71 protein-coding genes (2 of these 71 cut by a window edge) are annotated in these 53,146 nt (G+C 55.8%); 23 read left to right on the plus strand and 48 right to left on the minus strand.

Going from position 1 to position 53,146, the window contains the following annotated elements:
- From repC to ACX3P1_RS13735, 4 genes are all read right to left on the minus strand, one after another.
- Positions 1–897: the 5' portion of a plasmid replication protein RepC gene (gene repC, locus ACX3P1_RS13720; RefSeq protein ID WP_459080140.1), read on the minus strand. Its footprint begins 309 nt before the window's first position; only the first 897 of its 1,206 coding nucleotides appear in the window; the start codon lies at positions 895–897; its stop codon lies off the left edge, out of view.
- A 157-nt stretch (positions 898–1,054) separates the two neighbouring features.
- Complete coding sequence (repB, locus tag ACX3P1_RS13725; RefSeq protein ID WP_459080141.1) at positions 1,055–2,080, minus strand: plasmid partitioning protein RepB; 1,026 nt, start codon at positions 2,078–2,080, stop codon at positions 1,055–1,057.
- Between the two features lie 3 nt (positions 2,081–2,083).
- Entirely contained in the window at positions 2,084–3,277 is a 1,194-nt protein-coding gene (repA, locus tag ACX3P1_RS13730) for a plasmid partitioning protein RepA (protein ID WP_459080217.1), read from the minus strand.
- Between the two features lie 303 nt (positions 3,278–3,580).
- Positions 3,581–4,726, minus strand: a complete 1,146-nt coding sequence (locus tag ACX3P1_RS13735; RefSeq protein ID WP_459080142.1) for a hypothetical protein — start codon at positions 4,724–4,726, stop codon at positions 3,581–3,583.
- A 318-nt stretch (positions 4,727–5,044) separates the two neighbouring features.
- Between ACX3P1_RS13735 and ACX3P1_RS13740 the strand changes: the two genes are divergently transcribed.
- Entirely contained in the window at positions 5,045–5,389 is a 345-nt protein-coding gene (locus ACX3P1_RS13740) for a hypothetical protein (RefSeq protein WP_459080143.1), read from the plus strand.
- 164 nt (positions 5,390–5,553) lie between these two features.
- Here the strand turns inward: ACX3P1_RS13740 and ACX3P1_RS13745 are convergent, their stop codons facing one another.
- Entirely contained in the window at positions 5,554–6,330 is a 777-nt protein-coding gene (locus ACX3P1_RS13745; RefSeq protein ID WP_459080144.1) for an IclR family transcriptional regulator, read from the minus strand.
- A 139-nt stretch (positions 6,331–6,469) separates the two neighbouring features.
- Here ACX3P1_RS13745 and ACX3P1_RS13750 point away from each other — a divergent pair, with 139 nt between their 5' ends.
- Genes ACX3P1_RS13750 through ACX3P1_RS13770 form a run of 5 tightly spaced genes read left to right on the plus strand, consistent with a single transcriptional unit; the run spans position 6,470 to position 11,287 of the window.
- Complete coding sequence (locus ACX3P1_RS13750) at positions 6,470–7,447, plus strand: succinylglutamate desuccinylase/aspartoacylase family protein (protein ID WP_459080145.1); 978 nt, start codon at positions 6,470–6,472, stop codon at positions 7,445–7,447.
- Positions 7,448–7,505: 58 nt separating this feature from the next.
- Positions 7,506–8,549, plus strand: coding sequence for an extracellular solute-binding protein (locus tag ACX3P1_RS13755; protein ID WP_459080146.1), 1,044 nt, complete (start codon positions 7,506–7,508; stop codon positions 8,547–8,549).
- A gap of 2 nt (positions 8,550–8,551) precedes the next feature.
- Entirely contained in the window at positions 8,552–9,418 is an 867-nt protein-coding gene (locus tag ACX3P1_RS13760; RefSeq protein ID WP_459080218.1) for an ABC transporter permease, read from the plus strand.
- On the plus strand, positions 9,415–10,209 hold the full coding sequence (locus ACX3P1_RS13765; protein ID WP_459080147.1) for an ABC transporter permease: 795 nt from the start codon (positions 9,415–9,417) through the stop codon (positions 10,207–10,209). Before ACX3P1_RS13760 ends, ACX3P1_RS13765 begins: the two co-directional genes overlap by 4 nt.
- A gap of 10 nt (positions 10,210–10,219) precedes the next feature.
- The gene (locus tag ACX3P1_RS13770) at positions 10,220–11,287 is read left to right on the plus strand and encodes an ABC transporter ATP-binding protein (protein ID WP_459080148.1); all 1,068 of its coding nucleotides are present in this window, start codon (positions 10,220–10,222) and stop codon (positions 11,285–11,287) included.
- 39 nt (positions 11,288–11,326) lie between these two features.
- Here the strand turns inward: ACX3P1_RS13770 and ACX3P1_RS13775 are convergent, their stop codons facing one another.
- Positions 11,327–12,145 (minus strand): hypothetical protein, encoded by an 819-nt coding sequence (locus ACX3P1_RS13775; protein WP_459080149.1) that lies wholly within the window; start codon positions 12,143–12,145, stop codon positions 11,327–11,329.
- 54 nt (positions 12,146–12,199) lie between these two features.
- A complete protein-coding gene (locus tag ACX3P1_RS13780; protein WP_459080150.1) occupies positions 12,200–12,544 on the minus strand; it encodes a hypothetical protein in 345 nt (114 codons plus the stop codon).
- A 136-nt stretch (positions 12,545–12,680) separates the two neighbouring features.
- On the opposite strand from ACX3P1_RS13780, the gene ACX3P1_RS13785 reads away from it, so the two are divergent.
- The gene (locus tag ACX3P1_RS13785) at positions 12,681–13,253 is read left to right on the plus strand and encodes a hypothetical protein (RefSeq protein WP_459080151.1); all 573 of its coding nucleotides are present in this window, start codon (positions 12,681–12,683) and stop codon (positions 13,251–13,253) included.
- 19 nt (positions 13,254–13,272) lie between these two features.
- Here ACX3P1_RS13785 and ACX3P1_RS13790 read toward each other — a convergent pair whose 3' ends face one another.
- Entirely contained in the window at positions 13,273–14,169 is an 897-nt protein-coding gene (locus ACX3P1_RS13790; RefSeq protein WP_459080152.1) for a LysR family transcriptional regulator, read from the minus strand.
- Between the two features lie 136 nt (positions 14,170–14,305).
- Here ACX3P1_RS13790 and ACX3P1_RS13795 point away from each other — a divergent pair, with 136 nt between their 5' ends.
- Positions 14,306–14,776, plus strand: coding sequence for a nucleoside deaminase (locus ACX3P1_RS13795; protein WP_459080153.1), 471 nt, complete (start codon positions 14,306–14,308; stop codon positions 14,774–14,776).
- 35 nt (positions 14,777–14,811) lie between these two features.
- Positions 14,812–16,179, plus strand: coding sequence for a nucleobase:cation symporter-2 family protein (locus ACX3P1_RS13800; protein WP_459080154.1), 1,368 nt, complete (start codon positions 14,812–14,814; stop codon positions 16,177–16,179).
- A 38-nt stretch (positions 16,180–16,217) separates the two neighbouring features.
- Here the strand turns inward: ACX3P1_RS13800 and ACX3P1_RS13805 are convergent, their stop codons facing one another.
- The 25 genes from ACX3P1_RS13805 to ACX3P1_RS13925 all read right to left on the minus strand — a co-directional run bounded on the left by ACX3P1_RS13805 (position 16,218) and on the right by ACX3P1_RS13925 (position 27,938).
- Complete coding sequence (locus ACX3P1_RS13805; protein ID WP_459080155.1) at positions 16,218–16,421, minus strand: hypothetical protein; 204 nt, start codon at positions 16,419–16,421, stop codon at positions 16,218–16,220.
- Between the two features lie 16 nt (positions 16,422–16,437).
- The gene (locus ACX3P1_RS13810) at positions 16,438–16,683 is read right to left on the minus strand and encodes a hypothetical protein (RefSeq protein ID WP_459080156.1); all 246 of its coding nucleotides are present in this window, start codon (positions 16,681–16,683) and stop codon (positions 16,438–16,440) included.
- The gene (locus ACX3P1_RS13815; protein ID WP_459080157.1) at positions 16,680–17,093 is read right to left on the minus strand and encodes a hypothetical protein; all 414 of its coding nucleotides are present in this window, start codon (positions 17,091–17,093) and stop codon (positions 16,680–16,682) included. Before ACX3P1_RS13815 ends, ACX3P1_RS13810 begins: the two co-directional genes overlap by 4 nt.
- Positions 17,090–17,668, minus strand: coding sequence for a hypothetical protein (locus ACX3P1_RS13820; RefSeq protein WP_459080158.1), 579 nt, complete (start codon positions 17,666–17,668; stop codon positions 17,090–17,092). The genes ACX3P1_RS13815 and ACX3P1_RS13820 overlap by 4 nt, the downstream gene beginning before the upstream one ends.
- A 119-nt stretch (positions 17,669–17,787) precedes the next feature.
- On the minus strand, positions 17,788–18,912 hold the full coding sequence (locus ACX3P1_RS13825; RefSeq protein ID WP_459080159.1) for a hypothetical protein: 1,125 nt from the start codon (positions 18,910–18,912) through the stop codon (positions 17,788–17,790).
- A 60-nt stretch (positions 18,913–18,972) separates the two neighbouring features.
- Positions 18,973–19,374 (minus strand): hypothetical protein, encoded by a 402-nt coding sequence (locus tag ACX3P1_RS13830; protein ID WP_459080160.1) that lies wholly within the window; start codon positions 19,372–19,374, stop codon positions 18,973–18,975.
- Between the two features lie 60 nt (positions 19,375–19,434).
- Positions 19,435–19,635, minus strand: coding sequence for a hypothetical protein (locus ACX3P1_RS13835; RefSeq protein ID WP_459080161.1), 201 nt, complete (start codon positions 19,633–19,635; stop codon positions 19,435–19,437).
- On the minus strand, positions 19,625–19,840 hold the full coding sequence (locus ACX3P1_RS13840; RefSeq protein ID WP_459080162.1) for a hypothetical protein: 216 nt from the start codon (positions 19,838–19,840) through the stop codon (positions 19,625–19,627). The genes ACX3P1_RS13835 and ACX3P1_RS13840 overlap by 11 nt, the downstream gene beginning before the upstream one ends.
- A 26-nt stretch (positions 19,841–19,866) precedes the next feature.
- Positions 19,867–20,106: a hypothetical protein gene (locus ACX3P1_RS13845; protein WP_459080163.1), complete on the minus strand. Its 240-nt coding sequence runs from the start codon at positions 20,104–20,106 to the stop codon at positions 19,867–19,869.
- Positions 20,107–20,116: 10 nt separating this feature from the next.
- The gene (locus ACX3P1_RS13850; RefSeq protein WP_459080164.1) at positions 20,117–20,491 is read right to left on the minus strand and encodes a hypothetical protein; all 375 of its coding nucleotides are present in this window, start codon (positions 20,489–20,491) and stop codon (positions 20,117–20,119) included.
- Between the two features lie 34 nt (positions 20,492–20,525).
- Positions 20,526–20,717: a hypothetical protein gene (locus tag ACX3P1_RS13855; RefSeq protein ID WP_459080165.1), complete on the minus strand. Its 192-nt coding sequence runs from the start codon at positions 20,715–20,717 to the stop codon at positions 20,526–20,528.
- A complete protein-coding gene (locus ACX3P1_RS13860; RefSeq protein WP_459080166.1) occupies positions 20,710–21,090 on the minus strand; it encodes a hypothetical protein in 381 nt (126 codons plus the stop codon). The genes ACX3P1_RS13855 and ACX3P1_RS13860 overlap by 8 nt, the downstream gene beginning before the upstream one ends.
- On the minus strand, positions 21,087–21,437 hold the full coding sequence (locus ACX3P1_RS13865; RefSeq protein ID WP_459080167.1) for a hypothetical protein: 351 nt from the start codon (positions 21,435–21,437) through the stop codon (positions 21,087–21,089). Before ACX3P1_RS13865 ends, ACX3P1_RS13860 begins: the two co-directional genes overlap by 4 nt.
- Before the next feature lie 37 nt (positions 21,438–21,474).
- Complete coding sequence (locus ACX3P1_RS13870) at positions 21,475–21,855, minus strand: hypothetical protein (RefSeq protein ID WP_459080168.1); 381 nt, start codon at positions 21,853–21,855, stop codon at positions 21,475–21,477.
- Positions 21,852–22,262 (minus strand): hypothetical protein, encoded by a 411-nt coding sequence (locus ACX3P1_RS13875; RefSeq protein WP_459080169.1) that lies wholly within the window; start codon positions 22,260–22,262, stop codon positions 21,852–21,854. The genes ACX3P1_RS13870 and ACX3P1_RS13875 overlap by 4 nt, the downstream gene beginning before the upstream one ends.
- A gap of 89 nt (positions 22,263–22,351) precedes the next feature.
- Entirely contained in the window at positions 22,352–23,113 is a 762-nt protein-coding gene (locus tag ACX3P1_RS13880) for a hypothetical protein (protein WP_459080170.1), read from the minus strand.
- 153 nt (positions 23,114–23,266) lie between these two features.
- A complete protein-coding gene (locus tag ACX3P1_RS13885) occupies positions 23,267–24,529 on the minus strand; it encodes a DNA cytosine methyltransferase (RefSeq protein ID WP_459080171.1) in 1,263 nt (420 codons plus the stop codon).
- Positions 24,529–24,768 carry a hypothetical protein gene (locus tag ACX3P1_RS13890; RefSeq protein WP_459080172.1) on the minus strand — a complete coding sequence of 80 codons (240 nt, stop codon included), beginning with the start codon at positions 24,766–24,768 and terminating at the stop codon, positions 24,529–24,531. Before ACX3P1_RS13890 ends, ACX3P1_RS13885 begins: the two co-directional genes overlap by 1 nt.
- A 138-nt stretch (positions 24,769–24,906) precedes the next feature.
- Positions 24,907–25,383 (minus strand): hypothetical protein, encoded by a 477-nt coding sequence (locus tag ACX3P1_RS13895; protein WP_459080173.1) that lies wholly within the window; start codon positions 25,381–25,383, stop codon positions 24,907–24,909.
- Between the two features lie 70 nt (positions 25,384–25,453).
- Positions 25,454–25,660, minus strand: a complete 207-nt coding sequence (locus tag ACX3P1_RS13900) for a hypothetical protein (RefSeq protein WP_459080174.1) — start codon at positions 25,658–25,660, stop codon at positions 25,454–25,456.
- Between the two features lie 404 nt (positions 25,661–26,064).
- Positions 26,065–26,352 (minus strand): hypothetical protein, encoded by a 288-nt coding sequence (locus ACX3P1_RS13905; RefSeq protein WP_459080175.1) that lies wholly within the window; start codon positions 26,350–26,352, stop codon positions 26,065–26,067.
- Between the two features lie 45 nt (positions 26,353–26,397).
- Positions 26,398–26,826 (minus strand): hypothetical protein, encoded by a 429-nt coding sequence (locus ACX3P1_RS13910; protein WP_459080176.1) that lies wholly within the window; start codon positions 26,824–26,826, stop codon positions 26,398–26,400.
- Positions 26,827–26,895: 69 nt separating this feature from the next.
- Entirely contained in the window at positions 26,896–27,249 is a 354-nt protein-coding gene (locus ACX3P1_RS13915; protein WP_459080177.1) for a hypothetical protein, read from the minus strand.
- 174 nt (positions 27,250–27,423) lie between these two features.
- Complete coding sequence (locus ACX3P1_RS13920) at positions 27,424–27,789, minus strand: hypothetical protein (protein ID WP_459080178.1); 366 nt, start codon at positions 27,787–27,789, stop codon at positions 27,424–27,426.
- 2 nt (positions 27,790–27,791) lie between these two features.
- Positions 27,792–27,938 carry a hypothetical protein gene (locus tag ACX3P1_RS13925; RefSeq protein WP_459080179.1) on the minus strand — a complete coding sequence of 49 codons (147 nt, stop codon included), beginning with the start codon at positions 27,936–27,938 and terminating at the stop codon, positions 27,792–27,794.
- A gap of 367 nt (positions 27,939–28,305) precedes the next feature.
- On the opposite strand from ACX3P1_RS13925, the gene ACX3P1_RS13930 reads away from it, so the two are divergent.
- Positions 28,306–30,288, plus strand: a complete 1,983-nt coding sequence (locus tag ACX3P1_RS13930; protein WP_459080180.1) for an ATP-binding protein — start codon at positions 28,306–28,308, stop codon at positions 30,286–30,288.
- A 111-nt stretch (positions 30,289–30,399) separates the two neighbouring features.
- Here ACX3P1_RS13930 and ACX3P1_RS13935 read toward each other — a convergent pair whose 3' ends face one another.
- The 8 genes from ACX3P1_RS13935 to ACX3P1_RS13970 all read right to left on the minus strand — a co-directional run bounded on the left by ACX3P1_RS13935 (position 30,400) and on the right by ACX3P1_RS13970 (position 35,937).
- Positions 30,400–31,395, minus strand: coding sequence for an aldo/keto reductase (locus ACX3P1_RS13935; protein ID WP_459080219.1), 996 nt, complete (start codon positions 31,393–31,395; stop codon positions 30,400–30,402).
- Positions 31,396–31,416: 21 nt separating this feature from the next.
- The gene (locus ACX3P1_RS13940) at positions 31,417–31,776 is read right to left on the minus strand and encodes a MerR family transcriptional regulator (protein WP_459080181.1); all 360 of its coding nucleotides are present in this window, start codon (positions 31,774–31,776) and stop codon (positions 31,417–31,419) included.
- Between the two features lie 107 nt (positions 31,777–31,883).
- Entirely contained in the window at positions 31,884–32,303 is a 420-nt protein-coding gene (locus tag ACX3P1_RS13945; RefSeq protein WP_459080182.1) for a hypothetical protein, read from the minus strand.
- Between the two features lie 122 nt (positions 32,304–32,425).
- Complete coding sequence (locus tag ACX3P1_RS13950; RefSeq protein ID WP_459080183.1) at positions 32,426–32,641, minus strand: hypothetical protein; 216 nt, start codon at positions 32,639–32,641, stop codon at positions 32,426–32,428.
- 279 nt (positions 32,642–32,920) lie between these two features.
- On the minus strand, positions 32,921–34,006 hold the full coding sequence (locus tag ACX3P1_RS13955) for a Fic family protein (protein WP_459080184.1): 1,086 nt from the start codon (positions 34,004–34,006) through the stop codon (positions 32,921–32,923).
- 254 nt (positions 34,007–34,260) lie between these two features.
- On the minus strand, positions 34,261–34,671 hold the full coding sequence (locus ACX3P1_RS13960) for a hypothetical protein (RefSeq protein ID WP_459080185.1): 411 nt from the start codon (positions 34,669–34,671) through the stop codon (positions 34,261–34,263).
- 118 nt (positions 34,672–34,789) lie between these two features.
- Entirely contained in the window at positions 34,790–35,362 is a 573-nt protein-coding gene (locus tag ACX3P1_RS13965; protein WP_459080186.1) for a hypothetical protein, read from the minus strand.
- 53 nt (positions 35,363–35,415) lie between these two features.
- Positions 35,416–35,937, minus strand: coding sequence for a hypothetical protein (locus ACX3P1_RS13970; RefSeq protein WP_459080187.1), 522 nt, complete (start codon positions 35,935–35,937; stop codon positions 35,416–35,418).
- 115 nt (positions 35,938–36,052) lie between these two features.
- On the opposite strand from ACX3P1_RS13970, the gene ACX3P1_RS13975 reads away from it, so the two are divergent.
- Together ACX3P1_RS13975 and ACX3P1_RS13980 are read left to right on the plus strand one after the other, a co-directional pair.
- Entirely contained in the window at positions 36,053–36,292 is a 240-nt protein-coding gene (locus ACX3P1_RS13975) for a hypothetical protein (protein ID WP_459080188.1), read from the plus strand.
- 46 nt (positions 36,293–36,338) lie between these two features.
- Positions 36,339–36,650, plus strand: coding sequence for a hypothetical protein (locus tag ACX3P1_RS13980; RefSeq protein ID WP_459080189.1), 312 nt, complete (start codon positions 36,339–36,341; stop codon positions 36,648–36,650).
- 392 nt (positions 36,651–37,042) lie between these two features.
- Here ACX3P1_RS13980 and ACX3P1_RS13985 read toward each other — a convergent pair whose 3' ends face one another.
- The 6 genes from ACX3P1_RS13985 to ACX3P1_RS14010 all read right to left on the minus strand — a co-directional run bounded on the left by ACX3P1_RS13985 (position 37,043) and on the right by ACX3P1_RS14010 (position 40,068).
- The gene (locus ACX3P1_RS13985) at positions 37,043–37,537 is read right to left on the minus strand and encodes a hypothetical protein (protein ID WP_459080190.1); all 495 of its coding nucleotides are present in this window, start codon (positions 37,535–37,537) and stop codon (positions 37,043–37,045) included.
- Positions 37,537–38,100 carry a hypothetical protein gene (locus ACX3P1_RS13990; protein ID WP_459080191.1) on the minus strand — a complete coding sequence of 188 codons (564 nt, stop codon included), beginning with the start codon at positions 38,098–38,100 and terminating at the stop codon, positions 37,537–37,539. Before ACX3P1_RS13990 ends, ACX3P1_RS13985 begins: the two co-directional genes overlap by 1 nt.
- 12 nt (positions 38,101–38,112) lie before the next feature.
- Positions 38,113–38,532 carry a hypothetical protein gene (locus tag ACX3P1_RS13995; RefSeq protein WP_459080192.1) on the minus strand — a complete coding sequence of 140 codons (420 nt, stop codon included), beginning with the start codon at positions 38,530–38,532 and terminating at the stop codon, positions 38,113–38,115.
- A 132-nt stretch (positions 38,533–38,664) separates the two neighbouring features.
- Positions 38,665–39,066: a hypothetical protein gene (locus tag ACX3P1_RS14000; protein WP_459080193.1), complete on the minus strand. Its 402-nt coding sequence runs from the start codon at positions 39,064–39,066 to the stop codon at positions 38,665–38,667.
- Positions 39,060–39,497 (minus strand): hypothetical protein, encoded by a 438-nt coding sequence (locus ACX3P1_RS14005; RefSeq protein WP_459080194.1) that lies wholly within the window; start codon positions 39,495–39,497, stop codon positions 39,060–39,062. Before ACX3P1_RS14005 ends, ACX3P1_RS14000 begins: the two co-directional genes overlap by 7 nt.
- Before the next feature lie 124 nt (positions 39,498–39,621).
- Positions 39,622–40,068: a hypothetical protein gene (locus ACX3P1_RS14010; RefSeq protein ID WP_459080195.1), complete on the minus strand. Its 447-nt coding sequence runs from the start codon at positions 40,066–40,068 to the stop codon at positions 39,622–39,624.
- A gap of 137 nt (positions 40,069–40,205) precedes the next feature.
- Between ACX3P1_RS14010 and ACX3P1_RS14015 the strand changes: the two genes are divergently transcribed.
- The 5 genes from ACX3P1_RS14015 (at position 40,206) to ACX3P1_RS14035 (ending at position 46,349) form a co-directional block, all read left to right on the plus strand.
- A complete protein-coding gene (locus tag ACX3P1_RS14015; RefSeq protein WP_459080196.1) occupies positions 40,206–40,547 on the plus strand; it encodes a PIN domain-containing protein in 342 nt (113 codons plus the stop codon).
- 110 nt (positions 40,548–40,657) lie between these two features.
- On the plus strand, positions 40,658–43,999 hold the full coding sequence (locus ACX3P1_RS14020; protein ID WP_459080197.1) for a cadherin-like beta sandwich domain-containing protein: 3,342 nt from the start codon (positions 40,658–40,660) through the stop codon (positions 43,997–43,999).
- A gap of 86 nt (positions 44,000–44,085) precedes the next feature.
- On the plus strand, positions 44,086–45,048 hold the full coding sequence (gene ligD, locus ACX3P1_RS14025; RefSeq protein ID WP_459080198.1) for a non-homologous end-joining DNA ligase: 963 nt from the start codon (positions 44,086–44,088) through the stop codon (positions 45,046–45,048).
- A 97-nt stretch (positions 45,049–45,145) separates the two neighbouring features.
- Positions 45,146–45,784, plus strand: coding sequence for a GIY-YIG nuclease family protein (locus ACX3P1_RS14030; protein ID WP_459080199.1), 639 nt, complete (start codon positions 45,146–45,148; stop codon positions 45,782–45,784).
- A gap of 55 nt (positions 45,785–45,839) precedes the next feature.
- Positions 45,840–46,349 carry a hypothetical protein gene (locus ACX3P1_RS14035; protein WP_459080200.1) on the plus strand — a complete coding sequence of 170 codons (510 nt, stop codon included), beginning with the start codon at positions 45,840–45,842 and terminating at the stop codon, positions 46,347–46,349.
- Positions 46,350–46,352: 3 nt separating this feature from the next.
- Here ACX3P1_RS14035 and ACX3P1_RS14040 read toward each other — a convergent pair whose 3' ends face one another.
- On the minus strand, positions 46,353–47,045 hold the full coding sequence (locus ACX3P1_RS14040) for a hypothetical protein (RefSeq protein WP_459080201.1): 693 nt from the start codon (positions 47,043–47,045) through the stop codon (positions 46,353–46,355).
- A gap of 41 nt (positions 47,046–47,086) precedes the next feature.
- On the opposite strand from ACX3P1_RS14040, the gene ACX3P1_RS14045 reads away from it, so the two are divergent.
- The 6 genes from ACX3P1_RS14045 to ACX3P1_RS14070 form a co-directional block, all read left to right on the plus strand.
- On the plus strand, positions 47,087–47,452 hold the full coding sequence (locus tag ACX3P1_RS14045; protein ID WP_459080220.1) for a LexA family protein: 366 nt from the start codon (positions 47,087–47,089) through the stop codon (positions 47,450–47,452).
- 112 nt (positions 47,453–47,564) lie between these two features.
- Positions 47,565–48,218 carry an N-6 DNA methylase gene (locus ACX3P1_RS14050; RefSeq protein WP_459080202.1) on the plus strand — a complete coding sequence of 218 codons (654 nt, stop codon included), beginning with the start codon at positions 47,565–47,567 and terminating at the stop codon, positions 48,216–48,218.
- A complete protein-coding gene (locus ACX3P1_RS14055) occupies positions 48,218–49,813 on the plus strand; it encodes an Eco57I restriction-modification methylase domain-containing protein (protein ID WP_459080203.1) in 1,596 nt (531 codons plus the stop codon). Before ACX3P1_RS14050 ends, ACX3P1_RS14055 begins: the two co-directional genes overlap by 1 nt.
- Complete coding sequence (locus tag ACX3P1_RS14060) at positions 49,806–52,376, plus strand: GIY-YIG nuclease family protein (RefSeq protein WP_459080204.1); 2,571 nt, start codon at positions 49,806–49,808, stop codon at positions 52,374–52,376. The genes ACX3P1_RS14055 and ACX3P1_RS14060 overlap by 8 nt, the downstream gene beginning before the upstream one ends.
- Before the next feature lie 93 nt (positions 52,377–52,469).
- Complete coding sequence (locus ACX3P1_RS14065; RefSeq protein ID WP_459080205.1) at positions 52,470–52,898, plus strand: hypothetical protein; 429 nt, start codon at positions 52,470–52,472, stop codon at positions 52,896–52,898.
- A 91-nt stretch (positions 52,899–52,989) separates the two neighbouring features.
- Positions 52,990–53,146, plus strand: the 5' portion of a protein-coding gene (locus tag ACX3P1_RS14070; protein ID WP_459080206.1) for a hypothetical protein. The gene runs 143 nt beyond the window's last position; the window shows 157 of its 300 coding nt (coding positions 1–157); the start codon lies at positions 52,990–52,992; its stop codon lies off the right edge, out of view.

The raw sequence follows: 53,146 nt of genomic DNA on the forward strand, positions 1-53,146 counted from the left end.
GGCTTTCAGCACAAAGCCTAGCGGATACCCTTTCGGCGGTTCCCGCGTTCCCCGTTCAGGCTCAACCGTTGCCCCGCTTTTTTCGGAAGCAGGTTCAAGTTCAAATAGGGCATATGTATTTGAGTCAGATTGTTGCGGCTCATTATGAGACTCATTGCCGCTCGGATTCTGACTTTTCATGAAGCTTTCCAGCATCATGTCCACTTTTTCACGCAAGGTCGATAGGTGCTCTACGATAGCCGCCAGTTCGTGCAGGGCGGCTTTGCGCGGGATAGCCTCCACAATCTCACGGAAACGCCTCCACAGGCCTCCCCAGTCGCCAGGAACGGCTTCCTCGATCGCTGCCTCGATCAGCTTATGGATATCACGACGATGCAGCGTGATCCGCTCGCGCATCAGTTTGAGGCCACGGTTCTCCGCACGGATCCGTTCGGCCGCTTGCTGAAACTCTTCGGATCGCGCAAGAAGCGGTGCGAGCGAGAAACCAAAGGCATCTTCAAGCCCCCCTTGCCTGTCCTTGCGGGCGTATCGCTTGCCGTTCGGGCTATCCCGCCGGGTAATGAGACCGCAATCCAGCAGCGCTGCCAGATGCCGCCGCAGCGTCGCATTCGCCATCCCATGCGCCCGAAGCGACAGCTGCTTGTTCGACGGGAAGACAATCAGCCCGTTCTCTTCCGACAGCTCGCTATCCGGATAGAACGACAGCAAGCCGGCTAAGACGGCCAGTGACCGGTCCCCGATACCGACAAGGCTCTTGCCTTCGCATAGATCGCGGTAGACCTGCCATTTGTCGACGGCCTTCCCTTCAGGGATTTCTTGCGAATCCTTCTGCGCTGCCAACAAGGCAAGCGTCATCGTTCGGCTCCCAAAGGGAGTCGTTGCAATACCCGTTTCCATTTCCTTCTTCGCCTTTATTCAGGCAAAAGATTCCTGCTCGCCGAATCGACGTTGAACTGCTTGACACTGATTCGTGGAAATGCGATTCTCGGAGTGCTTAAGTTCTGAGAGAGGCTTCCACGGTTCGCCGTTCGGGGGCCTTTTTCTTTTGCGGGTTTCAGTTCTCCGTTTTCGACTTCCTGAAAGCCTCGTAAAGGCTGTCCAGATTGCCAGTTATCCAATCCGCGAAAGGCTTCGCTTCGGTCTTTGTGATCTCGAGCGAGACGCCTTTCGGGCGTGATTTGGCGACGACGCTAACCGATTTGTCGTCTGGAGCCCAGGATTGCGTGGTTGCCTCAGTTCGCTCCGTTTTGGCTGCCGCCTGTTTCAGCAGGTCGTAGACAGCTTGAAATCTGGCATCGCTTTTCTCGACGATGAAATCCTGTTCCTGAACGAGCTTCGTGGCTTTCGCCCGCTTGCCCTTCTCGTCCAGCAAGTCAGCCAGTTCGGCCCACCGGAGGCGTCCGAATGCCGGAGCGGCACCGATGGCCTCGATCAGTTCAGGCGGCAATCGCCTGATCAGGGCGATCATGCGTGAGAGAGCGGCCTTGTCGACACCAAGAGAGGCCATGATGATTTCACGAGGAAATCCACGATCTTCGAGCCGCGCACCGAAAAACGACCGCTCGATGAATGAGAGATCCGTGCGTGAATTGTTTTCCTGCCCTTGAGAGACAACGAGCTGCTCATCCGTAAGTTCGCGTACAACGGCCCTCACCCGCCGCCCGAGTTCCTTGGCGGCTGCCAGACGGCGGTGCCCGTAGGCAACCTGATATCGCCCTTCGCCCTGCGGATGCGGTCGCACCAGGATCGGCACCTGCTGGCCGTGTTCCTTTATCTGGGCGACCAAAGAGGCGTTGTCTTCGGCGTCGACACTCAAGCGATCTACAACAAACGACCCGTCAACAAACGCAGGATCGAGTTCAATGATCACCTGGCCTGCGGCAAGCTGCTTTTCGATCTCGTCGGCTCGTTGGGCGCGAGAATTGATGTTTTCCAGCGACTGAGAGATCGCACCGACCGGGCTTGCTGGCCTGATAGATCTTTCGAGACCGAGCAATGGACGCCCCAACTTTGGCTGCACGGGTGCTGAAGTTGCTTCAGTAGGCTCCGGTGCCAGATCGAATACGTTTTTTCTAGCCATGGACTACTTCCTCCCCCACGTGCTGCGGATGAGGCCTTCTATCTCGCCGTTCACAAGCGTCAGGGATTCCAGAGCTCGCTCATACGTACCCCGTGTAAACGCTGCCTTGTCCACTTCGTAGAGCGTCTGTTTCGTCAATCCGGCATCGGAAACCGCGGTTGATTTCAGCATCGAATGTTCGAGAACCCGCTGTCCGAAGATGGAGCGCATGAAGCCCGCCATCTGGCTTTGTGGTCCATCATTGGGCTCGTAACGCGTCACCAGATAGCGCATCCAATCGTACTCTGTGCTGCCACCCGCGTTTTCGACGACCGAAAGCAAGTCACCCGTCATATGCAGGAACTGGCTCATGGACATGACATCGAGCATCTGCGGGTGAACGGTAATTAGAACGGCGGTTGCCGCGCAAAGTGCCGATAGCGTCAAGAATCCGAGTTGCGGCGGGCAATCGATGATGACGATGTCGTAAGCGCTTTCGATGTCAGCAAGGCTTTCGCCGATACGAGAAAAGAACATCGAGCTGTCCTGTGTCCGTTCGGACAGCGCCTTGGGCGTGGTGTGCTCGAATTCCATGAGCTCGAGGTTACCGGGCACCACGTGCAATCCGGGCGTATACGTCTCTCGAACTATTTCCGAGATATGGCGGCGGCTTTCATCGTAGCGGATTGCGCCGTAGATGGTCTCTCCCTCGCCTACGTCGAATTCTGGTTGATGACCGAACAGGGCTGACAGTGACGCTTGCGGATCGAGATCGATTGCCAACACGCGATACCCGCGCAAAGCCAGATATTGAGCGAGATGGGCGGACGTCGTGGTCTTCCCTGAGCCACCTTTGAAGTTCATAACGCTGACGATCTGCAGCTTCTCACCTGAGCGACGGTGCCGAACATACTTCGGAGCGCCCTTCCCTCCTTCGTCGAGAACCCGGCGCAGCTCTTCGATGTCGTTCACCGAATACAGACGCCGGCCATTTGGCAATGGCTGCGGACCGTGGCCGTCTGCAACGATCTGTCGAAGGTAGCCCTCGTGGATGCCTATGAAGTCGGCAGCCTCAGAAGGTGTGAACAACCTTATGGTTTTTTGCGCAGTCGGCGGAAATGTGCGAAGTTGATGAGCCTGAAGTTGACGCGACAGCTCGCTGGCGTCGGCCATAATCTGACTACGAAGAGTCAATGAGACGCCTTCCGCTTCCGACATATTGGTGATGGCCACGAACCGCGCTCCCGAGATCTGCGCTTATTTTCGCCAACCATGCAAAAATGCGCTGATCCAATTAGCCAGATTCGGATTGCAATGGCAAACTCTTTAAAGTTAACAGAAAGTTAACTCGATTTCCGGTGTCGGCATCGTTCGAGTTGTACGCGTACAACTCATTTTTGTCTGAACCGGAGATTTCCTCAAAGGCTGACATAACCACCCTACGGAAGTATCAGTTGTACGTGTGCAACTTTATCAGGCCGCGATACCACGACTGTCATCCCGGAGCATGTGCATGAGCAACTAAATCGGACTCCTCACGCCTTCAGGCACAAGCCCACCGTCAATCGCCTCAGCGGCCCTGGTCTTCCAATGCGCAGCGGTCTCATCATGAATCGCCACAGCCCTTCGGATGACGCGATCGTAGCCAACAGGCAATCCCGGTTGAATACTTGCAATCCGTTCGGGATCGAAGCCGTGATCCTCCTCGGCCGCAATCATGACATCGGATGCCCAGTCCTGGAGATGCCACTGCAGGAAATCGATGACGGCAGCGTGGGGTGAAATCTTCTTGGTGTCGTCGGACCAAGACACGATCGATGTCGGGTGCCTGCCCATGATTTCGCCGACCTTCTCGAAGGTCATTTCCTTGAAGACAGAGCGCAGGTCACGAAATCTCATCTTTTGCGCCAGGCGCTCCTCGCTTGACAGGAACCGGGCATCCTTGCCGTGCATAGCGGCATCGTAATTCACAAACGCGGCTTCTGTGATCCGGTCAATAGCGTCCTCAGACGTTTCCGCCGGCGATCTTTGGGCAGTCAAGAATTCCATTACGCCGACCGGACCGTACACATTTACAAACCAGAAATTCAGGGCCGTCGCCGACGATTGGGTGAAGGGATCAGATGATCGAGACGCGTCAACATCTGCGTATTCGACCACGCTCAGGGTGTCGTCGACGAGCTTGCGCATTTCATCACGGGTCTTCGGCTTCGCCAAAAACAGGTACCGTTCCCATGCCGCGTCGAGGGCGTCCCGTTTCGAGAGACCGGCAACCGTCAAATGTCCGAGGCGACCCGTCGAACCCACGATGTCGATACGATTGCTGCTCATCACGAATGTCTCTGCCGTCCCCGGCACGTTGCCATGAGGCATCGAGACACCACTTTCGAATTCTTCCCGAGTCAATGGATGCGCAGCCTCACGCAGGGCGGCCATCTTCAGAATTTCGGCAGCGCGTGCACCGACGAGATCGGCCATCTGCTGGAGGCGCTCGGGGGAGGGGGCATTCGAGGTGTCGAGGCTCGTTTTGAGATACGAGACCACGGCCGGTCGACTGAGCCCCATACGGATCGCGATCTCGGCGTTCACCCACCCGGTAGCTGCACAGAGGCGAGCCCATACGTCCTTGCGGTGCTGTTTGATGTCGTCGGCAATCTTAGCGGTCATTGCTTATCCATGATGACTATTAATTGAGCATGGGTTAGCCTGAAACGGTTGTCAACGACATAAGATCCCGGTATCAAGAGAATGTAAGCAGCTTACGCGCATGCCGGAGCGGTTATGGGCCGCAATGGACACGGCCCGAAGGGTCGGCCCGGGAGAGACCCGAATATCTCTCTCTAGAACCTCAGAATTTCATGAAATCAGTCATTCCCGCCACCTCGTTGGCGGGGCGCGTACTATGTAATACAATCTCGCTATTTGTCATAGACGAATGCGCATGAGCCCGGTAATCCTGAGAGTTCAGGGCAGGGGAGCCAACATATGACAGCAGAAGTAATCCAACTCGCGGATCGACGGGATCAAAAAGCCGTCGCCGATGCGGAAGACATCGGCAGGCAGATGGCAGACCGACAGGAATTCCATGATGCCTTTAGGGTCGAAATGCGTGCTGCCTTCGATAGACTGAAGGGCCGCCGGCACGGCGTAATGGATCACCTGGCGTATCATGAATTCGAAATCTGGGTCGCCGACCGGATCATGGTGAGAAAACGAATGTCGGAAGGACTCCGGAAGCTGCGGGAACAGCGAAACGAGAGCAGGGGAGGGGATTCGAGCGAGGAGGAGCGCCTGCAGCGGGTTATCGCGAACGAACCCACGATGGATTGAATTAGGAAGTTGGTGGAAACTGAACTGAAGGGGAGGGAGTTCAGAAGGTCGCCGGGAAATGCACCGACGAAAGATTGGTGGTGGAAGTCAAAAACACAGGAAACTCCGCCAACCAACACACGGGCAACTCCACGAGGCTTCCGGCTTCTTAAAGAGTGTCACCGTCAAGAAAGGGATATCGGAGCCGTCTGATTTTGCCAGAATGGATCATGCATTTCTGTGCCGATCTCTTTTGCGTGAATGAAAATATCCTGAGTTAGCATGTTGAGGGTTTCTTCATTCGCGGCATTGGTGGGGAAAGAAAGGCAGAAGCCAATTTTTTCGCCCGACTGCCGATCCTCAAGGGCTGCCCCGATCGATGAAATTCCGGGGGTTATAAGACTGTAGCTTAACGCGATGCCTTTTGCACGAATGTTCGCAAGTGTTCGGGTTACGCGTTCTTGGTTAAAACCGTGGATTTCCTTTTGCGGAGTTTTCAAGCCAAGGACCTCGAACACAACCTCATCGGTTTGGCGAGCAAGAATGGATTGGCCAATAATTGAATCAAACGCGAACTTGCGCTCGGCAACTTTTGCCGAATGTTGCAGAGCATACCAGCCCTGACGCGCGATCAACAAAACGCGTTCGCCGCCGATCACGGTTCCCGCGTGTCCCGTGAAACCATATTTTTCCACCAGTAATTTCAGCGCAGCATCGACTTTGTTGAGGCATGTGTGGCGCGCGTAGTAGTGTTGCGCCATCTCCAAAACACGGCTTCCCATCCCGTAACCAGCGCCCGGATACTGCCGCTCCAGCAATCCAGTTTCACATAGCGTCTTTAATGTTCGTGAGACTGTCGCCTTCGGCAACCCAAGAATCTCTGCAACCTCCGTCACCCGTAATATCGGCCGCGTCTCGCCAATGAGCGCAAGAATGCTCAGCCCGTTTTCCAATGAACTCATAATTCGAACATCCTCGCAAAGCCCATTTGTTCCACATAGCACAAATGGGGAGACGTATGTGAAATTTTCCTTTACAGCGAACGCTTACCTCCAGTTAATTGCGTGCATCTCTATGCATGAGATGACAGGAGACGGCTTCTTGCTCGACAAAATTGAACGCAAAGTTGGAACGGTCACCCGCGGGGTGGTAAGACTCGGAGACTATCCCGACGGCATGCCCATCGACTCTCCGGTTATGATCGCAACCGGCAGCCAAGATGGGCCGACATTGTGGGTACAGGCACTGATCCACGGCCCGGAGGTAGTCGGGCCGACCGCGATCCTGAAATTTTTGAGAACACTGGACATTACACAGTTGCGGGGGTCGATCATCTTTATGATGTCAGCCAATCCGCTTGGTTTCCGTGGCTACAATCGCTTAACGCCACAAGATGGATACAATCTGAACCGCGTCTTTCCGGGAGATCCCCAAGGACACCTATCCTATCAGCTTGCAAGTCGTCTGCTTGACCTTTCAATCAACCACTCGGATGCGATGCTTGATTTGCATTCTGGTGGCGATCTGACGATCACTTGCCATTATACGCTATTCCATAATAACGGGACCGCCGAAGGCAAGGAATCTGAACGACTTGCCTGGGCAAGCGGTGCTCCAAATATTTGGAACTCGCTAGAACCTAGCCTCGATGGTGGTCATTTCACCCAATACACAAAGATGGGCAAAAAGCCCTGTCTTATCGTCGAAAGCGGCGGTGGGGCACGCGTGCTGGATCACGATATCGAGCGCCTGGATTGCGCCATCAGGGGAGTCGCACAGGCTATGGACATGCTTCCCGGTGAGCCAGTCGTCCATCCAGAATATCGATTGGGCGGAGACGCCATCCATCTGAAATGCACACGCGGCGGCTTATTCATGCCTCGTGTTCAAGAGGGTGAAGACGTCATCGAAGGCCAGCATCTGGGTCACATTATCAACTTCTACGGTGACGTTGTTGAAGATATCCGATGTCCGGTGAAGGAAGCGTGGATTGGCTCGATCCGTCGACCGAATATGGCGATCTACAACGGTGATCAGGTTTTCGAGATCGTCGAAACGAAAGGACGCGTCACGCGCTAAGAGTGAGGGCAACCATCTGCTTCAGTATGTTTAAGGCTGCAAAAAGAGGAATAGAAAAATGCATGAACTCAGAATGACCCGCCGAAACCTCCTTTCAGGCATCGCTGCTATCGGGGTTCTCCCGTTTCTGCAAAGCGCTGCCTTATCGCAGAGCGGTATATTCAAGGACAGATCTCTAATCAGCAGCGGCTTCGGCGGCTCCACGATGGACATAATTGGAGATGCCGTTTTCAAACCCTTCGATGCCGAGACAGGCGCAACGACCACACAGGTGCCCATGCAGTCGGCGGCAGCACTGGCACGGATGATCGCGGAGAAGGGAAATCCGCAGATCGATATGTACCAATTTTCTGGCGGTCAGGAGATCGATGCGACAAAAAAGGGGCTGACACAGCCAATTAAGGGTGCGTCGCGAATGGAGTCGCTACCGGACGCCATGAAAGATCCAGAAGGTAACTGGGTTGCGTGGGCCGTGATCGCCGAGGGGCTTGTGTATCGAACGGACAAATTTCCGGAACCACCAACGAGCTATCAGGATTTTTTCCGCCCGGAGTTGAAGGGGCATATCGCTTTTCCAGCGATCACTAACGGCTACGGCACTGATTTCCTCGTTATGTTGGCAAAGACATTTGGCGGTGACGAAGACAATATAGACCCCGGGTTTGAGGCGATGGCAAAACTGAAAGGTGAGACGATCTTTGCTGCAGCTTCTGACCTGCCAACATTATTCGGGCAAGGCGACATCTGGCTGATGCCCTACGATACAGGCAACACCTATAAGAACCAGCAGGCGGGCTTGCCCATCGCGTTTGCATCGCCGAAAGAGGGCAGCCCAGCTGTCAAGATTACCGCATGTATTGCGAAGGGAGCACCAAACGCCGACGTGGCGGGCGCTGCGATCGATCAGATGCTTTCTCCGGAGGCCCAAATCAAGATAGCTGACAGCATGCGTTGGACGCCGACCAATCCCGAAACGGTCCTCCCAGCCGAACTCGCACAACACGTGCCGAATGTTTCGCAACTTGTTTCACTCGATCGAGAAAAGATTAACGTGAACCGTGCGGCTTGGATCGAGCGTTGGAACCGCGAGATCGCATCGTGACAATGACCGCTCCCGTGAATGGAAATCCATTTCCTCGGGGGCGGTCATTCTCTCTCGCCGTGGTGCTGCTCGCGCCATGCGTTCTGCTCTATATCATCTTCTTCGCATGGCCACAGGTTGCGCTCCTAATGCTCGGCTTCCAGGGCACGGATGGTTCATTCACCCTGAGTCTCTACACGAAATTCCTGACAGATCCATATTACTTGCGTCTACTCTGGCGCACTCTTCTGATGGGCATTGCAACGACCGCAATCACAATTGTTTTTGGCGTTCCGTTGGCATATCTGCTGGCTCGATCTCGCTCGAAATGGGCGGTTCTAATTCTAATCATGACCACTTTTCCGCTCCTGGTAAGCGCTGTTGTCCGTTCGTTCGGTTGGATGGTTCTCCTGTATAGGAACGGATTTGTGTCCGATCTCATGCAATGGCTGTATCTGACCGATGGTCCGACGCAACTGATGTATACCCTGCCGGGCACCATCATCGCCCTCGCACAGGTGCTTCTGCCAATTATGGTGTTGAGCCTGTATGCCGTGTTCCGATCAATCCCTCGCGATCTGGAACTGGCCGCGATGTCGCTTGGGGCAAGTCCGTCTGTGGCCTTGTGGCTCGTGACGATGAGATTGGCCAAAGGGGGCCTTTTTTCCGGCTCTCTTCTTGTTTTTTCGATGGCAATCAGTTCATTCGCGACACCGAGCCTTGTTGGCGGACCCAGGGCAGCGGTGATGGCTACATCGATTTACGAGCTCACTATGACCGTTCTGGATTGGAACTTCGCCGCTGTGCAGGCAACGATCCTGCTGATTTCAGTACTGATCCTTGCCACGATCTACGGCAGGATAATTAACGGAGGGCCGCCTCTAAAATGACCTTTCGGATGCTTTCCCCTTTAGGATTGACGTTACTGGTCTTGGCTACGCTGGCGATGATTTACCTTCTTGCGCCGATCGCGGTTGTGGTGGTTTCTCCATTAGGGGACACTGGCTACCTCGCCTTCCCACCGCAAGGTTTGACGTTCAAATGGTATGCGGCGGCCCTCCATGACGGGCGCTACCTGACAGCGTTTTTCTTCAGCTTAAGGTTGGCTGCATTTACGGCTCTCTTTTCTTCTGCCCTTGGCATCTGTGCGGCATATGCGATTACTCGCTACCGCTTTCCCGGAGCCAAAGCTCTGGAAACTCTGTTCATGTCACCCCTGATCCTGCCTACGCTGGTGATGGCAGTAGCGCTCACGACTTATTTCTCCCATTACAACATGCCAACGGGTACCTGGCGTCTGGTGGTAGCGCATTCCGTCATCTGTATCCCCTACGTAATAAGGATCGTCCTCCCCTTACTTCAGCGTTTCGATCGAAGCCTTGAGGAGGCCGCGCTCAGTTTGGGGGCAACACCGCTTGGTAGCTTCTTTCTTGTTTTAGTTCCGGTTATCCGGCCTGCCCTTATTTCAGGCGCAGCAATGGCTTTCGTTACCTCCTTCGACGAAGTGGTGCTGGCACTGTTCCTATCTGTACCGGGGAAAGCGACCCTACCGGTTATGATTTACTCGTCGGTGCAATTGGGGTTCGAACCGCTTGTCGCTGCCGTCGCGGGACTGCTTGTGTGTCTGACCGCAATCATGATGGTGCTCTTTCATTTCTTTGGACTGCGCACGCGCAGCTAACAGGCAAACAATGGAAATAGAACTGAAGAACCTGTCCAAGTCCTACGGCAAGATGAAAGTCGTCGACGGCCTAACTCTAGGGTTGGAAAAGGGAGAAATGGTTGCGCTTTTAGGCCCGTCTGGTTGCGGAAAGACGACGACGTTGCGCATGGTTGCAGGGTTCGTAGATGTCACTGCCGGCGAAATTCATCTGCGAGGACGTGAGGTAACCCGTATTCCTTCATACAAGCGGGACTGCGGTTTGGTATTCCAAAATTATGCATTGTTTCCCCACATGACTGTCAATGACAATATCGGCTTTGGACTTCGGCGGCGAAAAGTCCCTTCTGCCCAATGTGTCGAGCGTGTCACGAAAATTTTGTCAATGATGCAACTCGACGGACTGGGAGACCGATATCCGGCGCAACTTTCAGGCGGCCAGCAGCAACGGGTCGCGGTTGCCCGAGCACTCGTAATCAACCCAGCAATTCTACTGCTGGATGAGCCCTTCTCCAACCTTGACGCCAAACTGCGCGATTCAACGGGGCAGGAGTTGCGCCACATACAGCGCAGCCTCGGCCTGACCTCCATTTTCGTAACGCATGACCAAAATGAGGCTATGGGTATTGCGGATCGGATCGCCGTTATGAACAAGGGTGTCATCGAACAGCTGGGCTCGGCAGTGGAAATTTACAGTAAGCCTGCGACTCGCTTCATCGCCTCCTTCATAGGCAAGGCAAACTTCGTGCCTGCGAAGGTGGTATCCAGCAAGGATTATGTCGTGGAACTTCCGGGTGGCACACGATTGCAGATCGAACCACAATCCTTACCAGCGGATGCAGAAGACATCGACCTTCTGATACGCCCTGAGAACATTCGAATTACTGATTCCAGCCAGTATGGAATAAAGGCAACGCTGGGAGACGTCGTGTATCAAGGTGCGAACGTTAGAGTTCGCGCGACGACGCAAGACGGCTTGGACCTGCTAGTGGAAGTTCCCAGCCGTCACCTCAACGATATTTCACCAGAAGCAGGCCTGGTTAATCTGGTCGCGGACACAAAATTTGCTAGGGCATTTCCGCCTTCCGGAAATGCGTAACCTCGCCTTCTGTTGTCCCTTGCTCATTCACCCAACCGGTCAGGCCGCAACAGGCGTTTTCTCGTATTTCTCCAGCGCCGTCATGACCATTTGGGTTTCCGGCACTTCGAACGACCCGTATGAAAGAGAAAGAGGTCTATCCGCTTCGGCTGCTACAAGGATATCTAACGCCCACTTGTGCCTGATTTTGCCCAACTCTCTGATCACGCCATCAGGCGGCATATTCGACTTCAAGGGTTCGAACCAAGCATTCACCGAGCCGATCGAGTAGCCTGTGGCCTCTGCGATGTCCTTGTTCTTCATTTTGAGATCGTTGCGCAAAGACCGAAACCTGTCTTTTACAAGATGCCGTTGCTGGGCAGGATCGACAACCGGCAAAATCCGGTTCGTCTGACGTCTGTAGTGATCCCAAGCCTTCGACAAGATTTCATCCTGCATCTCGGACAGGTCACGCCCCTTGCGAGGCACGTTGATCCGGTCGAGGAGCCCCGAGCGGCCGACAATATCGATCGGGTACGACGACGGCACATCACCAGCGACGCCGTGCTCGTCTTCATACGAGATCTTGAAATCCAGCTGCTGCATGATCGGACGCAAGAAATCCTCCTTGACGAGTGGGTTCCTGGCCTCATCAATCCAGGCCTCGACCAGGATATCCTTGGTCCGTCCGATGACGATTTCCCGGAACCTCTCCAGGATTTCATCCTTCGGTCCCAAGGTCGTATCGTTTTCGAGATCGCGCAGCCATGATGCAATCATTGAACGCGAGATTCCAACGACAGCAGGGGCGGAGTCGACCGTGAGGCCGCTCGCCCTGAACAACGCACGAAACGCTGCTTTTCTTGTTGCCTTGTCCATGTGCACCTCGCCTTCTGTAGTCCTCTTATGTGCCCCCGTGTTGCAAGCGACAATTCAAGCCGCCAGCAACACCATATTTTCATGTTCGGGCTCGGGTTCGCTTCTCTGGCTGGCGACAACGTCATCGATGAGGCTCCCGAGATGCTTTGCAGCGTCAACAGCATCAACGAACTCGATGCAATTCCTATTGCCGCCGACCTCGATGAAATCCTTCGTCGCCGTACGCAGCGCCGTGTAGCTCTCATTGGCCACAGCCAGCGCATCCTCGTGGCTGAACTCGGCAATGCGGTTTCCCCAAACCTGACAGGCCTTCAGAAATCCGGCCGCGCCGTTGGCGTCATCGATCCTGGCGGCCATCTTGCCGAGCAGGATTCTCCCCTTTATTGTTCTCATGTCCATTGTCATCTCCTCCTGTCTGTTTCTTATTCACCTGCATTTAATGTATAGTAAGCTATGTCTTTTGTCAATAGACGGAAGACAATATTTAAAGGACTCATGGATTTCCTATGAGATTCGTATGGCAACGCAGGGACACATGAACACGGAATCCATCATCGCATCGGCAACCTCAACTGCCTTCGGCAAACCTCTTGTGAACAACGTCCTCCGGTCGATCATAAGCGAAGCCATCGTTGATGCCGCCCTCGACGACAACTGGACATGGTGCTCGGCCGATTGGGCAGGCATCGATTTCCAGCATGCAGACGGCACCCGCCTCGAGGTAAAGCAATCGGCCGCCCTGCAGAGCTGGCAGAATGCAGACAAAAAGCCTTCACAGAGCCGTTTCGATATCGCCCGACGTTCGGGCTTCTGGGAAAGCAGCATCACGTGGATACCGACACCGGGAAGAAATGCCGACATCTACGTCTTCGCTTACCACCCCGTCACCGACGACGCCGTTGCCGACCATCGGGATCCATCGCAATGGCTGTTCTATGTCGTCGAGGAATCGGGGTTGCCCCGGGTAGCTAAAACGATATCGCTGGCAGCCGTGAGAAAGCTTGTTGATCCGGTTGGTGTCGATGAACTGAATAAGACGGTTTTCATACTCATCAAGGCCGCCCGGTGTGCGTGGGCGGAAGGCGATATTGAGATCGTGGGAGCCTAAGAAATCCTCGCTTGGGACTTCACTGGTCACGGGTTTCCTCGACGAGCCGATTTGCCAATGCCGTAAGCACTCGCGCGATCCCGGCATCCGTTTTTCTGTTTGACGCCGTGCAGATATAGAGGCGCTCTTTCAATCTCCGATTTTCCAGCGGGACGAAGCCGAGAAGCCCGCTCCGAACATCGTTCGAGACATCGTACCAGGTGAGGAAGCTCACGCCCTTATCGGCGGCGACAAAACGGCGAATGAGGGCTATCGAACTGCTACGTAACACGATTTGGGGGTCGGATCGGCTCCGGAACAATTCAGCGTTCAACCTCGGGTGCAGCGACAGACTTCTGTCTGGGAGGCAAAGCGGCCATTGCAGGCAGTCCTCAATGCGGATCGAGGTCTTTCCGGACAGATCGATCCCCATCCCGTGAACAAGACCGAGAACGCAGTCTTGTTCAAAGAGAATCCGGAGTTGTGAAACACGGGGCACATTGAACGCGGCGATAGCATCCAATTCATTTCGCAACAGCAATTCCGTCAGGTGGCTAGTGCTGCCAACCGTCACTTCGAAATTGGTCGAGGGCAGACCAGATCCTTCCAGTGGTAGCGCGCTCGAAGCTAGGCACTCCATGATTCCAAGTCGAATTGTGACAGACGGCTGGTTGCTACGCTGATGAAGCGAACTTCGAAGGGTTTCCTCATCCGCCAGCCATGCCTCAGCATGCTTGAGCAGAGCCTTCCCCTGTGCCGTCAGTTCAATGCCTTGCGGCAACCGCACGATAAGTGCTGCACCAAAGTCCCGCTCCAGAATCTGAACCTGGCGGCTTAATGCCGACGGTGAAATATTCAGCTTTTCAGCTGCTCCCCGGATCGATCGCTCCCCTGCAATTTCCATGAAGGAACGCAATTCGCGTGAGAATGCAGTCATCTCTATCACCCATTTTAGGAGAACAGCAGCCTACCGAGTGTTCTAATTTTCGCAACACTCTGACCGATTCATTCGTCTTGATTCCTCCACTGACTGGCACATGCTGCCATGACCACAAAACCATTGGAGGAAGACGTTGCGGACCGACATTGAGTGCCTTCGAGAAGCCATCGAAATCTCCCGCAAGAGCAGGGAAGCCGGAAACCACCCGTTCGGTTCGACATTGGTCGGCCCAAAGGGTGAAACCCTGATCTCTTCCGGCAATACGTTCTCCGAGGACAAGGGCATCGGCCACGCCGAGCTGAATGTCGCTCGTGACGCTGCGAAGAAATACGATCCGGAATTCCTTGAGCAATGCACCCTGTACACGTCCGTGGAGCCCTGCAGCATGTGCTCAGGCGGTGCCTATTGGGCTGGTATCGGAACCGTCGTCTACGGCCTTACCGAGAAGCGTCTTGCTGAATTGACGGGCGACAATCCCGAAAACCTGACGATGGACCTGACATGCCATCGCATTTTCGACGCTGGTCAGCGGAAGGTCCAGGTGAGGGGACCGTATCCGGAGTTGGAGAAGGAAATCGTCGAGGTACACGAAGGATTCTGGTGATCGTCCAATAAGGTCACCAACCACGGGAGGGGAAAATGACATCATTAGCAGCGGAGAGGCCTTCAACAGCGGTGTGCGCCGTCGACGAAGTGCTGCCTCCTGTCAAAATGAGCGCGCTTGCTCTTCAGCACGTGCTCGTCATGTACACGGGAGCAATCGCGGTGCCGTTTATCATCGGCAGCGCCCTTCATCTAACCCAGGAGCAGGTCGCCTTTCTGATACAGGCCGACCTAATCACCTGTGGGATCGCCACCATAATCCAGACCGTCGGCGTCTGGCGGTTCGGCGTAAGAATGCCACTGATGCAGGGCGTCACCTTTGCATCAATCTCTCCAATCATTGCGATTGCCAGCGATCCATCGATCATGGGAGGCGGTCCAAATGCCGGATTACAGGCTGTTTATGGGTCTGTTATCGCCGCAGGCATCTTCGCAATCATCATGGCACCAATCGGAAAGCATGTGGTGCGGATTTTCCCACCGGTGGTGGTCGGCTCTGTCCTGACGGTCATCGGACTGAGCTTACTCCCGGTTGCGATCCAGTATGCCGCTGGCGGCTTCGTCGATGATGCCGGAGCGCCCGGATACATCGGGCTGGCATTCTTTGTCCTGGCAACGATCATCGTCATCAATGTCGTGGCGACAGGCTTCATCCGAAACATCGCCATCTTCATTGGACTCATCCTGGGCGTTATCGTCGCTGGCTTCACCGGGATGCTGGATTTCAGTGCCGTCCACGATGCGAAGGTGGTCTCGATCATCACGCCGTTCCACTTCGGCATGCCTACGTTTCATCTGCTCCCGATCGCAACGATGTGTCTGGTGGTCGCGATTACCTGGGTGGAATCCATCGGCGATACCATCGTTGTCGGCGACATGGTTGGCAAGAAACCAACTGCACGGACGATTTCAGATCTGATCCGTGCAGATGGGCTGGCGACAATTCTCGGCGGGATCATGAATTCCTTCCCATACACAGCGTTCTCGGAGAACGTAGCGCTCGTCAGCATCACGGGCGTCAAAAGCCGATGGGTCGTCGCACTGGCTGGCGGTTTCCTTGTCGTGATCGGCTTGTCGCCATTTCTGGCAACAGCCGTTGCGGCCCTGCCGAAGCCGGTTGTCGGGGGCGCAGGTTTCATGATGTTTGGCACGCTCGTCGTCGTTGGCATGAAGACGCTGAAGTCCGTAGATTTCGACTCCAGCTTCAAGAATTTCATCGTGGTCGGCATCAGCGTAGCAATGTGCATGATCCCAATCATGAACGCGAAATTCTTCCAGTTCATGCCCGACTGGTCTCAGGTATTGTTCACCTCGCCCGTAATCATGGGGGCCGTGACAGCCATCATCCTGAATGTCGCGCTCAACGGGGTCGCAGCCAAAGGCGCATCGCTGGCTGCAGAATGAGATCGTTGCGGGGGAAGTAACTCTTCCCCTGCAAATCCCTACCAAGACCGGACGATCTTCATCAAAACAAACCCGATGCCGCCCTTCCTGATTTTGGGCTGCTCGATGACAATCGGCTGCATGTCCTCGATCGCCAACTTCTCACCGTAACGGGCACCGGCACCTGGTGCGGCCGCCACCATCATCAGGGCGATGACAAGGCCGCCGCCGGCGGCCGATATGCGGGTCGGGGACCACGTCATAATTGGAAACCCTCCCTCAATTTCCGACAGCCTCGTAATCGACACCGACTTCTTCGAATTCCTCCCGAACCCAGCGATCAGCCGCCTTCTCAAGACGCCGACTGATTACCCAGGCCGCCGCTGTCATCGCCAGAAAACCGACAACCCCGACTGGCCATCCGAAGCCACGGGCAACGAATGCGGATGCGAACGGAACAATGACTGTAGCCGTCCCGTCGAATTGCCGATTGCAAGCAAGACCGATATAGCGAAGCCGGATCATGATCGCTCCAAGACTGGAGTGAAGTCGATCACACCTTTCAGGACTTCCTGCATTATCGCATCGATGCGCTCCACTTCCCGCATCTTCAGCTCGTGACGGGCTTCAGCCGACGTGGAAAAGACACCAATACCGAACGCCGACATCCCGAACAGGGCAGCCTGGATGACAAGGACGGCACCGACGAGGGTATTGGCGATCTTGCCAACCCTTCGGCAGACCGTGACAAAATAAAAGATGCCAATAATGACGATCATTGCCAGCGCGATTGCAAATGACATCCAATTTATGTCGAAGCTCGGATAATCGACGAGCAACGTTGGCGTGTACTGAAACGCCAGGACGGTATAGCCTGCCGCATATATCATCCCGATGACGACCGCACAGTCGCTTGGTTTCGGTAAAATGCTCATGCCGCCACCAGCCGTTTCTTCGGGCCACGTGAATGGGCGTCCACCCAAATTTTCGTCTTCACCCTCCCGCCGGGACCCGTCCCTCGGGTTGTCCAATAGCCCTTGATCTCTTCCCCACAGGCATCCGGGTTCGCCACGCGGACACCTTCCGGTTTGGATCGCATAAAGGCCGGGGGAACGGGTCGCCGAAAAGGATTCAGCGTCATGTCGACAGAAGGTGTCGGATCAACACGCTGCCTCTCGGAAATCTTGAAACCTGCCAGCGCCTTGTCGTCCGCCATTTTCGTGATGATTTCCCGCTGCCTGTCGGTGATCACGATGTCGGACACTGAATGCAGGTAAAAGCCCTTGCGGACATCGACGACATACCAGCCGTCGCCCTGGCGCTCGATTTCCACAATCAGGCGATCCCGCAGGAAACCGACTTCGAAACCGAGAATTCGCCGGCAGCCGACGAAATCGGGTTCGCTCATTCCGGTTTCATAAAGCCGGGTTTCGCATTCCAGGGATTCAATCAGGATGCGTTCCTGGGCCTCCTTGCGGCCAGTCGATTTGGGGCCGGTTTCCGCGATCATTGCTGCGCGAACCGAAGCCAGATTACCGATGGCAATAGGATTGAATGTTTGCTTCTCCATGATTGTTGCCCTCCTTTTATGTGATTATCATGTGCTTATATGCATAGCATCAGTTCAAGCTAAGCCGCCTCGTCACCCCACCCGTTATCGTTCGCCGAACGCAGTATCCGGATTGGCGTAACGGGCGTCGAACTCGCGTCGCCGCGCATGAATGGAGCAATCCACCTTACACGGCGCTTGCTGTGACCGGGCCCGAACGCTTGCAGTTTGAAATGGCCGCGAACCTGATGGCGACGGCCAATTTGACGAGATGACGGTTCCTTGTCAGAGGGATCCCGTTCCACCGTGGTGCCGGTCACTTTCAGGATCGAGAACAATGAAAACTTCTTGGCGACCTGACGAGCCTTTCGTCCGCCGCGGCGGGGATCGTCTGCTGCTACATATGGAAGGCGTTCCAACGGGGCAGGGCGGTTTTCTTCCTCGGTCTGGAGGTACGCGACCGTCAGCCAGGTGAAGTCCTCGAGATCGGAAAGGACATCCGACAGAACGAGTTTATCTTCGCGCAGCGCGGCATCGAACAGGCTGTCGTTGCCGCCGAGCACGTCGAGGGATCCCTCGAAGAACCCATCTGCTATCCCGTCCCGTATCTCCGGAGCCCCGACCGGTTCCTCGCCCTCGTTCCAGATGAGCCGGACACCGTGATTGGAGTCGGCCGCCGTGAACACGGCGACAAATGTTGCCTTGCCCTGATGAGCATTGGGCATCACAAACAGGGCGCGCAACTGAACATTTGTGTCCCCGAGCATGTATGCGCGATGCGGCAGATCGAGGTAGACGCGGGAATATTCCTCCACGGTCGTCCGCCCCAAATCTCTGATGTCGTCGGTGATATTGGCTTCGGCCAGATCATGGACGGCGTCGGTATCGAGGGCGGCCGCCAGAGGTGCGGCACCGTTCCAGCGTGTGGAAGCGAATGGCAGAACATGGATACCCTGGAAGCCACAGGCCTCCCAAATGGCATACGGGATGCCCTTCTCGAGCATCCGTTCTTGCCATCCGGTATTCCTGGTCGGCTCCACATTATTGTAGAGAAACCGCCCCGCGCGCTCGCACGACCAGCAGAAGGCAACGCCCGGATTGTCGAGATCTGGCAACATGCCGGTGCCGTCAATTTTCGAGCGTTCGCTAGCCCGTCGGTACGGTGCCAGGCATTGGGAAGCATACCAATCCAACCATGTTTGCATTTGTCTGCCTCCCTGATTTCAATGATTATCTATTCCGGCTTCTATTCATAATTGTCGACATCAAGCCGCCATGGTCTCGTACGCGTCGAAACCCCGATACTGGCGGTAGATCGCCAGCCTGGCCCTCAACGAATCCGGCCAGTCGTTCCCACCGATGGCATTCATGCAGCGGATGTCGGCCCTCACGATTTCGAGTTCCCGTTTCAGAACGCCAGCCGACCACTGGTCGAAACGAAGGCTTTCGAGCATCACCTCGGTATCGATCGAGAACCCGAAATCGGCACATGCCGTCTGAAGCTTTCTCGTCGTGTTCTCGATTTCTTCGGAATTGCCGAAATCTGTCAGGCCAACGGAATTCCGCACGGTACTGACGGATTCACGGCCGTAGAGTCCGGTTTCGAGAATGGCGATGTTGGTGGCCCACTCGGATGCGGGTGCGTTAACTGTCGTGATGGTATCCATGATATCCTCCCCTTCGATTTCCATGATTCTGCCTGCGATCCATGCAAGGCACACGCGGTTTCATCCCGCTTCGCGAAGTCTCTTTGCATCGAGATAGACGCCCCAAACCGCCAGGTGCCAGAAGCCCAGAGCGCCGCCGCCCGCCATTGCGAGATCCGTGACCTGACCCTCGGTGCCGAATAGTGCAGTGGCGGCCGAGGTGGTGAGGGCGACCCCTGCCAGGACGAGACGCCAGGAGGTGCAGGCCCGCTTACGATGCATGGGATACCGTCCAGCGCTCACAGCGGTCCAGGAGCGTATCCGAAGCCGAGGACATGCGCCTGGCATCGGTACAAAGGGTTTCGAAGGCCGCAATGTGGTCGACACCGTCAGATGCCCGGGCATCCGCCAGGTTCGATGCCAATGCGAATAATGCCGATGCCGCGATGATGGCTGCTACTGCGATGATGTGCGTTTTCTTGTTCATTATATGTTCTCCTCTTCGTTCTGGATTCAGTGGATTGTTGTCGTCAAACGGTAGGCGAGGGCCTTGGTCATTTCCGAGGCGTCTTCGGGTGACATTCCGGCAGCCGGGTACACAAGCATTTCGCGCCCGTCCATGATCACCAGGGTCCGCTCGTTGAGTTCGACGCCGTCATCGATGAGACGGCGTCGGACATTTTGAACGGCATCGCCGGTGGCGTGACCGACTGTTGCGATGATGATGCCGTTGGGTGTGGTTTCGAGTTTCATGTTTTCTCCTTCAGCCCTCGTAAGGCTCCAGAGACCAGTGCGGTACGACCATCGGAATGATATCGTCTTCCCTTACTCTGATGAGACGCACATTTCGGACGACACTGTCAGTCCAGCTCCCATCCTCGGGTCGGGCTGTCGAAAGATCATCCGAACCGCTTTCGATTACGAGATGCGGATCGCCAGCCCCTATGATCGGCGCGTCTTCACGGACAGTCACGATGTCGCCAACCTTGAACGGGTTTTCACCGGTGAACCGTTCGGCCGCTTCCCGTAGGCGGGCGATCTTCGCTTCCGGCAGGATCGACCTTTCGGGCATCCTGTCGCGGGAAAGCATTCCTTCCAGCATACGCATCGCTTCCAGTTTTGATTCCATGTCTCTCATTGTCAGTACCTCCTGCTTTCGTGTTCCGGGCTCCTCACCCATTGTTCCGACGGCTATCCCGCCAGATCTCGTTACCGATGGCCAACGCCACCGCTGCAGCCATGACCAGGCAGACTGTCTGCATCCATGTGCCGCCGAATATCCAAGCCCCGATGCCGAACAGCACCGTGCTGGAGATCAACTGCCCGTACCGCGCCTTCGCCGATTTCCGTTTCCAATCAGACATTGGCGATCTCTCTGTGCAGCGGGATACCTTCGTTGACCACGTTAGGATCCCGGAAATACCAGCGTCCCCGATCCGATCTCCGGAGTTCGACCCGGGCCCGAAACCGCACCCGTTCTTCGAGCGGCAGCAGAGAACTCAGGGCTTCCTTCAGAGGGCGGAAGCTGGACAGTGCCGAGCAACCTGACAGGTTTGCCCTGCCGCCGATGGTGTCGGTCAGAACCCGTACGGCCTTCCAGGCAGCGCCATCATATTCGGCGGTGACGTATGCCCGATCAGGCATGGTCACGTGGACGTCTTCCAGAAGCCGCTTCAACGGAACCAAGCCGCCGAGTGTCGGTCGGGCGGTTTCATAGTTTCTGATGCCTTTTGTCATAATGATTTGACCTCGCTGGGCGCAAGCCCGTACCAGGCAGGTGAGTCGCGCGCGTATTCAGCAGGTTCCAGACAGTCTTCGATCTCGTCCAGGGCTGCACGGAGAGCCTTGATCGCCGTCGTGGGTACAATGACGTCGGGCAACTCAACCGAGCGTTTTGCATGCAAGGTACCCATCTCGTCCACGTAAGCGCCAGCATCGACCTGACGGACATGGACGGTAACCGCGCCGATCGGCTTCCTGTGGCTCAACCACTCCAGAAACGCCTTCGTCAGGTCTCGGTTCTTGGCCCAGTAATTGTCGCCAACAACCATGAAGTGGTCAGCTTTGATAGCTTCGTTTTCCATGTTTTAGTCTCCGCTCTTGTTCATAAATGTTAGCCGATTAAGCCGCTTGCTCGTACGTCTGCGATGCTCCCGTGATTGCCAACTGGCGGTCTGTAAGGAACACATTGAAGGACGCTTCCTTTTCGGACTCGTCGATCAGATTACTGAGGCCTACAAGCCGCCAGTCGTTGGCCGCGCGCCGCAGCACAATTTCGTTTCCGGTGTTCTCGGCACGGGTCGAGATAACCGCCTCGGCTCCTGGCATCAGGTGCAGAGGGATTCTGCATTCGACCAAGAACTTCTCGGCCTTCAACGCAAACAGGATGATGTCCTCAACGGTCAAGGGATCGGGATCACCGCCGTTGACCTCGAAAATTGCGGCGGCGACGTCGGCAAAGTTACCGAGGCGCATCCCGTGTTTTCTGTAAATGCCGGTCATGCCGCCCTCCCGAAGTAATTGTCATCATTTGAAGCGCGGCGTTCATCGCGTGCAGCACGCGCCATCGAACCGCGTTCGTGTTTCTCGTCCAGCGATACCTTGCGCTGGCTCTCGTCGGCCCAAACCTGGCGCACGGTACCGTTGCGGTAAACGTTGCGCCCCTTGCGGCGGGTCTTCGTTCCGGTTTCGATCGGGTCATGTCCGTCGCTGGAGATGACCTCCAGGCTGAATGTGTGCTGCTGCTTGTCGATACCGTAAGAGTCCTTGATCACCTTTGCCGCAATCCGGCGGTCACCAAGATGGCTGGGTCTCCGGAACGAGCCTCCAAAGACGCCCTCGGTGAAAAGAATGATGTCGCCCTGGCATACGTCGCCGGTGCAGTCGATGGTGAAATCCTTGATATTCATTTTGTTGCCTCGCTATTGTTCATAATCTTCAAGAAGTTCGGAACGGACGTGCCCCCTTTTGTTATAGTCTTTCGCCCGCCCCGAAGCCGTCAGTCGCCCAGACGGGCACCCCATTCCCACGTGCTGGCTTCGTCTGCGACGCGGATCGAATGCCAGAAATCGCCGTCGCCGTAGGTCGTGAGATGCTGACCCTTGGTGTGCCGGACGGTCGGCCCGTAGGCGAAAACGACGCCTTTCTTGTCCTTGCAGAACTCGGCTGCATGGACCTCGTGGGTCTCGCCGACCAGAACGGTCTCGGCCTCGATCTTCACTGCGTTCGCAGGCTTGCCCTTGGCGGGAACGATCAAGATGTCGCCCTGGCGGATGCCGGAAGCCAATTGCTTGTCGTTGACGCCCCACATCCATTTTTGGGCAGCGCGAACGGCGGAGACCGGGTTCTCTTCGTCCTTGCGGACGCCAGCATGAACAGCGTGAGCCGACACTGGGTGACGGAAGAGTTCGTTGGTGATTTCGTTGCGGCCGACCAGGACGTAGTCCTTGTGGATGTTGGCGAAGCCATTGGCATAGCGTTTGTAGAAATGCCTTATCTGGATGATGGCGACACCCTGTTCCGGATCGTATCCGTAGACATCGAGGTTGAGGCTGTCGCCGCGCATCTTTTTGTCGAACTCGACGAACGTTTCCGGCAGGACGCCGCTGAACATCTTGATGATGTCACTTGCCTGCAGCACGGAGCCATCGGCCAGTGTGATGCTGTTGATCTCATTGTAATACCCACGCTTTGCAGTCGCTGTCGGGAAATCAACCAGTTCCGAAGTCTTGAGGGCGTTCTTTTCGATCTGCTTGGTCATTGTCTTCTTCCTTTGATATATCGATCTCGTTTATCTCGATCATGTTTATATAATAGTAGTAAGTTGTGACGTTTACAAGCCTTAAGCTTGTTGACAAACACCGATGGCAACTACATCGCAAAAATTACGACGAAATTATTTTCGATTATTTTCTCATGCCGCAGCCCTATTCCCGGAATTCTGGGCGACCGGATTCAAGGCTGCAGCCCTGTTCCTTCTCTCGATTGCATCGAGTACGGACAGACGCCCATGCAGGAAGTGGCCGATAAACCTCATAACGGGGACGGGCATCGAGTTGCCTACCGCACCGCGGCGATGTCCGGCGGCGGCGACCTGAAGCTTTCTGAACGGGACCGCCGTCCAGTCGTCAGGGAAGCCTTGCAGCCTTTCGGTTTCCAGCGGCGTCATCTTCCGGACGATCCAGCCGCCGTCAGGAGAATCCTTGTAAATGAGCAGCTGAGGATTTCCGGCATTCCGGGCAGTGATCGCATAGGCCGTGGTCGATGCCGTGGGCTTGGATTTCATGTCGAGCGCGTAGACTTTTTCGCCGGCGACTTCTTCTTCGATGCGACGGCCTGCAGCGCCTGAACGACGTCGGCCGGGATCGAGGACAACGTTTTGTTTTTCTTTGCTCTCCTCAAAACGCCACGGCAGGTCGTCGGACTCGAAGAGAACTCCTGCAGCTTCTCCAGTGACATCGGTTCCAAAATGGGCGACAGCAAAGACACGATCGCGACGCTGGGCGAGGCCCCATGATGATGCCTGGACGGTTCTCCAGACGACTTCGCCTTCGGGTCCAACAGCGTGACCTGCACACGACCATCCTTGCCTTGGCGGCTGCAAAGGCTGCTCCCACTCTCCGACGAGAGCTGCCAGAAGATTTCCGAATCCGTTTGTTTCATCACTGAGCACTCCCCTCACGTTTTCCCAAACCACAAATTTGAGGCCGTTAATGCGCTTCATGCGCTCGGCCAGCATCACGAAAGCCAGCGTCAGGTTACCTCGCGTCCCATCGAGGCCCTGACGAAGTCCGGCAACAGAGAAGTCTTGGCAAGGCGAGCCGCCCTCAAGGACATCGACGTGGCCCAACTTCCGGAGATCGTCATCGGTGATTTGGGAGATGTCGCCAAAATTTACGACGCCGCTTTCCGGCAAGGTTTCGTAATCCGCAGGATCGAAGCCTTCCGGGAGATATTTCGGCCGCGATGCACCGCACCTGTGATGCAGCACATGTGACTGGAAGGCAGCAGGCTCCGAGAAGGCGACGAATTCGAAGTCGTCCTTCCAGGCAACCGAGGCGGCCGAGATACCGGAGAAGCACGACATCACGCGATATTGCGGCTTCCCGATGCCCAGGCGCAGCACGCTGACCTGGGCATCGGGGTCTGCATATCGGACTTCCATGAAATCGCTCATCACGTCATCCTGACGAAGCCGAAAGCGTAGCCATCGTCGACTTTGTAAAGACCTGCTTTCGAAAGAACTGACAGTGCCGATGCCCAGGCACGGCCCTTCAGATGACGAACACGGGCGTCGACGCGAGCGTTATCCAGATAGATCTCCAACCAGTTGTGTCCGTCTTCAGTCCAACTGTTTTCGTATTCCGTTTCGCGAAGAACGGTCAGAACGGTGGCTGCGGTTTCGTTCAGTTTCATGGTCAACTCCTGTTTATGTTTCGATGATGACTGCATACCGGATATGTGTCAACAAAATAATTTGCCTCCCGAAATTGAACGGGGAGGCACCACTTCCCTCTTGGGTTCATCAGCAATGACCGGCATCCCGGGAGATTGTCAGGCAGCCTGGTCGTAGTCCTCATCGTCAAAATCGTCATCTTCATTCCAACCGTCGCCTTCATCGATGTCCGAACCGTCCGTGATACACTCGATGCCGCCGCACCAGTTGCAGTTCGCAGCATCGTCCGTAACGGTGCCGGTGAAGTCGCGCAGCACGATGCCAAGGCTAGTGTCGCCGTCCCAGTTCTCGATGAAGTCGAGCGGGATAAATGCGAGCAATCCTGAGTCGACGAGCGCCGATCCGACATGGTCTGCGTCCCGGTACAGCTGATAGTCTCCGTCGCCGCATGCCGTGGACATGACAAGTAATTTGTCGACGTCGTCGAAAATGGCAGCACCACGTTCTTCGCCGATTTCCTTCTCGAATTCTTTGCAGAAATCCTGCCAGGCTTCTTGCGGGTAAACGTAGCAAGGGTCGCCGAACCAAATGTCGGTTGGCTTGTTTACTGAAATTGTGATCGCTGCATTTTTCATGTCGTGATCCTTTCAAAGGATGAGATTTCAAAGATGGTGGGAAGGAGCCGCAGCCCCTCCGGGATGCCGGTCAGTTCAAGCGGAAACCGTAATCCTCTTCACCGCCGTCGAAGGCGTAGGGATTTTCGTCGCCGAAGCTACCTTCCAGGACGTCTTCAATCTCGATCAGGATACCCTTGCGCGCAGCCGATCTCTTCTCGATACGGGCAGCCCAGAACGGGTCCTGGCCTGCTGCAATACGATCGTCGAATTCGATGGTGTTCATGTATCTGGCCATAATTGTCTCCTCACAAATGGCGTTTTCGGTTCCCCTTTGGGGCAGTGATCTTTATCGATCATCTACATATAATGTATAGTAACTTATGATAGAAATCAAGGGATAACCACAGAAAACATAGTTGACAAGGCTAGCTATACCGACGCGTGAATTTGCCGATCGAAAAATAATTTAAGTATAATCGAGAAATTTCGACCAAGAAGGGCGAGCCTCTTCGGCAGAATGGCAACTCGACCGATTACCAGCGCAGCCATACACGGCGACTTCAACTATCGCGCCGAAGGATGTGGCTCGACCTTTCTCCACTCTCCCAGCCTTTTAACAAGGGTTTACTCAAATTACCGAAAAATATATCAATATGAATACCACCCACTGCCAATGATGACAGCCGCGTGCACTTGGCGTCACGCTGCTTCCCCACGCGCCCAAGTCTTATCCTCATAGGTTCCTATCCTACTGATGAGCGCTTCAGCTTCGGCGAATTCTGCATCACCAAGTTCGGCACCGAGGATTTCGCAGAAGCGATCCAAAGCGCTATTGAGTTCTTCGTCCGACTGGATTTCGTCACGACCGCCATCATTGGCAGCCTGTAAAGATCCCGTCTTAGGTGCATCGACGCCCTGGTCGCTCTGCAGTACAGCGGTCAACTCCCTAACCAGGATTCCGGTTAGAATTTCGTCTTCATCGTCCATGGCCGACCTCCAAACTTTTCTGATTTCTCGATTTGCGCGGAGTCGTCAGTTACCCCATAGATTACGCAACCTCGCACCCTTCATCAGGGCATCGATGCGCCAAAGATCAGCATGGCCTCCTTCAGCCCACTCAACGAGCTTTTCCGCCAGTGGTCTCACTGCTGACCAAGGCTTCTGCCCCCCGTTTCCATCCGAGAATTTCGGCGACAACACCTTCACAAGGGCATCGAATTTCTTGTTTTTGTTCCGGTCGGTGATCCCGTTCCAGAAATCATGCAACTTGGCGGCATCCACCAGAGCCTCGACACTATTCCTGTCGGGCTGATCAGTTCCCTCGGCGCTTGAAACGATTTCTCCCACGATGGGGCCGAGTTCGTCCCAAGGTCTCCAGTACCCACTATGAGTCGACACATGTGGCGACAACTCGGCAACCGCGGCATCGAATTTTCCGGTATTGGTTTCTACATTCATCATCGTCGTTCCCCTTTGTCTTTTTGATTTCATGTGCAGTCAGGGGAGGCCGAAACCTCCCCATCGCCATCCTCAAGCCGCCAATGGCAGCCTGGTGAATTCGAGTGCTGCCATGTACTCGGCGGCGCAGCCTTCCTCGGCGGCGAGCGCTTCAGCTCCGGATGCCGACACGCGATAGGTGTCTCTGCCGGGCTGCAGGAGTAGCCCACTGTCAACGAGATCGGACAAGGCACGAAGGACAACCTCGGCACGGGTCTCCGGAACTTCGCGGATGACTTCGTCACGGCGGAAGGTCAGCTTCTGATCGGTTGCGACCTCCTGAAGCCAAGCGGCTTTCTCCGTCGCGTCCTCACATTCCTCGCCTCGCAAGATGCCGCCAAAAATGGCGTTCATCGTGATGCTTTCCCAAACTTCAAGCTTGCCCATCTGTCTTCTCCTCAAATTGATGGCTTCTGTTGCTGATGTTCCCCGACCGTCTTTGCGGTCATTCTTATATTATATAGTAACTCATGGCATAAATCAAGAATCAAATAAGCTGACAAGCCTTGCTGTGACCTGTCTTCACAATTATGAGATGAAAATGATTTCGGTGAGCGCGTACTATTTTGTCTTGAATTGTTCCATTGGGTCGAACAACGCATAGCAAGACGGGTTATCCGTTTCGCAATCGAGGCTGCCATGCCAGCGGCGGGTTTCACTATCGATATAAACGCGACCGCCCATGTCCTTGATGACAAGACCGCGCGCTCGGCCTCCCGGGGCATCGAAGAAATCCACAATCTCGAGAGGGAACAACCCCAGCAAGAAGGAATCCGTATCGATACGTTGGGAGGTCTCGTCGTGCCACGCAAGGAACCGCCCAGCGCCTTCGGCCGTTGCCATAACCAGACATTCGCCGCCGGCGATGCCGATGATGCCGCCGATGGACGTCCGGGCACCGTTGGCAGCTTCGGCAGCCATCGCCATCTTCAGGCGTCCCACTCGTCGGCAGGCAGCACGTGGAAGGGATCCCCTAACCACATGTTGCGGCCGTGTACGGCAAGGTGGTCATCGTCCATGACAAGGCAGGGGACATAAGGAGCCTCCGGGATCGCAATGGCGTCGGTATCTGGCATGTGCATGGCCTCCCCCCAAGGCAGGAATTTGAGCAAAGCAGAATTGGCTTCGCCCAGTGATGCCCTGAATCATGACATGGGGGTCCGCAAGCCACCAAGGTGATGACGAAGGAGTTGCGATCATGGTAGCCATATCCAAGGGGCAGACGACAGATATCGCGAGGCGCGTCATTGCTGCATCGCCACATGCCATCTACCGAGCGAACCTTGCGGCCTTGAGTGATCGGCCGTGGTGAGTTGCCCTACAGGAGCGGAAATCGGCGTTTACAGCTTCGGTTGCAATATCCGTCTCCTTGAGAAAACGGATCAAGGCAGCTAACCTTCGGTTTCGTTCCAGTCGGGAACCTATGCCGAGAATGGGCCAAAAATGGATGCAATTGCGGGAACATCATTCAACTGGAGAAGTGACCCGGCTGGTCGGATCAACAACATTTCGCTAGCGCCCAATCCCAAGAACACGCTTTTTCCGCTCTTCGAAGCGATCATGAACTCGATACAGGCTATCGAAGAGCGCTTCGGTCGCGATCAAATCTCATCCGGCTACATCCGTGTAATGGTCGTCCGGGCGGAGAATGGAGAATGCATCGGTTTTAAAATCAACGACAATGGAATCGGTTTCAACCAGCAAAACCTCGATTCATTCGTCAAAATGGACTCTCAAAAGAAGGCTCCCATAGGCGGCAAGGGCGTGGGACGACTTCTGTGGCTGAAGGTTGCCGATTCAATTCGAATTGAAAGCGTATTCGCTGACACTGAAGCAGTAAGCCGCGTGACTTTCGATTTTTGCCTCGATGACCCCATCCAGAACATAGAATATTCAAACGGCGTGACGGTTGAACATATCGGTACGACCGTCGATTTGTATCCGTACAGGGATGCGTATGCCAGTTCGATTCCACGCAAGGCCAGCACGATCGCGAGTCGGGTACTCGCTCATTTCATCAGCTATTTCGTGAATATAAGTCAGCCAAAAATTGAAATCCTCGACGGCGAAGAGAATATTGACCTTTTCGACCAATTCACATCGGTCACCGAGCGTGATCATGACTTCACATTTTCATTGAACCTTTCGCAAGGAGAATTCGATTTCGTTTGCCACTGTTTTCTGCTTCCAAAGTCGATTTCAGACGATGAGAAGAGTACGAACGCTTTGTATCTCGGTGCCAATGGCCGTGCGGTAAAGCGCTACGAACTGGATGCCGTGCTGGGTATGAACGCGATCGGTGGGAAGCACGCATATCTCAGCTATGTCGAATCCGAAATTCTAAACAAAACAGCGAACGACACCCGCACTGAATTCTCTCTATCTGATGACGATCTCGAATTGATCGTTGATGCTGCCAAGGCCAAAGCCAAAGAATTCTTGGCTCCCGAGATCACCGAAATCCGTGAGCGGCAACAAAAAGTCGTTGCTTCGCTTAGGATTGAGCATCCGCGTTTCCTGAGCGTCGCACGCGACAGTAAGGAATTCGCCGGCAAACTCCATCTTTCAATGCAGAAAGAGGAGGAGGTCTTCGTTGAGTTATCGCGGCAGTCGCTCAGGCAATACAAACGCCGGAAGAATGCATTTCTGACATCCGTTAAAAAGAAGCTGCCAGATATTACGGCTAAGGCCCAGGAATATGTGGCTGGTCTTCAGAGCGAATCTGTTTCTTCTCTCGCCGAGTATGTCATGAAGAGAAAGATGATATTGGAGGTGTTCGAGGAAGGCTTAAAATATACGGACATCGAGGCCAAACATTCGGATTACGAAGACATAGTGCACGACATCGTATGCCCACTGAAATCGACATCAGATGAACTCGATTACGAGGATCATAACCTCTGGATCGTTGATGACCGGCTCGCATTCTTCTCATATTTCAATTCAGATAAACAAATGAAGGCTCAAATCGCCAACCCCGAGAATCCTCTTGATCGCCCCGATATCTCGGTATTCGAGACTGGTCTCGGCTTTCAAAACACAGACCTGTCGCAGCCAATCACGATCATTGAATTCAAACGCCCTAAACGGGATGACTACACCCTTGAGAAAAACCCGATCACTCAAGTGCGGAAATACGTCGAAGATATGAGAAAATCAGGGGAGGCCATTAAATACGATGGCACCCCTCTTCGACAGATTGCCGACACAACTCCCTTCGTCTGTCATATCATTGCTGATGTCACGCCTAGCCTGCGGACCGTTATGAGGGCTCTAGGGCCGTTCCATCAAAAGGTCGGGTCTGGAACTTGGTATCGTTGGGACGATGCTTTCAATATTTTCATCGAGATATCGTCATTCAAGGATATTTTGGATTCAGCCAAGCTTCGAAACAAGGCTTTTTTCGAGAGAATCGGGTTGATGTAAGCAGCAGTACTCATCGGTAGCTGCATCGCTGGCTATAAAGAAATCCAAATCTGGGAGAACCGCGCCGACGTGCTCGACGCGATCCTCCATCGTTCTTCGTTACAATGTCGTCTATCGGCGCAGCTCTTTCATGCCGATTTCACCATAACGATCTCCAGCAGCGGAGGGGAGTGCGGTCTCAATTTCCTGCAGGTCCTCACGGGTAAGACTGATCTCGTACGCTCCAAGGTTCTCGTCTAACCGTGAGCGGCGACGGGTACCCGGGATCGGAACAATCTTGTCGCCCTGTGCCAAGACCCAGGCAAGCGCCATTTGGGCAGGTGTCACACCCTTGCGGGCGGCAAGCTGCTCTATCTTGGCCACGAGTTCCAAATTGCGCGCGAAGTTGTCGCCCATGAAGCGAGGCGATTGCCGCCGATAATCATCGGGCGCGAGATCATCCACCGAGCGGATTGCGCCGGACAGGAAGCCCCTTCCCAGCGGGGAATAGGCGACCAGGCCAATGCCGAGTTCCCGCAGCGTCTGCAGGACACCATCGTCCGGGTCTCGAGACCAGAGCGAGTATTCACTCTGAAGTGCCGTCAGCGGATGCACCGCATGAGCACGGCGAACGGTTTCCGGACCGGCTTCCGACAGGCCGATATGGCGTACCTTTCCTGCCTCGACGAGTTCCTTCATTGCACCGACGGTATCTTCAATCGGCGTATTGGGGTCGACGCGGTGAAGATAATAAAGGTCGATATGATCGACGCCGAGCCGGCGGAGCGACCCCTCGCACGAAGACTTCACGTAATCCGGGCGTCCATTGACCGTCTGCCCGCTAACTCCCGGCACCGCTTCGAGGCCGCGCACGATGCCGAACTTGGTCGCGAGCACAACCTGATCACGTCGATCCTTGATCGCTTCGCCGACGAGTTCCTCGTTTATGTACGGGCCATAGACATCGGCGGTGTCTAACAGGGTGACGCCGCGATCGAGCGCATGATGGATCGTCGCCCTGGATTCCTTCTTGTCGGCATTGGTAGCGCCGTAGGCCCAGCTCATGCCCATGCAGCCGAGGCCGATTGCACTGACTTCAAGCCCTTGCCCGAGCTGCCGGGTTTGCATTTCGTTGGTATTCGTCATCTTTCAGTCCTTTGCTTCCGCCTCGGAATAGGAGGCGACCTTGTTGTCGAGGACGTGAAGGCAGGCTTGGAGATCGGCTACGTGAGTCCGGACACGGTCACGATGCTCTTCGAGCATTTCGCGGCGCTGGCTCAGAGTTTCATCCCCTCGGCCGACAAGCTCCGCATAGCGCAGCATGTCTCGAACCGGCATTCCCGTCGTCTTGAGACGGCCGAGAAATTCAATCCAATTGAGGGTTGAAGCGTCGTAATCGCGTTGTCCGGATCGGTCTCGATCCGCATACGGCATCAAGCCGATATTCTCGTAATAGCGGAGCGTATAGGCCGACAAACCGGACTGCTTTGCGAATTCGCCGATCTTCATGAGTCACCTGTTCTCGTTCGACGCAAGGGAAGCTACGGCTTCGAGTGCGCTCTAAGTCAAGAGCGGGTTTCCAACATTTTTATGACCGGCATCAGGTGTGAAATCTGTTACGCCGCCTTGGAAGGCGCAGCCAAAGCCAGGCCCATCCCGACAGACGCCGCCATCTGCCTGGCAAGGAGAAGTCGCGCCGCCACCGGCAGCATTTCCGTATGGAGGTTCCCCGAGGGGTAGTTGCTGCCATCCAGGTTCCAGAGTTCGGCATCGATGAAATCGCGGCCGTCCCGTTCGCAGGATTCCATTTCACGGCTCATGCCACCGTTCAGCCATTCGCGGCGCTCACCATCGTTCATCCTGGATATCTCCAGAAGGACAATCGGATCGTTCTCTGACGATCGCTCAACTGCATCGAGGAACCGGTTAGGTGTCGACAGGGTGCCCTTGGGCCAGCCGCAGAGGTAGCTGTCAGAAAACTTGGTAGCGTTGAAGATTTTTTTGTACTCCGCTTCACGGGTCTCGATTCCGGTCATGATAATGTTCCCCTTATTATTTCGGGGTACACACCCCACTGATAAAATCAGTCACCTCGACTTCCCGAGGCGTCAAGCATGTCGGGAAAGGGCCATGCCTCCCCACCTGAGGTCATCACCGGTCAGTGAAAGTAGCCCTCGAACTTCAGGCTCCCCCGTTCGAGATCATCGATGCAGCTACCTACGGTGACGCCTTCGTCCGTCACCACCAGGAAGCCCCCAAACACGAATTTCTTGCCCTCCCACACGACCGTCGGATCGACCTGCTGCAGGGTCTCAAGGCTGTCCATGACATCCATGATGCGGTTGGATTTCGGGTTTGTGAGGATGTAGGTCATCGTCTCGTTCTCCGGAGTCTGTCTTTCTTGTCTACTATCTAAATAGTATATTATATTATGACATTATGCAAGTATAATTTGAAGATAAGTTGTTGACAGCACTAGAGTTTGTGTTGGCGTCCTGAAAATATTTTATGGAAAGCCAACTACAACCAGATCTCCGCCATTCGACGTTTTCAGGCATTTCTTTGACACCGCCATGGCTGCCTGGCAGGGCTTGGCTCGACTTTCGCACCACTCCCAAACCTAAAGTCAGGTTTTGCCCAACTCCCTGCTTAACTATCTCAATGATGGTGCCTCGGGAACAACAACTTCGGCATCCGTAAACAGGTTCGGAAACAGCCGCTCCCTGTAGTCCAACGGAAACGCGATCCTGACGGGCTTCTTCGGCCCCTCTGATTTCAAGAATCCTCGATCGACGAGCTCCGACATCGTATTGCGGGCCGTCCTGTCGGACGTCTTCAAGACAAAGTTGGCATCGCCCCTCGGCAAACTACCATGCCGCAATACGGCCGCCACCAAGTCGGGCGCTCGCTTGTCGTCGACGATATCTTTGACGAGCGTACGGATCCGATCTTCCAGGCGTCCCAGGTCGAACATCGTCGCCGAAAACCTGACCTGATCCAAGGCAACGGACAGAAACCACTCGACGAACCTGATGAGCGCGGCCTCCGACAAATTCCCCCTGCCGTCGCGGTCGCCCCGCCGTGGGCTATCCGCGAGATCCATCATCAGCTTGTACTCGCTGCGATCTTTGAGACCTCGCGCAAGCCCCCTGGAAATCGACCACAGCCCGTTGCCACCGATCCCGGCACGCAAGGCCATCGCATGGGACATGAGGCGGGATACTCGTCCATTTCCGTCGGGAAACGGGTGCACATAGTTGAACCGATGATGCGCGCTCGCAATCGCAATGATGCGTTGACTTGCCTGCTTCTCGGCACCCGCAAATCGCATCTGGAAATACTCCATAAAGGCGAGAACGCGATCCGATGACGGCGGATGGTGCTTGCCAACGACAACCTCATGGTCGACCGTCGACCGAAACGCACCAGGGACGATTTCAACCCTGGTGCCGTCCGGCTTTTGGATGAAACGGAACTCTTCAGGCATGACATCGTAAAAGCGACGATGAAGCCACTGCACAAAATCTATGGATGTCGGGACCGGCAGTTCGCCAGTTCGATAGAGACGGTCAACCTCCCGTTGGACTTCGACGTGCGCCATGGCCTCGAGAACAAGCGGCCGCCGCTCCGGATCGACCTCGGCTCCAGCCAAGGCAAGCTCGATGTCCCGCGGTCTTGTGTTGTGGCCCTCGATCAAATTCGAGTAGTAACTGTTCATGACGCGCACGAGATCGGCCATTTCGGCTGCCGAATCCGGATTTAGGCCTCGGCCCAGATCGCTGGCTTCTCTCTGAAGTTCGACAGTGAGATCGGCTAGTACGGACGGGATTGCATCCCCGAACAGACAGGGTTCAATTCGAGCGGGAGTTTCCAGCATTTCTTGCCTATCTCTATGGAGTTCCAAAGGCCCGCGTTATAAGGCAACTGGAAGCCAAATGCATCACAAATTGCCGATATGCGTTGCCGATCTCTTTTGCCGATGTTTTATGCCGATCAGGATGAGAAGCCGAAGCGGCGCAGCAGGTCGACCGAGCATGGTTTGATTACGTCTATGGAATCGCCGATGGCATTGTTTCCGAGTGAGTGCGGGGCCATTGCGCCATCGCAGACAAAGCCTTTGCCGTCAGGCCGCGCACAGACGGCATCGCTTTTGCGCACGAGAACGAGACCACCTGAATCCTTGCCACGCCATACCAAACAACCTGGAATTCGGTTGGCGAGCGCCCGAGGTAGTTCTGACCTGACATCGACCAGTGGTCTGTCGTCGCAAATCGTCATCGAGTCAGCGCCATTGGTCAAAGGGATGTCGTCCATCTGGCGCTTGGCGATGTCGGCCAGTTTGCCGAGAGCACAACCTTGGATGTCACTGAAATCGATGGTGAGCTTTTGCGGACTGGTCGTCATCCAGACCCAAAACGCGATCCCGGCAGCTATGATAACGGTGGTTACAATCCCCTGCCGTATGCCTGGGACATCGGTACGGATAAGATCTCGGAGCCATTGTACAAATGTTCGTCGCACATCACGCATCAGGCGCGACCATATACACGAACCTGATATCGCCAATCACATACGTCATGCGCAGCCATCCCGTCGTCTCGCCAATTTGGCAGGTGAATTGCTTGTCGTAGATGCCTTTGAACGGTTCTTTGGTTTCCCGATATCGCTGGAAGGCCGCAACGCATTCGGCCGATTCCTCGGCCGAGACCTTCATGACGGCAGGAAGTTCCACCTGCGCCTTGGCGACGAATTCCATTGTCGAGGGATCGCTCAGGCTCCCGAGCGAATTCTGGGCCTGCGCCTGCAGGAACGCCGTCATCTTCACGGGATCGCTCTGCAGGTGAACGAATTCGTTTATGATCGCTTGGTGCCGGCCATCGCCCTCGATCGCTTGGACGGAGATGTCGCACCACTGGCGATCGACGTCCTCCGTTGACCAGCAAACCGTCGCATTACGAACCGATGCCCCGTTATTGAGCACACTTTCGGGTTTCAAATCGCAGGTGCACTTCTCCTGCGTGGCGTTGGCAGCCATCGACGGCATCGTCCATAACGACGCGACCACCAATGCCGCGGCGGCGACAATTCTCAGCATGACCCCTCCCGTTCCCGGTCGGCAGCGTATACCGCCAAAGGCCAACGAGAAAGTCAGCAGGGCTTCAAAAACGGCAAATGCGCCACCTGAAACCCACGGCTGGTGACCGGCGAACTCTTGGCGTGCGCCTTGCAGAACCCCGATAGCACCCGATAGACATCGAAATCAGCCGTTCGGCGGGTGTCGGGATCCTTGCCGTGGAAAGCCCGGAAACGGGCGTCCTCAATACGTTCCAGCTTTCCGGACGCAACCCGCATGATTTCGTAGTCAGGCGTCCCCGCCATCCCGGCCCACCAGCCGTGCACCAATTCATGATGACCGCCGACGACTACGTACGAACAGGGATCGCCATCCAGCATGCGTTCATGAGCACGTCTGAATTCCTCGCCCGTAACCTCGATCACATCCTTCATATGTAGGCGGCCGCAACCGACGGCATCGAACAGCCACTTGGATGACGAGACGACCGGCGGCATCGTCATGTCCCAGGTAAACGCTCCCGAGCGGATCCCACGACGAAGCAGGTGCCGCAACTTCCTGTCGGAATCCGTTGTGAGGGTGGTGTGCTGCGCCATCTGATTGCCCCCTTGTTCGTCGTGCCGACAATCATCCCCGCCAGGGCCGCATGGGACAATGTCTGGATTCTTGCAGTGGAGGGGCGAATTCTTATCCAAAATGGAGGGAACGCCGATGTCACAAGCCATGTGCCCGCACGTCAGATATGCCGTCGAGATGGCCATGTACGATCTCGACAGGGTAGAGGGGCCCCTGTTCTCTGAGATGATCGAGGCCATCGGCCAAGAGATCGTTTTCATACGGATGGGTCACGATAATTTCATGCCGAATGACATGAACGACGCCGTCGACCGGGCTTCGCGCGAAGTCCTGGAGGCCTTCAATGTCATTCAGGCCTATCTCGAAAAGATTTGACAGATAGCTGCTTTACAGTCATTCACAAGTTAGGAGTGATTGTGCCATGACAGCGGACGAATTTGAGAAGAGCTACGCCTACGAGATCCTGCTCGCAGCCATTGCAGCGGGTTACTTGCTCGATGTCGAGACCGCCGACGGGTTCATGGTTATGGACAGCACGTCCGCCGACGAATGCTTCCGGGCAATGTTTGTGGGCGAGGGGGAACGCCTCCACCTTGATGGCAACGGCCGTAAAATCGGGATGATTACGTTTACCCGAGACAGCCCTCCCGATGCGGAAACCAACGGAAACGAAGACGTCGCCGTAATCGTCAGGCAGGCTTTCGACAAAGTGTATGACAACTGCAGCGGGTGAGACCGTTAAGCGGCCCTATCGCCGTCTATGGACTGCCCGGGAACCCTTGTGGGGAGGGGGTAGGGAAGCGGGGTCCCGGGCAGTACGCTCGACGGCCTGTCCTTCACACCGTCATCAATAAAGGTCACCCCAATTTTCGCATCCGGCAACCCCATTCCGAAAAAAGAAAACCCCCGCCACGGGGAGGAGCCCGGGCAGGGGTTTCTACAGGCCGCCAAGGGGGGCAAGCAGCCTGATCTATTGCGTGACCGAACCGGTGATCACTATGTCTGTCTCGCCGCCGGCGGCGGCAGGTTTGATGTCGTTCTTGCTCCGCACGGCGACCAACATCACGACTAGGAAACCAACCGGCACAGCAAGTAACAAAACTCCCCTGAAAACCGCCGACAGCATTATGCCGCCATCGCAAACGACGGCCTCATCACCGGAGGGGCGACAGGCTCCTTGTTGCCCGGCATCAGGGAAGGGCGGCTTCCGTAAATCGGCCCGTTGTCCGTTAGGAAGTCAGCGACCTCCCAGCTATCGGCTCCCTTGATCCAAGCGCATTCGTCCTCGGTCATCGCCTTCATGTCGGTGAGGCGAGATTTCGCAAACAGGTGGGAATTCTCATCGAGCAGGTGGTCACGGTGTTCCTTGTCGAGACCTGCCCATGACCTTGTGAACGAAACCAGTCGCGCATCCTCGCGGATGGTTGTCATCGCCTCATGGACAGTCTGAATCCATGCCAGGCGCTCGTCCGCGGTCAGTTCCCACGGATCACGGGTCGTTCCCTCGATTTCGATGCCGAACCGGCGGCCGCCCAGCCGCAGCAGCGCGTCCTCCTCGTACTGATCCAGAATCCGCTGCCTGAGCGTTTCCATCATTATTTCGCTTGCGGTCTTTTCCATTATGCAGCCCTCCTCGTTTGCTGATTTCGTGAATCTGTCGGCGCTAGCATCGCGCGGAAACAGTGGTCGCCTGCGACGATCCCCCACCGCTTAACGAACGCCTTTTCGTCCTTGGCCCACACAGGCAGCACGGCGTAGGCGAACAGCTCGACCAAGCGTTCGTGGTGCTCGGTGATGCGATCACCCTCGTCCGTGCGGGGCTGTTTCCGGTGAAGACCGGGCGTCTGCTTCTCGCACGCGACGAATTCGCGGAAGTGGCCGAAATTCCGGAACGTGTCGATATGACGGCGCAGGCGCGGGTTGCCGTCAAATGATGGCGGCAACGTTCCTTCGCGGTTTGCATCCATCTTCAAATGGCCGAGCGCGTACCAGGTGATGGCCGTCATCTGCGCCGAATTGAGGCTAAGCTTCCGAACCTTGCCGTCCATCTCGACCGTCACGAAAACGCCATTGCGGGAGTCGGCCTTCGTAAGGAATGCCTGTGACAGCGGATTGCCCTGATGCTTCGTCAGAAACTTCAGGTGTCGCTTGAGCCGCGATCTCTCTTCTTTCGTCGTCGCCATTCTCGCCCCCTGCTATCTCATCCCGAAAGCCATTGCTGGCTCGGGTTCTTGCATCGCCTCCAAGGCTGCCAAAACTTCTTCGACGCGCCCACGGACGTATCCGGGCGACAGCGACACCCTGGGATCGATGACGCGCAGTTGCCATCGCTGCTGAAAAGCCTCACGCGACTTCGCCCACGACGGCAGGTCAGCCCATATATGCGACAACACGCGATCCCGGTCTTCGTCGTTTTTCGCTACCGAATTGACCGCCTCGCGGACCTCATTGATCGACATCATGACGTCGTCGAATTCATCGCGCGTCAGAAACGGGGCTACGTCTCCCCGCACTCCCGTCACCTCGGCCGACGTGTACGGCTCCAGAACCGCATCAAAGATCTCGTTAACTTCGACCGGCACCCTCAACCCGTTTTCGAATACTGTCTCACGCATCACGAACCCTCCGCAGAAATTGCTTTCACGAAGATTCTCACTCGGGACTATGCAAGGAACTAACGGAAAACGATCGATCAAATTGAAAACGGCCCCCGTCAGGAGGCCGTTCAATCCATTGGCGGACATCGCTCAGTTCGGATAGCTCTCCGGATCGGAGGCCGCCTCCAGTCCCAAAAAGAACGCCATGCCGATGAATGAACACAACCCCATCGCCCCCATTATCTTGGCTACGATAATGACACCCGTCGGAATTTCGATTGACGGCAGCAGGCTGTAGCCGAACGCGATCGATTCTCCGACGACGCCGAGAGCCGCACCCATATGCGGAATGGAGTCCAGAAATCCGGTGATCAGCGAAATCATGTCGTGCGCCACAGGCACCCCGACTTCGACCAGGGCATCATAGCCGTCAGACAGGGAAGCGAGCCCTGCGCCGGTGATATATATCGCTGCGAAGATCACGAAAATAAATAGCGGCAGGAACAAGAGTTTTAGCGGTTGGAAGCCTTCGGATTGAACGGGCGTCAGCATGGCAGAACTCCCGAGCGTAGGGTTCTGAATACGAATCTGCCGCCTTCAGGAACCGTGCAGCCGACAGGCTGGGGGACCTCTTGATCGGTGACGTTTACGGTGATCGTGCGGATCGCTGGGTTGAGTTCGACAGTGTACGTGAAACCTATCGTGTCAACGGGACAGGTTTCCAGAATGGAAATCAAAATCCCACTCTCATTGTAATCCCACGCTCCGCAAATTGCATCCAAAGGATAGCCATTGTACCATTCCGGAGCATCGTCGCCCTCTTCGAGCGTGACCAGTTCACTGTGGGTGACGAGCTTCGTTTCCCCGCGCGAGATAGTCACCGTGAAGTCGTGAGGCATGGGTTCAGCACTTGCCACCCCGACACCGATCAGCACCGTGCCGGTCGCCAACGCTGCAATAAGAATCCTTTTTATGCCCAACATGGATGCCCCTCCTGAATGGTTGGTTTCAAAAATGATCACCTGGGAACCAGCAAGCCACAATGGGGATCGGGGATAAGAAAAAGGCGACCCGGAGGCCGCCTTTGGTGTCGTGATGGGGTGGGTGTCAGTGCTCCACCACAGAGCCACCTGCGTATCCCACGCCTTGGCCTGTTCCTATCGTGCCAGAAGTGACCAGCGCGAAAGGCGTGATGCAGACGTTATATCCATGCGAGAAATCGCTAAATTCGATTCGAAGATAATCATGGTCGAAGTCTTCCGCGTTCTCGACGTCATCCCACGGGTTGCCGAATATTTTCGAGGAATCAAAATCACCCCAGTCCAAGGTGCCAACGTTACTCAACCAGATGGAATCAAACGCTGCCGCAATCGGCCCGCCCACATCAAAGACGTGATCATATCGCTCACCGCTGACACCTTCGACGGTCAGATCGGTTTCGCATTCATAAATCCAGCCGCCGTTCATTTCGATCTGGACATACGACTTGGATGGCTCCTCGGGCACCTCAGGAACCTCCGGTGTTTCGGGTGAAGTCGCAGCGACAATGATCACGCCGTCCTCATGGATCGCCAGATGAATTTCGTATCCGCCTGAGCTGTTGCCATTGCAGCAAGCACGATTCCTAGTGCTGCGCCTGCAGCGAGTGTCTTCTTGAACATATGTCGTCCCCTTATTGTTGTTGTTGCGAAATGCTGCCTTTTGGCCAGCGTTCACAAACATGTTTTGTCGGGGCTCAGCATCAAACAACCCTCGGGGGACAAGAATTTTGTTTCGAAATGTTGCTGAGTGTTTCCGTGGCAACAAAGGACTTCCCTACCTGCCCAAATTCCTCGCTCAATTTCCTGCGTCCTTGTCAGAACGGGTACCGTGCGACGGTCGCCCGAGCCGCAGGCATCTCACATGGCTTTGAGGACATCGCCATTGCGGCTACGGGGAAACAGTGCGATCTGGTCGTGCTCACGCAAAATGAAAAAGATTTCCAGCCTTTGGGTGTGAGGTATCAGAAGCCGTTTGCTGGGCTGCCTGACTAGGTTGGGGCAAAACCGCAGGATTATGGCGTCTTTGTGGTTAAATTTTGTGATTTCGCCACATTGTGTTAAAGCGACCATTGGCGGATGCAAACTGATGAGGGGGGGGATGCATGACCAAGTTCATGCGTCAGGCGAAGCTGATGTGGCAGCGCTTCGCAATAGTGTTTCTTGCCCTTTTATCGATGTCGCTTCATGCAATGGGCGCACCCACACCTTCGTTGTCGATCAATGATGTCAGTGTTACTGAAGGCGGCGTCGCTGTTTTCACGATAACTCTCAGTAGTCCTGCGGATGCTGGCGGAGTAACTTTTGACATCGGCACGGTCGATAATACGGCAAGAAGCATATTCGACTTCACGGAAAGTATCCTTACATCTCAGACAATTCCCGCAGGATCCAACACGTACACTTTCAACGTAACCACTATAGATGACGCCGATTTCGAGCTGTCCGAACAATTTTTGGTTAACGTCGACAATATCATAGGAGCAACAATTGATGACCCGCAAGGGGTAGGCACCATTCTCGATGATGACCCTGCTTCTTCAAACGCCAATCTCAGCGGCCTTGTTCCAAGCGCAGGCACTCTAACTCCAGCGTTCACATCTGCGACACTTTACTACCATGCTTCGGTGGCAAATTCGGTCTCGAGTATTGTTTTCACGCCGACGGCAGCTGAGCCAAATGCCCAGATCTCTGTGAATGGGCCCTTTATTGCATCAGGATCGGCAAGCGGACCTATCGCGCTGTTGGTCGGCCTGAATACCATCGATGTTCTCGTCATAGCTCAGGATGGGACAACGTCACAACTCTACAAAGTCTATGTCGAGCGCGCTGCGGCCCCGAACGCCGATCTAAGCTCCCTTGTTCCAAGCGTCGGAACCCTCAGTCCAGCTTTCGCTGCCGCTACGCCGAACTATACGGTGCATGTCGCAAATACCGACACCACGATTTCTCTGACACCGACTGTCTCCGAGCCAAATGCCACGATTACGGTCAACGGTATCTCGGTTGTCTCAGGAGCGGCGAGTGCGCCTGTTTCCCTCTCTGTTGGCTCCACGACCGTGACAGTGGATGTAACTGCACAAGACGGGACGACAACAAAGTCCTACACGGTCATTGTCACACGGGCCTCTTCGGCTGTTGCCGATCTCAGCAGCCTTATTCCCAGCGCAGGCACTCTAGCTCCCGCTTTCGCATCAGGGACACTTGCCTACACTGCTGCTGTGCCAAACTCGGTGGCAAGCATGGCGTTCACGCCGACAGCGTCTGAGCCTAATGCCACGATCACGGTCAACGGCACCGCGGTTGTCTCAGGAACAGCCAGCGGACCTATCCCGCTCTCAGTCGGCCCGACATCCATCCCTGTTGTCGTGACAGCACAAGACGGGACCACGACGAAAACCTACAATGTCACTGTAGTGCGAGCTGCGGCCTCGGACGCCAATCTCAGCGGCCTTACCCCGAGCGCCGGAACCCTTGATCCAGTGTTCTCGGGGGCGACGCTTGCCTACAATGTCGCTGTCGATAATGCTGTCAACAGCATCTCGCTGACGCCGACAGCAGCCGATCCGACAGCAATAATTTCTGTCAATGGAGTCGCAGCCTCGTCGGGCAGCGCCAGCGGCGCAATCGCTCTGTCGGTTGGCAATACCGTTATTCCCGTCGTCGTAACCGCGCAGGATGGGACCACGACGAAAACCTACAATGTCACCGTCATACGGGCCTCGTCGGCCGTTGCCGATCTCAGCAATCTGGTGCCGAGCACCGGGGCGCTCGATCCCGCTTTCGGTGCCGGAACGTTTGCCTACGATGTTTCCGTTGCAAATTCGGTCTCTACGATAGCACTCACGCCAACTTCCCTGGATGCGGCAGCAACGATAACGATCAACGGGACGCCTGTTGCCTCTGGTGCAACGAGTGCTCCTATCGCACTTGCTGTCGGCACCACTGTTATCGATGTCATCGCCACCGCCCAGGATGGAACGACGACACGAACGTATACCGTCAGCGTGCTTCGATCTAACCCGTTGCCAACGGCGACAGCGAGAACGATTGAAGTCGTGGCGGGCACCACTGTCACAGTCGACCTCACTGAAGGTGCTTCGGGAACGCCGTTCACCTCGGCCGCCCTGACGTCTGTACCGGGATCCGAAACCGGAGCCTTGCATCTTGACGCGCAGCAACAACGGCTCACCTTCGATTCCAGCCCGACATTCTCGGGATCGGCGGGAGTGGGCTACACGCTGACAAACGCCGTTGGCACCTCGGCTCCGGCCACGATCACGTTTTCCGTCATCGCCCGCCCTGACCCCTCGCAGGATTCCGAAGTCCTTGGATTGCTTGGGGCACAGGTCGATGCCGCAAAGCGCTTCGCGCAATATCAGACGCGCAACTTCAATAACCGCCTCGAGCAACTCCACGACGAGGGCGACCGCAGGCGGAACTCCATGGATATCCGCCTCGGCTACCGCGAGTCCAATACCGACAGCGACCGAAACGATGCACAGCGTTACCTTGATCAAATGGGTGGCGGCGGCACGCCGGGGCTCCTTGGCTACGACGATGGCAAGGACGCCAGCAACGGGGGCAACCCATCTTCGTCCTCCGGCATCCAAGGGCCTGACCTTGGCCCCTATGCCATATGGACAGGCGGCTTTGTCGATTTTGCCGAGCGCGACAAAGGCGGACTGGACATCGATTCAACGGCCGTCGGCATAAGCGCGGGCGTCGACTACCGTTTTTCGGATCGCTTCGTCGCAGGCTTCGGGTTCGGCTACGGGCACGACAAGAGCGATGTGGGTGACAACGGCACCGAAAGCCGAGCCAACGCTTACAGTGCCGCTATCTACGGGTCGTACAAACCCACCGACAACCTATTCCTTGACGGTCTCATTGGCGGAAGCTGGCTGGATTTCGATTCAAACCGCTTTGTGACCACAACCGGTGACTTCGCGAAGGGCAGCCGGGACGGCCACCAATTATTCGGCTCCCTAACTGCTGCATACGAATTCCGGGATCAGAAATGGCTGGTATCGCCGTATGGGCGTTTTGAGCTTTCTCGCTCATGGCTGAACGGCTTCACCGAAAAGGGCGGCGGCATCTACGGACTAACCTATGGCGACCAAACCGTGGACACGGTTTCCGGTGTCATCGGCGTTCGGGCCAGCTACGACTTCCTGATGGATTGGGGAAAGCTGACGCCAGGCGTACGGGCCGAATTCACGCATGACTTTTCGGGATCCAGCCGCATCAGTCTCGGCTACACGGACATCGGCTCGCTTCCATATGCCGTCGATGTCGATTCCGTCGGGAGCGACTACGCTACCCTTGGTTTGTCGCTTGATGCCGCACTGCTGAACGATTGGCTGATCGGCCTGGAATACCGAACGGCGCTTGGCAGCGGCAGGCAGGATCACGCGCTTGGGCTGAAGGTTGGAGCCAAATTCTAAAGGATGCGCGGCGATAGAGGCGGCGGCTTTATACCAACTCGCCGCCGCTCTCACGGAACCAAACAGCGCAAGGCGCTTTCATCTGAATGCCAGCCAAGAAGCCCATTCCGCCCTCAAAGAGATCGTCAGCCCGCTTCATTGCCCGCGTGGTCAAAGGCGCGGAACCGCAGCCATTTCCGGGTTTCATTGAGCCCTCGCTTCCGTCCCTGAAGACCAAGGTGCCGTCGGACGACGATTGGATTCATGAACTCAAGATCGACGGCTACCGTACCCAGTTGCATGTCGTCAGTGGCAGCGTGCGCATCTTAACGAGGCGAGGCCACGATTGGATACACCGTTTCACATCCGTTGCTGACGATGCCGCCTCCCTGCCTTGTAACGAGGTCATCCTGGACGGCGAAATAGCGGTAACGGACGACAAGGGACGGCCGAGCTACAGCGCCCTAATTGCGGACATCGGCAAGGGCATCAGTGACCGATTGGCCTTCTACGCGTTCGATTTGCTCTATCTGGACGGATTCGACCTACGAAAGGCACCGCTGCTCGAGCGGAAGCGCGTGCTGGCCGAATTCCTGGCCGAGGCTGATCCCAAGCGCATATTCTTCGTCGAGCACTTCGAGACGGACGGGGCGACCCTCTTCAATCAATTCTGCGATCTCGATATGGAAGGCATCGTCTGTAAAAAGTCGGATTCCGCATATCGGTCGGGTCGAACGCTTCAATGGATCAAGGTCAAGTGCACCAAGATGGATGCCTTTCCGATTATCGGTTTCGATGCCGACCGTGGACCGATCACTGCCTTGTATCTGGGCCGCAGGGACGGTCACACGATGTCGTTTGCGGGCAAGGTCGGCACGGGATTCACGGCGAAGTCGGCGAGGGAATTGAAGGACACTCTCGATGAACTGGTGATCGGCACGTCACCGGTGCCCGATCTCAAGCAGAAAGAGGCGACTTGGGTGGAACCCGTTCACGAAGCCAAGGTTCAGTATGCCGAAGTGACGCCTGACGGCATATTGCGGCATGCTTCCTTTAAGGGGTTGGCGTAGTCCTCCTGCCAATCCGATCCGTCTGAGACTGAAACAGACAACTCAAATTTGTCCCTTGCTACGCCACGCCTGAGCCTCCTCAAAAAGGGGAGGGCAGATGGCGGAAACTCAAAAAAGACGACGCGGCTACGTGTATGTGCTCTCGAATCCGTCGATGCCCGGCATCGTCAAAGTCGGCCGCACTTTCCGCGAACCCCGTGCCCGCGCCGCCGAATTGAGCGCGGCGACAGGTGTGCCGACACCTTTCAAGATCGAGGCGACGGTTTCGACTTGGAATTGCGTCTGGCTAGAGCGATTGGTTCACGATCAACTCGTCCGATGCCGCGTAAATATGAACCGCGAATTCTTCAAATGCACCGTCGAAGAAGCCTTGAAGACCACCAAAAAGGCGGCTGAAGGCATGAAAGGGAGCCGTTTCAGGTCGGCGTCCACCAAGCCGTCCGGCGTCTTTGAATGGGTCGGTGCCCTGGCAATGGCCGCCGCTGGCTACGGATGGCTTCAAGGTCTGCCGCGAGAACTCGCTGTTGGAGGAATTCATGCCTCCGTGATCTGGATCGCCATTTGCGGACTCGCCATGCTGGTCGGCTGGCCGAGGTGGACTGGTGCCCTGCTGCTCATACCAGGTCGCCTGAAATGGGTTGGCGTATCCGTGGTCGCGGGGCTGGCGATCTGGCCGTGGGTTGATGCCAGCTTTCTGCAGTATGGGCTGCGTCAGGTGTTGGGTGCCGCGTTTTGAGTTGTCGGTGACGGGTGATAAGCATCTGCCTTCTGAAAATGGGGCGGGAATTCGAATGGCGGCTTTGAAGCGTGCATATTTTGTAGCCCTCGCCATGGCGACATGTCTCCCATCCGCCCAGGTCGTCGCTCAATCAGCGCCGGAGCACCACGCTTGGCAAGATAAGCGCTCATTCGAGCCGTTCAGCCGAACATCGGATTCGATCACTGGCGCGATTAAGCTGTCTGGAAATGCGAAGTTTGCAACCGTAGGCAGCCAGATGACGCTCACATTCGGCAACGGCAAAAAGGTGAAGCTGACGTCGGTCGGCGCATCTTGGCGTCGTTGGAGTGACTCGGAGGATAAACTGGTCACCGCGGAAGTCTTCAAAATGGCAGCCGACCCTGGGAAGCTCGAGAATGGCAACACTCTCTGTGGTGGCACTGCCAGATATGTCGTTTTCCACGATGCGTCGTCCGTCGGAGATACGTGGCTGCTTGGCGTGGCCGTGTTCGATTCCAAGAAATCACCGCACGACATCAACAGCCCTGGGCTTTGCGGCACCTTCAATTATGTCAACGATTGATGTCTAGGGCTTGGGATCACCGAGGTATTTCGGGCTCATTTTAAGCAGCTTCTGATAGATATGCTCCGAACCGCTGAGATCGGCTTCGATATCGGTGTCTTCGCAATACGGCCACCCTCGGACTTCTACGCGACGCAGAATGCGTTTTCCTTTTCGCACAGCGTTGATCTGCTCTTCATCGGTCAGGGAATCAATCCTTGTCCCGTCAACCGCGGCTTTGCTCGGCGCGGGCTGACATAGCTCGTCGCTGCTCATTCGCGATAATTCTTGCCCCTCACGGGTAAACTTGAAAACGTATAGACAGGAGCTGCCTAACCCATAAAAATGATGGGATTTAACGCCTCTGCAGATGATCGCCCAGCAGTTGGCTGCGTTCATGACCGTTCCGTAGGGATCCTTGTGATCGTGCATGCAGTTGTATGACCACTGCTTCCACTCAATGGCATCAGCCCTGGCAGGCGTTGCCGCGAGCGAGAAAATTGCGATCGTCGCTCCGACGACCGCGTGAACCATTGCACGAATCATAATATCCCCCGCACCCAACCAGCTTCTTGTCACATCCTCGGCGTCGACGGCAATTCTGTTGGTTTCCCACAGCAGGAAAAGATTCCTTGTCCACACGCTTTCGGAGTCCGCCCGTTCGCTATATGTTCCCATCCATGTCAGTAGCCGCCCTAGTACCCATTCCTCACCCAATTTCCTCGAAGGGAACAATTGTGCCCTTATCCGGCACAGTTGTGCCCGCAGGTTTCCCATCACCCGCAGCCGACGACTTGGAGGATGAACTCGATCCCATTGCGTGGATCGTGAGGCACCCGTCGGCCACGTTCTGGTGGCGCGTGAGCGGCGACAGCCTGATGGACGAGGGCATCCGTGATGGCGATATGATCGCCGTCGATCGAGCGGGGAAACGCCGTGTTGGGCGGATCGTGCTTGCTCTAGTGGACGGCGAGATCACGGTGAAGAAACTTGCGAAAAGGGATGGTCGCCATTGGCTCGATCCGAAATCGAAAGGGAGGGAGTTCGCGCCGATCCTAGTGACCGAGACGACCGAAATTTGGGGGATCATTGCGGGCGTCATCAGGCGTTATGAGGTCGAGTGACGTATTTCTTCACCGTCGCCTTTCTCACTGGCTTTCATTGCGATAACGGCCCAAAGCAACAATGTCGTCGATGTAGAAATAGCGGCTTACCGGATTCGAGTATGTTTCACCCATGAACCTGATCAAATCAAAAAAGCGGGTCAACGACCATGGGGAAGTGTTCACACCGCCCTGGCTGGTCGAAAAGATGCTCGATCTCGTGAAAGGGGAGACAGAGCGGATTGACGCCCGGTTTCTGGAACCCGCGTGCGGGAGCGGGAATTTCCTTGTCCCGGTCCTGCAGCGCAAACTGGCTGCCGTGGAGCTGAAATTCGAGAAGTACGATTTCGAAAAACGGCACTACGCCCTGCTGGCGCTCATGTGTACATACGGCGTCGAACTACTCCCCGACAACATCGCCGAATGTCGCGCCAACATGTTGGAAACCCTCGTCGATTATATGAAAATCGATAAGACCGACGATCTGTATCGGGCTGCTTCGTATGTGTTGTCCCAAAATTTGGTGCACGGCGACGCAAGGACAATGCGCGCGCACGGCAGCGAGCCGATCACCTTCGCTGAATGGGGTTACCTCGGCAAAGGCAAGTACCAGCGGCGTGATTTCCGTTTCGACGTCCTCACCGGGTCATCTGCCTTCAGCGCCGAGGACTCATTGTTCGCTCATCTGAAAACGCACGAAATCTTTACACCAGCCAAGATTTACTCGCCGATGACGATGCGCGATCTTGCTGGCGTATTTATGGGAGCCGCTCCGGGGGGAGTTTGATGAACCAACAGGTGCCTTTTGCGCTGCGAGGGCGTAATCCTGATGTGCTGACGTGCATCGCGAACCTTTCGAACGATGAGGTTTTCACCCCGCCTGAGTTCGCGAACCAGATGCTGGATTCCGTGACCGAAGCCTGGGCAGCCGCGCACAATGGCGCAAACATCTGGGCAGACAGCTCGGTCAAGTTCCTCGACCCCTTCACGAAGTCGGGCGTTTTCCTTCGTGCGATCACCAGGCGTCTCACCGAAGGCTTGGCTAGCGAGATTCCCGACCTAAACGAGCGCGTCGACCACATCCTGACCAAACAGATATTCGGCATCGCAATTACGAACCTCACTAGCCTGCTGGCACGGCGGAGCGTGTATTGCAGCAAACAGGCTAACGGCAGCCATTCAATTGCCGGGTCCTTCACAAGCGATACGGGAAACATCTGGTTTGAGCAGATGGAGCACACGTGGGATGGCGCGAAATGCAAGTTCTGCAACGCGCCGCGCGCGATTTTCGACCGGGAGGAAGGTCTTGAGAGCCATGCCTACGCGTTCATCCACACAGACGACATCAGGGCTCGGATCGCCGAGTTGTTTGGAGACGAAATGCAGTTCGACGTGATCATCGGAAACCCGCCGTATCAAATGACCGGCGGGGGTGGGGGAACAAACGATTCTCCAATCTACCAACTGTTCGTGGAACAGGCCGTGCGCTTGGAGCCGAAGTTCCTGTGCATGGTCATCCCTTCGAGATGGATGGCTGGCGGTCGGGGGCTTGGCGAATTCCGGGCTGAATTCCTCGGCGACCAGCGTGTACGGACGCTCGTTGACTACGAGAACGCGAAGGATGCGTTTCCCACCGTGGGTATTGGCGGCGGCATTTGCTACTTCCTATGGGACCGCGACAATCCCGGGACGTGCGAATGCACGTACCATAGAAATGGCGCGATCATCGGACCGTATTCACGCACCTTGGACGAGTTCGACGTCTTCGTACGTGATAAGCGGGCGGTCGACATCTTGCAAAAGGTCGTCGCGGCTGGGGAGCGATCCTTTGAGGAACTTGTCAGCGGAGACACCCCATTCGGGCTGCCAACCAACTTTTCAGACTATGCTCGAGATGCGGTGCCGAATGATATGCAGGTGCTTCTCTACGCCAATGTCGCCACAAAACGAGTTCGCGGCGCGATTTCCCGCGAGGTGATCAACAAAAACCAGCAACTGATTGACGTCTGGAAGCTCTTTCTTCCCGTCGCTGGCTCCGGCCGCGAACGGGAACGGAGCGGGGTGGACCTGGTATTAGGCCCGCCGATGATCGGTGAGCCGGGATCGGTGTGTACTCAAACCTATCTCGTCGCCGGGCCTCTGGATTCAAAGGCTGAGGCCAAGAATGTCGAGTCATATCTGCGGACGAGACTGGCGCGGTTCCTTGTGTCGCTTCGCAAGCCAGCCCAACACGTTTTCCGAGGCATGTACCGCTGGGTTCCCATCCAGACGTGGGACCAAACGTGGACAGACGCCGATCTCTATGAAAAGTACGGTATCGACGCGCCTGAGATAGCGTTCATCGAGCAGATGATCCGCCCGATGGGGGCGGGTCATGAATAAGCCAACCATAGAGGAAATCCTCACCCCGAGGCCGGAAGCCCGCCCGCGTATCTATGCCTATGCAATCGCTGATGCAGCGCATGCTGGCCTGCTGAAAGTCGGTCAGACCACCCGTGACGTGAAACAGCGGATAGCGGAGCAGCTGAAGACGGCCGCGATCGCCAACTACGCCATCGAACTCGACGAGTTTGCCAGCCGTGACGACGGTTCGATCATCACCGATCATGCTGTGCGTAATGCGCTCAGGCGCAAAGGTTTCGCGAACCCGCAGCTTGAATGGATGCGATGTACGGTCGCCGACGTGAAAACAGTGCTGGCCGAATTGCGGATCGGTCAGCAGTTCACGGGCACACATCACAAGACCTTCCGGCCGAGGAAGGAACAGGCTGCGGCGGTAGAGCAGACCTACGAGTATTATCATTCCCGCTGGCAACAGGATGCGAATGCCGTCCCACGCTTTCTCTGGAACGCAAAGATGCGCTTCGGGAAAACGTTCACGACCTACCAGCTGGCCAAAAGGCTCGGTGCCAAGCGGGTCTTGGTGCTGACCTTCAAGCCCGCGGTCGAGGACGCATGGCGGACCGACCTCGAATCCCATGTGGATTTCGACGAATGGCAATATCTTTCACGTCATTCCGAACGCGATCCCAGCCAGATCGATGACACGAAGCCATACGTCTATTTCGGTTCGTTTCAGGACCTACTAGGTCGCGACAAATTCGGAAATATCAAAGCCAAGAACGGCTGGCTACACACGATCAATTGGGATCTCGTGGTATTCGACGAGTATCACTTCGGCGCGTGGAGGGAAACGGCGAAAGAGCTTTTCGAAGGCGAAGAGGACGCCAGTCGAGAGACGAAACTCGAATACACTGCCGACCTGGAAAACGTGAACGAAGACCTCGGCGTGCTTTCAGAGAACGAAGTCGAGTTCCTCCCGATCACGACCAGGGCCTTCCTCTATCTATCCGGCACCCCCTTCAAGGCGCTGGCAACGGGGGAGTTCATTGAGGAACAGATTTTCAACTGGACCTATACCGACGAACAGCGCGCCAAAGAGGAATTTGCGGCAGAGAACCCCGACGGGCAGAATCCGTACGGCGCTCTGCCGCAAATGCGTCTGCTAACCTACCAGATGCCTGATGAGCTGCTTGCGATCGCCAGCGCGGGTGAGTTTGACGAATTCGACCTGAACGCATTTTTCGCCGCTACAGGCTCAGGTGAGGCGGCAACCTTCGAGCACAAAACCGATGTTCAGAAATGGCTCGACATCATCCGGGGTGGGTATGCGCCGCAAGCGGTGGAAAGCCTGAAAACCGGGACACGGCCGCCATTTCCATACTCAGACGTCCGTCTTCTCCCCTACCTCCAGCATTCATTCTGGTTCCTGCCCAATGTCGCAGCCTGTCACGCCATCGCAAACCTACTTGCCGAGAAGCAAAATGTCTTCTGGCACGATTATGGAATCGTCGTTGCAGCGGGCGCATCGGCAGGCATCGGCCTCGAAGCCCTTCCGCCAGTACGAGATGCGATCGGAAGCGGTTTCGACACCAAGACGATTACACTGTCGTGCGGCAAGCTGACTACGGGCGTGACGGTAGCGCAGTGGTCCTCGATCCTGATGCTGCGCAACCTTAAATCGCCGGAGACGTATTTCCAGGCGGCGTTCCGGGTGCAATCGCCGTGGTCGATCAAGAATCCCGACGGCGACAATCCGAACGAAGAAGACGTCCTCAAGCCTGTTTGTTTCGTGTTCGACTTCGCCCCGACACGTGCGCTCCGCCAACTGTCAGAGTATGGCATCGGCCTGTCTCCAGGCGAGCCGAATCCTGAAAATGCCGTGCGAGACCTCGTCTCTTTCCTGCCAGTGCTTGCCTATGACGGCGCGAACATGACCCAGATAGATGCGGGCGGCATCCTGGACATTGCCATGGCCGGAACATCGGCCACGCTGCTCGCCCGCAAATGGGAATCCGCGCTGCTTGTCAATGTGGACAATGACACCCTGCGCCGCGTGCTGGGCAGCCTAGAGGCAATGGCCGCGGTCGAACGCATCGAAGGCTGGCGGTCGCTGGGCGACAACATCATCGAAACGATCATCAACAAGAGCGACAAGGTCAAGGAACTCAAGCAGAAGGGCAAGGACGGCGGGCTGACCGGAAAAGAGAAGAAGGAGCTGAGCGATGAGGAGAAGGAGTACAAATCCAAGCGCAAACTCGTTCAGGAAAAACTGATCAAATTCGCTACCCGAATTCCTGCCTTCATGTATCTCACGGACTTTCGTGAAAACACCCTTCAGGATGTCATCACCAAAATCGAGCCAGATCTCTTTTTGACTGTAACGGGGCTGACTGTAGCGGACTTCCATCTTCTTGTTCGGCTGAAAGTGTTCAACACCGAGAGGATGAACGAGGCCGTTTTCGCCTTCCGCCGTTATGAAGACGCCTCCCTCCGCTACACCGGGATCGAAAGCCATCAAGGCCTGACGCACTACGGCCTGTACGACACCGTTGTTGCGAAGGAGACGACAAACGTTGCCGATATGAGCGCCTCGACTGCATAGGTGACTCATGCCGCCGGACAGTCGACTGGTATGGTGGGTTGCGAACACGCAGTGCAGCCTTGGTTGAAATCGATATCAACCAGGGAGACGATCATGATCATGAGGTTATACGGGATCAACGGCCTGGACACCGTCGTCTGCGATCTAAGCAATGACGGCTTTTACCTCGAGCACATCAGCTACGACATCGAGAACCGATGCACTGCGGATTGGTTCTGCGAAAAGCACGACGTCGAGGTTGACGAGATCGGGGATGACGTCATGGCGGCCGACGAGTTCTGCCATGCCTGCCCACGGCATCAGGTCTATTCGCGGTCGGCCACCAGGTTCGTGTCGGGATCGCTGGGGCCATGGAATTCTCCGGGCGACGCGCAGCAGCAAATCCACGTATTCATGCGGGATCAGGTTGCCCAGAACGGCTTCTATCGGCGCGAAGTTCGCGAGCTTTTCCAGAACCCGTGGTCGCTGGAGGTTCCCGACGAGTGGTTTGACGACGACGAACCCTCCGAGGTCGCAGCATGATAGGACTCCAGACATGAAATTGCGGACTGATGACGAGAGACAGCTTTTCGACCGGTGGCTACGCGGAGTTGCCGACGGAGACGAGCAATTGATGCCGTTGCTCGAAGCCTCGATCGGACGGATCGCGGCCGATCGCGTGCGGGAGATCCTGAAGAGGCGCGGTGGCAGGATAAAAATGGGAGACCTCCCCGCATCGCAGCCGATGCCAGGCTTGCCCGAGGTCATCGCAGGTTGGTTCACATCCGCCA

The organism is Mesorhizobium sp. A623, from assembly GCF_054489405.1.

Bases quoted from the DNA above. Each gene is read 5' to 3' on its own strand.
- repB (WP_459080141.1), bottom strand. From the start codon at position 2,080: ATGGCTAGAAAAAACGTATTCGATCTGGCACCGGAGCCTACTGAAGCA.
- repA (WP_459080217.1), bottom strand. From the start codon at position 3,277: ATGTCGGAAGCGGAAGGCGTCTCATTGACTCTTCGTAGTCAGATTATG.
- ACX3P1_RS13735 (WP_459080142.1), bottom strand. From the start codon at position 4,726: ATGACCGCTAAGATTGCCGACGACATCAAACAGCACCGCAAGGACGTA.
- ACX3P1_RS13740 (WP_459080143.1), top strand. From the start codon at position 5,045: ATGACAGCAGAAGTAATCCAACTCGCGGATCGACGGGATCAAAAAGCC.
- ACX3P1_RS13745 (WP_459080144.1), bottom strand. From the start codon at position 6,330: ATGAGTTCATTGGAAAACGGGCTGAGCATTCTTGCGCTCATTGGCGAG.
- ACX3P1_RS13755 (WP_459080146.1), top strand. From the start codon at position 7,506: ATGCATGAACTCAGAATGACCCGCCGAAACCTCCTTTCAGGCATCGCT.
- ACX3P1_RS13760 (WP_459080218.1), top strand. From the start codon at position 8,552: ATGACCGCTCCCGTGAATGGAAATCCATTTCCTCGGGGGCGGTCATTC.
- ACX3P1_RS13765 (WP_459080147.1), top strand. From the start codon at position 9,415: ATGACCTTTCGGATGCTTTCCCCTTTAGGATTGACGTTACTGGTCTTG.
- ACX3P1_RS13770 (WP_459080148.1), top strand. From the start codon at position 10,220: ATGGAAATAGAACTGAAGAACCTGTCCAAGTCCTACGGCAAGATGAAA.
- ACX3P1_RS13775 (WP_459080149.1), bottom strand. From the start codon at position 12,145: ATGGACAAGGCAACAAGAAAAGCAGCGTTTCGTGCGTTGTTCAGGGCG.
- ACX3P1_RS13780 (WP_459080150.1), bottom strand. From the start codon at position 12,544: ATGGACATGAGAACAATAAAGGGGAGAATCCTGCTCGGCAAGATGGCC.
- ACX3P1_RS13785 (WP_459080151.1), top strand. From the start codon at position 12,681: ATGAACACGGAATCCATCATCGCATCGGCAACCTCAACTGCCTTCGGC.
- ACX3P1_RS13790 (WP_459080152.1), bottom strand. From the start codon at position 14,169: ATGACTGCATTCTCACGCGAATTGCGTTCCTTCATGGAAATTGCAGGG.
- ACX3P1_RS13800 (WP_459080154.1), top strand. From the start codon at position 14,812: ATGACATCATTAGCAGCGGAGAGGCCTTCAACAGCGGTGTGCGCCGTC.
- ACX3P1_RS13805 (WP_459080155.1), bottom strand. From the start codon at position 16,421: ATGACGTGGTCCCCGACCCGCATATCGGCCGCCGGCGGCGGCCTTGTC.
- ACX3P1_RS13810 (WP_459080156.1), bottom strand. From the start codon at position 16,683: ATGATCCGGCTTCGCTATATCGGTCTTGCTTGCAATCGGCAATTCGAC.
- ACX3P1_RS13815 (WP_459080157.1), bottom strand. From the start codon at position 17,093: ATGAGCATTTTACCGAAACCAAGCGACTGTGCGGTCGTCATCGGGATG.
- ACX3P1_RS13820 (WP_459080158.1), bottom strand. From the start codon at position 17,668: ATGATCGCGGAAACCGGCCCCAAATCGACTGGCCGCAAGGAGGCCCAG.
- ACX3P1_RS13825 (WP_459080159.1), bottom strand. From the start codon at position 18,912: ATGCAAACATGGTTGGATTGGTATGCTTCCCAATGCCTGGCACCGTAC.
- ACX3P1_RS13830 (WP_459080160.1), bottom strand. From the start codon at position 19,374: ATGGATACCATCACGACAGTTAACGCACCCGCATCCGAGTGGGCCACC.
- ACX3P1_RS13835 (WP_459080161.1), bottom strand. From the start codon at position 19,635: ATGCATCGTAAGCGGGCCTGCACCTCCTGGCGTCTCGTCCTGGCAGGG.
- ACX3P1_RS13840 (WP_459080162.1), bottom strand. From the start codon at position 19,840: ATGAACAAGAAAACGCACATCATCGCAGTAGCAGCCATCATCGCGGCA.
- ACX3P1_RS13845 (WP_459080163.1), bottom strand. From the start codon at position 20,106: ATGAAACTCGAAACCACACCCAACGGCATCATCATCGCAACAGTCGGT.
- ACX3P1_RS13850 (WP_459080164.1), bottom strand. From the start codon at position 20,491: ATGAGAGACATGGAATCAAAACTGGAAGCGATGCGTATGCTGGAAGGA.
- ACX3P1_RS13855 (WP_459080165.1), bottom strand. From the start codon at position 20,717: ATGTCTGATTGGAAACGGAAATCGGCGAAGGCGCGGTACGGGCAGTTG.
- ACX3P1_RS13860 (WP_459080166.1), bottom strand. From the start codon at position 21,090: ATGACAAAAGGCATCAGAAACTATGAAACCGCCCGACCGACACTCGGC.
- ACX3P1_RS13865 (WP_459080167.1), bottom strand. From the start codon at position 21,437: ATGGAAAACGAAGCTATCAAAGCTGACCACTTCATGGTTGTTGGCGAC.
- ACX3P1_RS13870 (WP_459080168.1), bottom strand. From the start codon at position 21,855: ATGACCGGCATTTACAGAAAACACGGGATGCGCCTCGGTAACTTTGCC.
- ACX3P1_RS13875 (WP_459080169.1), bottom strand. From the start codon at position 22,262: ATGAATATCAAGGATTTCACCATCGACTGCACCGGCGACGTATGCCAG.
- ACX3P1_RS13880 (WP_459080170.1), bottom strand. From the start codon at position 23,113: ATGACCAAGCAGATCGAAAAGAACGCCCTCAAGACTTCGGAACTGGTT.
- ACX3P1_RS13885 (WP_459080171.1), bottom strand. From the start codon at position 24,529: ATGAGCGATTTCATGGAAGTCCGATATGCAGACCCCGATGCCCAGGTC.
- ACX3P1_RS13890 (WP_459080172.1), bottom strand. From the start codon at position 24,768: ATGAAACTGAACGAAACCGCAGCCACCGTTCTGACCGTTCTTCGCGAA.
- ACX3P1_RS13895 (WP_459080173.1), bottom strand. From the start codon at position 25,383: ATGAAAAATGCAGCGATCACAATTTCAGTAAACAAGCCAACCGACATT.
- ACX3P1_RS13900 (WP_459080174.1), bottom strand. From the start codon at position 25,660: ATGGCCAGATACATGAACACCATCGAATTCGACGATCGTATTGCAGCA.
- ACX3P1_RS13905 (WP_459080175.1), bottom strand. From the start codon at position 26,352: ATGGACGATGAAGACGAAATTCTAACCGGAATCCTGGTTAGGGAGTTG.
- ACX3P1_RS13910 (WP_459080176.1), bottom strand. From the start codon at position 26,826: ATGATGAATGTAGAAACCAATACCGGAAAATTCGATGCCGCGGTTGCC.
- ACX3P1_RS13915 (WP_459080177.1), bottom strand. From the start codon at position 27,249: ATGGGCAAGCTTGAAGTTTGGGAAAGCATCACGATGAACGCCATTTTT.
- ACX3P1_RS13920 (WP_459080178.1), bottom strand. From the start codon at position 27,789: ATGGCGATGGCTGCCGAAGCTGCCAACGGTGCCCGGACGTCCATCGGC.
- ACX3P1_RS13925 (WP_459080179.1), bottom strand. From the start codon at position 27,938: ATGCCAGATACCGACGCCATTGCGATCCCGGAGGCTCCTTATGTCCCC.
- ACX3P1_RS13930 (WP_459080180.1), top strand. From the start codon at position 28,306: ATGGATGCAATTGCGGGAACATCATTCAACTGGAGAAGTGACCCGGCT.
- ACX3P1_RS13935 (WP_459080219.1), bottom strand. From the start codon at position 31,395: ATGCAAACCCGGCAGCTCGGGCAAGGGCTTGAAGTCAGTGCAATCGGC.
- ACX3P1_RS13940 (WP_459080181.1), bottom strand. From the start codon at position 31,776: ATGAAGATCGGCGAATTCGCAAAGCAGTCCGGTTTGTCGGCCTATACG.
- ACX3P1_RS13945 (WP_459080182.1), bottom strand. From the start codon at position 32,303: ATGACCGGAATCGAGACCCGTGAAGCGGAGTACAAAAAAATCTTCAAC.
- ACX3P1_RS13950 (WP_459080183.1), bottom strand. From the start codon at position 32,641: ATGACCTACATCCTCACAAACCCGAAATCCAACCGCATCATGGATGTC.
- ACX3P1_RS13955 (WP_459080184.1), bottom strand. From the start codon at position 34,006: ATGGCCGATCTCGTGCGCGTCATGAACAGTTACTACTCGAATTTGATC.
- ACX3P1_RS13960 (WP_459080185.1), bottom strand. From the start codon at position 34,671: ATGACGACCAGTCCGCAAAAGCTCACCATCGATTTCAGTGACATCCAA.
- ACX3P1_RS13965 (WP_459080186.1), bottom strand. From the start codon at position 35,362: ATGCTGAGAATTGTCGCCGCCGCGGCATTGGTGGTCGCGTCGTTATGG.
- ACX3P1_RS13970 (WP_459080187.1), bottom strand. From the start codon at position 35,937: ATGGCGCAGCACACCACCCTCACAACGGATTCCGACAGGAAGTTGCGG.
- ACX3P1_RS13975 (WP_459080188.1), top strand. From the start codon at position 36,053: ATGTCACAAGCCATGTGCCCGCACGTCAGATATGCCGTCGAGATGGCC.
- ACX3P1_RS13980 (WP_459080189.1), top strand. From the start codon at position 36,339: ATGACAGCGGACGAATTTGAGAAGAGCTACGCCTACGAGATCCTGCTC.
- ACX3P1_RS13985 (WP_459080190.1), bottom strand. From the start codon at position 37,537: ATGGAAAAGACCGCAAGCGAAATAATGATGGAAACGCTCAGGCAGCGG.
- ACX3P1_RS13990 (WP_459080191.1), bottom strand. From the start codon at position 38,100: ATGGCGACGACGAAAGAAGAGAGATCGCGGCTCAAGCGACACCTGAAG.
- ACX3P1_RS13995 (WP_459080192.1), bottom strand. From the start codon at position 38,532: ATGCGTGAGACAGTATTCGAAAACGGGTTGAGGGTGCCGGTCGAAGTT.
- ACX3P1_RS14000 (WP_459080193.1), bottom strand. From the start codon at position 39,066: ATGCTGACGCCCGTTCAATCCGAAGGCTTCCAACCGCTAAAACTCTTG.
- ACX3P1_RS14005 (WP_459080194.1), bottom strand. From the start codon at position 39,497: ATGTTGGGCATAAAAAGGATTCTTATTGCAGCGTTGGCGACCGGCACG.
- ACX3P1_RS14015 (WP_459080196.1), top strand. From the start codon at position 40,206: ATGCTGCCTTTTGGCCAGCGTTCACAAACATGTTTTGTCGGGGCTCAG.
- ACX3P1_RS14020 (WP_459080197.1), top strand. From the start codon at position 40,658: ATGACCAAGTTCATGCGTCAGGCGAAGCTGATGTGGCAGCGCTTCGCA.
- ligD (WP_459080198.1), top strand. From the start codon at position 44,086: ATGCCAGCCAAGAAGCCCATTCCGCCCTCAAAGAGATCGTCAGCCCGC.
- ACX3P1_RS14030 (WP_459080199.1), top strand. From the start codon at position 45,146: ATGGCGGAAACTCAAAAAAGACGACGCGGCTACGTGTATGTGCTCTCG.
- ACX3P1_RS14035 (WP_459080200.1), top strand. From the start codon at position 45,840: ATGGCGGCTTTGAAGCGTGCATATTTTGTAGCCCTCGCCATGGCGACA.
- ACX3P1_RS14050 (WP_459080202.1), top strand. From the start codon at position 47,565: ATGAACCTGATCAAATCAAAAAAGCGGGTCAACGACCATGGGGAAGTG.
- ACX3P1_RS14055 (WP_459080203.1), top strand. From the start codon at position 48,218: ATGAACCAACAGGTGCCTTTTGCGCTGCGAGGGCGTAATCCTGATGTG.
- ACX3P1_RS14060 (WP_459080204.1), top strand. From the start codon at position 49,806: ATGAATAAGCCAACCATAGAGGAAATCCTCACCCCGAGGCCGGAAGCC.
- ACX3P1_RS14065 (WP_459080205.1), top strand. From the start codon at position 52,470: ATGATCATGAGGTTATACGGGATCAACGGCCTGGACACCGTCGTCTGC.